The organism is Enterobacter sp. B79-1 (assembly GCF_057444735.1).
This window is the reverse complement of the sequence record NZ_JBYAZJ010000004.1, coordinates 225914-282706: the sequence shown is the minus strand read 5'-3', so window position 1 is coordinate 282706 and position 56793 is coordinate 225914. Positions and strand designations below refer to the sequence as shown.

56 protein-coding genes, 1 tRNA gene and 1 other RNA gene (2 of these 58 only partly in view) are annotated in these 56793 nt (G+C 55.0%); 32 read left to right on the top strand and 26 right to left on the bottom strand.

From position 1 onward, the window contains the following. Positions 1 to 472, bottom strand: partial view of an argininosuccinate synthase gene (gene argG, locus AC2T6E_RS14245; protein WP_006178761.1) — the 5' end (the start) only. 875 nt of this gene lie to the left of the window's left edge; only the first 472 of its 1347 coding nucleotides appear in the window; the start codon lies at positions 470 to 472; its stop codon lies off the left edge, out of view. A 287-nt stretch (positions 473 to 759) separates the two neighbouring features. Here argG and AC2T6E_RS14240 point away from each other — a divergent pair. From AC2T6E_RS14240 to mtr, 12 genes are all read left to right on the top strand, one after another. Continuing rightward, positions 760 to 836, top strand: a tRNA-Met gene (locus tag AC2T6E_RS14240). A 207-nt stretch (positions 837 to 1043) separates the two neighbouring features. Next, positions 1044 to 1496 (top strand): ribosome maturation factor RimP, encoded by a 453-nt coding sequence (gene rimP / locus AC2T6E_RS14235; protein ID WP_032639709.1) that lies wholly within the window; start codon positions 1044 to 1046, stop codon positions 1494 to 1496. Positions 1497 to 1524: 28 nt separating this feature from the next. After that, positions 1525 to 3027, top strand: a complete 1503-nt coding sequence (gene nusA, locus AC2T6E_RS14230) for a transcription termination factor NusA (RefSeq protein WP_486692247.1) — start codon at positions 1525 to 1527, stop codon at positions 3025 to 3027. Positions 3028 to 3051: 24 nt separating this feature from the next. Next, the gene (infB, locus tag AC2T6E_RS14225) at positions 3052 to 5739 is read left to right on the top strand and encodes a translation initiation factor IF-2 (protein WP_089599828.1); all 2688 of its coding nucleotides are present in this window, start codon (positions 3052 to 3054) and stop codon (positions 5737 to 5739) included. A gap of 89 nt (positions 5740 to 5828) precedes the next feature. Continuing rightward, on the top strand, positions 5829 to 6233 hold the full coding sequence (gene rbfA, locus AC2T6E_RS14220) for a 30S ribosome-binding factor RbfA (RefSeq protein WP_010435986.1): 405 nt from the start codon (positions 5829 to 5831) through the stop codon (positions 6231 to 6233). After that, on the top strand, positions 6233 to 7183 hold the full coding sequence (gene truB / locus AC2T6E_RS14215) for a tRNA pseudouridine(55) synthase TruB (protein WP_108416131.1): 951 nt from the start codon (positions 6233 to 6235) through the stop codon (positions 7181 to 7183). The genes rbfA and truB overlap by 1 nt, the downstream gene beginning before the upstream one ends. A 155-nt stretch (positions 7184 to 7338) precedes the next feature. Beyond that, positions 7339 to 7608, top strand: coding sequence for a 30S ribosomal protein S15 (gene rpsO, locus AC2T6E_RS14210; RefSeq protein WP_003861789.1), 270 nt, complete (start codon positions 7339 to 7341; stop codon positions 7606 to 7608). A 242-nt stretch (positions 7609 to 7850) separates the two neighbouring features. Then, positions 7851 to 9983 (top strand): polyribonucleotide nucleotidyltransferase, encoded by a 2133-nt coding sequence (gene pnp / locus AC2T6E_RS14205; protein ID WP_486692244.1) that lies wholly within the window; start codon positions 7851 to 7853, stop codon positions 9981 to 9983. A gap of 109 nt (positions 9984 to 10092) precedes the next feature. Next, complete coding sequence (nlpI, locus tag AC2T6E_RS14200; RefSeq protein ID WP_003861782.1) at positions 10093 to 10977, top strand: lipoprotein NlpI; 885 nt, start codon at positions 10093 to 10095, stop codon at positions 10975 to 10977. A gap of 107 nt (positions 10978 to 11084) precedes the next feature. Then, on the top strand, positions 11085 to 11165 hold the full coding sequence (gene yrbN, locus AC2T6E_RS14195; RefSeq protein WP_097397692.1) for a protein YrbN: 81 nt from the start codon (positions 11085 to 11087) through the stop codon (positions 11163 to 11165). Further along, the gene (locus AC2T6E_RS14190; RefSeq protein WP_316383023.1) at positions 11158 to 13053 is read left to right on the top strand and encodes a DEAD/DEAH family ATP-dependent RNA helicase; all 1896 of its coding nucleotides are present in this window, start codon (positions 11158 to 11160) and stop codon (positions 13051 to 13053) included. Before yrbN ends, AC2T6E_RS14190 begins: the two co-directional genes overlap by 8 nt. Positions 13054 to 13194: 141 nt before the next feature. After that, positions 13195 to 14439, top strand: coding sequence for a tryptophan permease (mtr, locus tag AC2T6E_RS14185; RefSeq protein ID WP_174340074.1), 1245 nt, complete (start codon positions 13195 to 13197; stop codon positions 14437 to 14439). An 85-nt stretch (positions 14440 to 14524) separates the two neighbouring features. Here the strand turns inward: mtr and AC2T6E_RS14180 are convergent, their stop codons facing one another. The 3 genes from AC2T6E_RS14180 to ubiU all read right to left on the bottom strand — a co-directional run bounded on the left by AC2T6E_RS14180 (position 14525) and on the right by ubiU (position 17492). Further along, entirely contained in the window at positions 14525 to 15532 is a 1008-nt protein-coding gene (locus AC2T6E_RS14180) for a luciferase-like monooxygenase (RefSeq protein WP_486692241.1), read from the bottom strand. Positions 15533 to 15610: 78 nt separating this feature from the next. Further along, positions 15611 to 16489: a U32 family peptidase gene (locus AC2T6E_RS14175; RefSeq protein ID WP_042715089.1), complete on the bottom strand. Its 879-nt coding sequence runs from the start codon at positions 16487 to 16489 to the stop codon at positions 15611 to 15613. A 7-nt stretch (positions 16490 to 16496) separates the two neighbouring features. Next, the gene (gene ubiU / locus AC2T6E_RS14170) at positions 16497 to 17492 is read right to left on the bottom strand and encodes a ubiquinone anaerobic biosynthesis protein UbiU (protein ID WP_174340076.1); all 996 of its coding nucleotides are present in this window, start codon (positions 17490 to 17492) and stop codon (positions 16497 to 16499) included. A 220-nt stretch (positions 17493 to 17712) separates the two neighbouring features. Between ubiU and ubiT the strand changes: the two genes are divergently transcribed. Both ubiT and AC2T6E_RS14160 read left to right on the top strand, forming a co-directional pair. Then, positions 17713 to 18237: a ubiquinone anaerobic biosynthesis accessory factor UbiT gene (ubiT, locus tag AC2T6E_RS14165; protein WP_042715095.1), complete on the top strand. Its 525-nt coding sequence runs from the start codon at positions 17713 to 17715 to the stop codon at positions 18235 to 18237. After that, the gene (locus AC2T6E_RS14160; RefSeq protein WP_010435964.1) at positions 18231 to 18734 is read left to right on the top strand and encodes a GNAT family N-acetyltransferase; all 504 of its coding nucleotides are present in this window, start codon (positions 18231 to 18233) and stop codon (positions 18732 to 18734) included. Before ubiT ends, AC2T6E_RS14160 begins: the two co-directional genes overlap by 7 nt. Here AC2T6E_RS14160 and AC2T6E_RS14155 read toward each other — a convergent pair. Beyond that, positions 18721 to 19050: a GIY-YIG nuclease family protein gene (locus AC2T6E_RS14155; protein ID WP_486692237.1), complete on the bottom strand. Its 330-nt coding sequence runs from the start codon at positions 19048 to 19050 to the stop codon at positions 18721 to 18723. The two genes, AC2T6E_RS14160 and AC2T6E_RS14155, sit on opposite strands and share 14 nt — an antisense overlap. 14 nt (positions 19051 to 19064) lie before the next feature. On the opposite strand from AC2T6E_RS14155, the gene AC2T6E_RS14150 reads away from it, so the two are divergent. After that, positions 19065 to 19499 carry a YhbP family protein gene (locus AC2T6E_RS14150; RefSeq protein ID WP_486692235.1) on the top strand — a complete coding sequence of 145 codons (435 nt, stop codon included), beginning with the start codon at positions 19065 to 19067 and terminating at the stop codon, positions 19497 to 19499. Here the strand turns inward: AC2T6E_RS14150 and AC2T6E_RS14145 are convergent. Then, entirely contained in the window at positions 19479 to 19997 is a 519-nt protein-coding gene (locus AC2T6E_RS14145; RefSeq protein ID WP_416719538.1) for a type 1 glutamine amidotransferase domain-containing protein, read from the bottom strand. The genes AC2T6E_RS14150 and AC2T6E_RS14145 overlap by 21 nt on opposite strands. A gap of 253 nt (positions 19998 to 20250) precedes the next feature. Here AC2T6E_RS14145 and AC2T6E_RS14140 point away from each other — a divergent pair, with 253 nt between their 5' ends. Next, the gene (locus AC2T6E_RS14140) at positions 20251 to 20895 is read left to right on the top strand and encodes an NAD(P)H-binding protein (RefSeq protein ID WP_148401084.1); all 645 of its coding nucleotides are present in this window, start codon (positions 20251 to 20253) and stop codon (positions 20893 to 20895) included. 40 nt (positions 20896 to 20935) lie between these two features. Further along, positions 20936 to 21973, top strand: coding sequence for a permease (locus AC2T6E_RS14135; RefSeq protein ID WP_253178797.1), 1038 nt, complete (start codon positions 20936 to 20938; stop codon positions 21971 to 21973). Positions 21974 to 22022: 49 nt separating this feature from the next. Here the strand turns inward: AC2T6E_RS14135 and dolP are convergent, their stop codons facing one another. The 4 genes from dolP to AC2T6E_RS14115 are packed head-to-tail and all read right to left on the bottom strand — an operon-like array spanning position 22023 to position 25713. Then, positions 22023 to 22598, bottom strand: coding sequence for a division/outer membrane stress-associated lipid-binding lipoprotein (dolP, locus tag AC2T6E_RS14130; RefSeq protein ID WP_089599837.1), 576 nt, complete (start codon positions 22596 to 22598; stop codon positions 22023 to 22025). A 9-nt stretch (positions 22599 to 22607) separates the two neighbouring features. Continuing rightward, positions 22608 to 23198 carry a DnaA initiator-associating protein DiaA gene (gene diaA / locus AC2T6E_RS14125; protein WP_003861754.1) on the bottom strand — a complete coding sequence of 197 codons (591 nt, stop codon included), beginning with the start codon at positions 23196 to 23198 and terminating at the stop codon, positions 22608 to 22610. 20 nt (positions 23199 to 23218) lie between these two features. Continuing rightward, positions 23219 to 23614: a YraN family protein gene (locus AC2T6E_RS14120; RefSeq protein WP_042717561.1), complete on the bottom strand. Its 396-nt coding sequence runs from the start codon at positions 23612 to 23614 to the stop codon at positions 23219 to 23221. Continuing rightward, the gene (locus AC2T6E_RS14115; RefSeq protein WP_316383025.1) at positions 23572 to 25713 is read right to left on the bottom strand and encodes a penicillin-binding protein activator; all 2142 of its coding nucleotides are present in this window, start codon (positions 25711 to 25713) and stop codon (positions 23572 to 23574) included. The genes AC2T6E_RS14120 and AC2T6E_RS14115 overlap by 43 nt, the downstream gene beginning before the upstream one ends. A 62-nt stretch (positions 25714 to 25775) precedes the next feature. Between AC2T6E_RS14115 and rsmI the strand changes: the two genes are divergently transcribed. Beyond that, positions 25776 to 26639 (top strand): 16S rRNA (cytidine(1402)-2'-O)-methyltransferase, encoded by an 864-nt coding sequence (rsmI, locus tag AC2T6E_RS14110; RefSeq protein ID WP_063146524.1) that lies wholly within the window; start codon positions 25776 to 25778, stop codon positions 26637 to 26639. A 54-nt stretch (positions 26640 to 26693) separates the two neighbouring features. On the opposite strand, the gene AC2T6E_RS14105 is transcribed toward rsmI, so the two are convergent. The 8 genes from AC2T6E_RS14105 to garD form a co-directional block, all read right to left on the bottom strand. Next, complete coding sequence (locus tag AC2T6E_RS14105) at positions 26694 to 27467, bottom strand: DeoR/GlpR family DNA-binding transcription regulator (protein ID WP_486692231.1); 774 nt, start codon at positions 27465 to 27467, stop codon at positions 26694 to 26696. A 110-nt stretch (positions 27468 to 27577) separates the two neighbouring features. Further along, positions 27578 to 28621: a galactitol-1-phosphate 5-dehydrogenase gene (gene gatD / locus AC2T6E_RS14100; RefSeq protein WP_262186004.1), complete on the bottom strand. Its 1044-nt coding sequence runs from the start codon at positions 28619 to 28621 to the stop codon at positions 27578 to 27580. 44 nt (positions 28622 to 28665) lie between these two features. Beyond that, the gene (locus tag AC2T6E_RS14095; protein ID WP_486692229.1) at positions 28666 to 30039 is read right to left on the bottom strand and encodes a galactitol-specific PTS transporter subunit IIC; all 1374 of its coding nucleotides are present in this window, start codon (positions 30037 to 30039) and stop codon (positions 28666 to 28668) included. Positions 30040 to 30043: 4 nt separating this feature from the next. Beyond that, positions 30044 to 30328, bottom strand: coding sequence for a PTS galactitol transporter subunit IIB (gene gatB, locus AC2T6E_RS14090; protein ID WP_021242240.1), 285 nt, complete (start codon positions 30326 to 30328; stop codon positions 30044 to 30046). 28 nt (positions 30329 to 30356) lie between these two features. Then, entirely contained in the window at positions 30357 to 30824 is a 468-nt protein-coding gene (gene gatA, locus AC2T6E_RS14085) for a PTS galactitol transporter subunit IIA (protein WP_120159672.1), read from the bottom strand. 13 nt (positions 30825 to 30837) lie between these two features. Beyond that, on the bottom strand, positions 30838 to 32109 hold the full coding sequence (gene gatZ / locus AC2T6E_RS14080; protein ID WP_260662521.1) for a tagatose-bisphosphate aldolase subunit GatZ: 1272 nt from the start codon (positions 32107 to 32109) through the stop codon (positions 30838 to 30840). Between the two features lie 33 nt (positions 32110 to 32142). Further along, positions 32143 to 32997, bottom strand: coding sequence for a tagatose bisphosphate family class II aldolase (locus AC2T6E_RS14075; protein WP_108416143.1), 855 nt, complete (start codon positions 32995 to 32997; stop codon positions 32143 to 32145). Between the two features lie 176 nt (positions 32998 to 33173). Continuing rightward, positions 33174 to 34745 (bottom strand): galactarate dehydratase, encoded by a 1572-nt coding sequence (garD, locus tag AC2T6E_RS14070; protein WP_089599845.1) that lies wholly within the window; start codon positions 34743 to 34745, stop codon positions 33174 to 33176. A 536-nt stretch (positions 34746 to 35281) separates the two neighbouring features. Between garD and AC2T6E_RS14065 the strand changes: the two genes are divergently transcribed. The 11 genes from AC2T6E_RS14065 to AC2T6E_RS14015 all read left to right on the top strand — a co-directional run bounded on the left by AC2T6E_RS14065 (position 35282) and on the right by AC2T6E_RS14015 (position 48066). Next, the gene (locus AC2T6E_RS14065) at positions 35282 to 36616 is read left to right on the top strand and encodes an MFS transporter (RefSeq protein ID WP_010435927.1); all 1335 of its coding nucleotides are present in this window, start codon (positions 35282 to 35284) and stop codon (positions 36614 to 36616) included. Between the two features lie 15 nt (positions 36617 to 36631). Beyond that, complete coding sequence (gene garL, locus AC2T6E_RS14060; protein ID WP_486692224.1) at positions 36632 to 37402, top strand: 2-dehydro-3-deoxyglucarate aldolase; 771 nt, start codon at positions 36632 to 36634, stop codon at positions 37400 to 37402. 20 nt (positions 37403 to 37422) lie between these two features. Then, positions 37423 to 38313, top strand: a complete 891-nt coding sequence (gene garR, locus AC2T6E_RS14055; RefSeq protein WP_486692222.1) for a 2-hydroxy-3-oxopropionate reductase — start codon at positions 37423 to 37425, stop codon at positions 38311 to 38313. A gap of 76 nt (positions 38314 to 38389) precedes the next feature. Continuing rightward, positions 38390 to 39535: a glycerate 2-kinase gene (garK, locus tag AC2T6E_RS14050; protein ID WP_278435490.1), complete on the top strand. Its 1146-nt coding sequence runs from the start codon at positions 38390 to 38392 to the stop codon at positions 39533 to 39535. A 32-nt stretch (positions 39536 to 39567) separates the two neighbouring features. Next, an RNA gene (gene rnpB / locus AC2T6E_RS14045) (RNase P RNA component class A) lies at positions 39568 to 39944 on the top strand. A gap of 662 nt (positions 39945 to 40606) precedes the next feature. Continuing rightward, positions 40607 to 41527 (top strand): transcriptional regulator TdcA, encoded by a 921-nt coding sequence (gene tdcA, locus AC2T6E_RS14040; protein WP_148401090.1) that lies wholly within the window; start codon positions 40607 to 40609, stop codon positions 41525 to 41527. Positions 41528 to 41623: 96 nt separating this feature from the next. Then, the gene (tdcB, locus tag AC2T6E_RS14035; RefSeq protein WP_341494579.1) at positions 41624 to 42613 is read left to right on the top strand and encodes a bifunctional threonine ammonia-lyase/L-serine ammonia-lyase TdcB; all 990 of its coding nucleotides are present in this window, start codon (positions 41624 to 41626) and stop codon (positions 42611 to 42613) included. A gap of 9 nt (positions 42614 to 42622) precedes the next feature. After that, the gene (gene tdcC, locus AC2T6E_RS14030; RefSeq protein WP_486692219.1) at positions 42623 to 43954 is read left to right on the top strand and encodes a threonine/serine transporter TdcC; all 1332 of its coding nucleotides are present in this window, start codon (positions 42623 to 42625) and stop codon (positions 43952 to 43954) included. 30 nt (positions 43955 to 43984) lie between these two features. Beyond that, positions 43985 to 45193, top strand: a complete 1209-nt coding sequence (tdcD, locus tag AC2T6E_RS14025; RefSeq protein ID WP_486692327.1) for a propionate kinase — start codon at positions 43985 to 43987, stop codon at positions 45191 to 45193. A 15-nt stretch (positions 45194 to 45208) separates the two neighbouring features. Then, positions 45209 to 47503 carry a formate C-acetyltransferase gene (gene pflB / locus AC2T6E_RS14020; RefSeq protein WP_486692217.1) on the top strand — a complete coding sequence of 765 codons (2295 nt, stop codon included), beginning with the start codon at positions 45209 to 45211 and terminating at the stop codon, positions 47501 to 47503. 152 nt (positions 47504 to 47655) lie between these two features. Continuing rightward, positions 47656 to 48066: a Spy/CpxP family protein refolding chaperone gene (locus AC2T6E_RS14015; RefSeq protein WP_214605777.1), complete on the top strand. Its 411-nt coding sequence runs from the start codon at positions 47656 to 47658 to the stop codon at positions 48064 to 48066. 75 nt (positions 48067 to 48141) lie between these two features. Here the strand turns inward: AC2T6E_RS14015 and AC2T6E_RS14010 are convergent, their stop codons facing one another. From AC2T6E_RS14010 to AC2T6E_RS14000, 3 genes are read right to left on the bottom strand one after another with little or no spacing between them, the layout of a single operon-like run. Further along, positions 48142 to 48627 (bottom strand): Hcp family type VI secretion system effector, encoded by a 486-nt coding sequence (locus AC2T6E_RS14010; RefSeq protein WP_010435904.1) that lies wholly within the window; start codon positions 48625 to 48627, stop codon positions 48142 to 48144. Positions 48628 to 48648: 21 nt separating this feature from the next. Further along, a complete protein-coding gene (locus tag AC2T6E_RS14005) occupies positions 48649 to 48966 on the bottom strand; it encodes a DUF1493 family protein (protein ID WP_080328283.1) in 318 nt (105 codons plus the stop codon). Between the two features lie 2 nt (positions 48967 to 48968). Next, on the bottom strand, positions 48969 to 49418 hold the full coding sequence (locus AC2T6E_RS14000; protein ID WP_010435901.1) for an STM2901 family protein: 450 nt from the start codon (positions 49416 to 49418) through the stop codon (positions 48969 to 48971). A 350-nt stretch (positions 49419 to 49768) separates the two neighbouring features. Here AC2T6E_RS14000 and AC2T6E_RS13995 point away from each other — a divergent pair, with 350 nt between their 5' ends. Further along, the gene (locus tag AC2T6E_RS13995; protein WP_486692214.1) at positions 49769 to 51100 is read left to right on the top strand and encodes an SLC5/6 family protein; all 1332 of its coding nucleotides are present in this window, start codon (positions 49769 to 49771) and stop codon (positions 51098 to 51100) included. A gap of 20 nt (positions 51101 to 51120) precedes the next feature. Continuing rightward, positions 51121 to 52422 carry an L-cysteine desulfidase family protein gene (locus AC2T6E_RS13990; RefSeq protein WP_486692212.1) on the top strand — a complete coding sequence of 434 codons (1302 nt, stop codon included), beginning with the start codon at positions 51121 to 51123 and terminating at the stop codon, positions 52420 to 52422. Between the two features lie 62 nt (positions 52423 to 52484). Here AC2T6E_RS13990 and AC2T6E_RS13985 read toward each other — a convergent pair whose 3' ends face one another. Then, positions 52485 to 53186 carry a pirin family protein gene (locus tag AC2T6E_RS13985; protein WP_010435898.1) on the bottom strand — a complete coding sequence of 234 codons (702 nt, stop codon included), beginning with the start codon at positions 53184 to 53186 and terminating at the stop codon, positions 52485 to 52487. Between the two features lie 104 nt (positions 53187 to 53290). Between AC2T6E_RS13985 and yhaJ the strand changes: the two genes are divergently transcribed. Further along, complete coding sequence (yhaJ, locus tag AC2T6E_RS13980) at positions 53291 to 54193, top strand: DNA-binding transcriptional regulator YhaJ (RefSeq protein ID WP_003862655.1); 903 nt, start codon at positions 53291 to 53293, stop codon at positions 54191 to 54193. Between the two features lie 41 nt (positions 54194 to 54234). Here the strand turns inward: yhaJ and AC2T6E_RS13975 are convergent, their stop codons facing one another. From AC2T6E_RS13975 to AC2T6E_RS13960, 4 genes are all read right to left on the bottom strand, one after another. Further along, positions 54235 to 54600, bottom strand: coding sequence for a DUF805 domain-containing protein (locus AC2T6E_RS13975; RefSeq protein ID WP_010435895.1), 366 nt, complete (start codon positions 54598 to 54600; stop codon positions 54235 to 54237). A gap of 231 nt (positions 54601 to 54831) precedes the next feature. Further along, positions 54832 to 55818 carry a glutathione S-transferase family protein gene (locus AC2T6E_RS13970; protein ID WP_486692208.1) on the bottom strand — a complete coding sequence of 329 codons (987 nt, stop codon included), beginning with the start codon at positions 55816 to 55818 and terminating at the stop codon, positions 54832 to 54834. 72 nt (positions 55819 to 55890) lie between these two features. Next, positions 55891 to 56283 carry a DoxX family protein gene (locus AC2T6E_RS13965; RefSeq protein WP_010435893.1) on the bottom strand — a complete coding sequence of 131 codons (393 nt, stop codon included), beginning with the start codon at positions 56281 to 56283 and terminating at the stop codon, positions 55891 to 55893. Positions 56284 to 56536: 253 nt separating this feature from the next. Continuing rightward, positions 56537 to 56793: the 3' portion of a YqjK-like family protein gene (locus tag AC2T6E_RS13960; RefSeq protein WP_010435892.1), read on the bottom strand. Its footprint extends 40 nt past the window's final position; only the last 257 of its 297 coding nucleotides appear in the window; its start codon lies off the right edge, out of view — the gene reads right to left on this strand; its stop codon occupies positions 56537 to 56539.

Sequence of the window (56793 nt, the reverse complement as noted above, 5' to 3'; positions counted from 1 at the left end):
GCCACGGTTTGTAAATCTGCAGCTCGGCGTTGGTCAGCAGGCCATAACGATAGAAACGTTCGATATCGTTGCCTTTATAGGTACTGCCGTCACCCCAGATATTCACGCCATCTTCTTTCATGGCGGCAACCAGCATGGTGCCCGTCACGGCGCGGCCCAGCGGAGTGGTATTGAAATAGGTCAGGCCGCCAGTGGTGTTATGAAAAGCACCGCACTGAATCGCAGCGATACCTTCGGCTACCAGTTGCTTGCGGCAGTCAATCAGTCGTGCGTTCTCTGCGCCATACTCCATGGCACGACGAGGGATCGCGTCATAATCTTCCTCATCTGGCTGTCCCAGGTTCGCAGTATATGCATACGGAACCGCTCCCTTTTGGCGCATCCACAGCAGTGCAGCGCTGGTATCCAGGCCGCCTGAGAAAGCGATGCCAATACGTTGTCCTACCGGAAGATGCTTGAGAATCGTCGTCATATAATAAAACCCTGCTTGATTGACTGATTAGAGACCGTTTTCGCTCTCTTGTGCATTTTTATGCAAAATAAGTGAGTATTCATTTAATCATCTTTTGCCGAAGACCGGAAGAGACTCATGCGTTTTTTGTAAAAAATTTGGTCTAATCGATCTGGCGGAAGTCGCCTTGACAGGCAGGGTCAACTATCAATATACTGAACGCCGATTTTACGTCCCGTCTTCGGTACCAAATCCCAGCATTATTTGCATTTTCTACCTAAAACGCGTAGAATTTGCCACGTTTCAGGCGCGGGGTGGAGCAGCCTGGTAGCTCGTCGGGCTCATAACCCGAAGGTCGTCGGTTCAAATCCGGCCCCCGCAACCACTTTCCCATAAAGTTCTTTTTCAAATATACTGTGAAGACTTAGAGCCTTCGTAGCTGGATTTGAAAAAATTCTTTCGGAGAGTGCTCCAGGCCACAGTTGTGGCTATAGGGTTCAGTTATCTAAAGCCCCGATTTATCGGGGTTTTTTGTTATCTGACTACAGAATAACTGGGCTTTACGCCCTTTTTTTATGTCTTGGGGGTGGGCTTGTCCACATTAGAGCAAAAATTAACAGAGATGATTACTGCACCGGTCGAAGCACTGGGCTACGAACTGGTCGGCATCGAATTCGTTCGCGGCCGTACATCGACGCTGCGCATCTATATTGATAGTGAAGATGGCATCAATGTTGATGATTGTGCTGATGTTAGCCACCAGGTGAGTGCGGTTCTTGATGTTGAAGACCCGATTACCGTTGCGTACAACCTGGAAGTTTCCTCACCTGGCCTCGATCGCCCGATGTTCACGGCCGAGCACTATGTGCGCTTTACCGGTGAAGAAGTGGCTCTCGTTCTGCGTATGGCCGTACAGAACCGCCGTAAATGGCAGGGAATTATCAAAGCCGTTGATGGTGAAATGATCACGGTGACAGTCGACGGCAAAGATGAAGTGTTCGCGCTGAGTAATATCCAGAAGGCGAACCTGGTTCCCCACTTTTAACAGTCTGGATTGAGGTGAAAAGCCCGCGATGAACAAAGAAATTTTGGCTGTTGTTGAAGCCGTCTCCAACGAGAAATCACTGCCGCGTGAGAAGATTTTCGAAGCGCTGGAAAGTGCACTGGCTACAGCAACCAAGAAAAAATACGAACAAGAGATCGATGTTCGCGTAGAAATCGATCGTAAAAGCGGTGACTTCGATACATTCCGTCGTTGGGTAATCGTTGAAGAAGTGACCCAGCCGACCAAAGAGATCACGCTGGAAGCCGCCCGTTTTGAAGACGAAAGTCTGAACGTGGGTGAGTACGTTGAAGATCAGATTGAATCTGTCACCTTCGACCGTATCACGACCCAGACCGCTAAACAGGTTATCGTGCAGAAAGTTCGCGAAGCCGAGCGCGCGCTGGTTGTCGATCAGTTCCGCGATCAGGAAGGCGAAATCATCACCGGTGTGGTGAAGAAAGTGAATCGCGACAACATCTCTCTGGAGATCAAATCCGAAGGGATGCCGGGTAACGCTGAAGCCGTAATCCTGCGCGAAGATATGCTGCCGCGTGAAAACTTCCGTCCAGGCGACCGTATCCGTGGTGTTCTGTACGCCGTGCGTCCTGAAGCGCGTGGTGCACAGCTGTTCGTGACCCGTTCTAAACCAGAAATGCTGGTTGAACTGTTCCGTATCGAAGTGCCGGAAATCGGTGAAGAAGTTATCGAGATCAAAGCGGCGGCTCGCGATCCGGGTTCCCGTGCGAAAATCGCGGTGAAAACCAACGACAAGCGTATCGACCCGGTCGGTGCTTGCGTCGGTATGCGCGGCGCGCGTGTTCAGGCGGTTTCGACCGAACTGGGCGGCGAGCGAATTGATATCGTTCTGTGGGACGACAACCCGGCGCAGTTCGTGATCAACGCAATGGCTCCGGCTGATGTCGCGTCTATCGTTGTTGACGAAGACAAACACACCATGGATATCGCTGTAGAAGCGGGCAACCTGGCGCAGGCGATTGGCCGTAACGGTCAGAACGTACGTCTGGCGTCACAGCTGAGCGGCTGGGAACTCAACGTGATGACCGTTGACGACCTGCAGGCTAAGCATCAGGCTGAAGCCCATGCGGCGATCGATACCTTCACTAAATACCTCGACATTGACGAAGATTTCGCCACTGTTCTGGTTGAAGAAGGTTTCTCTACGCTGGAAGAACTGGCCTATGTGCCAATGAAAGAGCTGCTGGAAATTGACGGTCTGGATGAACAGACAGTTGAAGCCCTGCGTGAACGCGCTAAAAACGCACTGACCACCCTGGCACTGGCTCAGGAAGAAAGCCTTGGCGATAAGAAGCCGGCTGATGACCTGCTGAATCTGGAAGGTCTTGATCGTGCGATTGCGTTCAAGCTGGCTGCCCGTGGTGTTTGTACGCTGGAAGATCTCGCTGAGCAAGGCGTTGATGACCTGGCTGATATCGAAGGTTTAACCGACGAGAAAGCCGGCGAGCTCATCATGGCCGCACGTAATATTTGCTGGTTCGGCGACGAAGCGTAATAAACTGTAGCAGGAAGGAACAGCATGACTGATGTAACTGTAAAATCGCTGGCTGCTGAGATTCAGACCTCCGTGGACCGCCTGGTACAGCAATTTGCTGATGCAGGGATCCCGAAGTCCGCTGATGACTCGGTGACCGCGCAAGAAAAACAAACCTTGTTAACGCATTTGAACCGTGAACACGGTTCTACGCCTGACAAGTTAACGCTGCAGCGCAAAACGCGTAGCACGTTAAACATCCCTGGTACCGGTGGCAAAAGTAAATCGGTACAAATTGAAGTCCGCAAGACGCGCACCTTTGTAAAACGTGATCCGCAAGAGGCAGAACGCCTTGCTGCGGAAGAGCAGGCACAGCGTGAAGCGGAAGAACAAGCTCAGCGTGCGGCGGAAGCAACCGCCAAACGTGAAGCAGAATTAAAAGCTGAACGTGAGGCCGCAGAAAAAGCGAAACGCGACGCAAGTGATAAAGTGAAGCGTGACGCTGCGGAAAAAGACAAAGTGAGCAATCAACAGACAGACGAAATGACCAAAACCGCCCAGGCTGAAAAAGCCCGCCGTGAAAATGAAGCTGCCGAGCTGAAGCGTAAAGCGGAAGAAGAAGCCCGCCGTAAGCTGGAAGAAGAAGCTCGCCGTGTTGCTGAAGAAGCGCGCCGTATGGCAGAAGAAAACGAGAAGAATGGCGTGAATACCGCTGAAACGACTGAAGACACCAGCGACTATCATGTGACCACTTCTCAGCACGCGCGTCAGGCTGAAGACGACAACGACCGTGAAGTTGAAGGCGGCCGTGGCCGTGGTCGTAACACCAAAGCCGCGCGTCCAGCGAAAAAAGGTAACAAGCACGCTGAATCTAAAGCTGACCGTGAAGAAGCTCGTGCAGCCGTTCGCGGTGGTAAAGGCGGCAAGCGTAAAGGTTCCGCTCTGCAGCAGGGCTTCCAGAAGCCAGCTCAGGCCGTTAACCGTGACGTTGTGATTGGTGAAACCATCACCGTTGGCGATCTGGCGAACAAGATGGCCGTTAAAGGCTCTCAGGTCATCAAAGCGATGATGAAGCTGGGTGCAATGGCGACCATCAACCAGGTCATCGACCAGGAAACCGCACAGCTGGTTGCTGAAGAGATGGGCCACAAAGTTATCCTGCGTCGTGAAAACGAGCTGGAAGAAGCAGTAATGAGCGACCGTGACACTGGCGCAGCGGCTGAACCGCGTGCACCAGTTGTGACCATCATGGGTCACGTTGACCACGGTAAAACCTCTCTGCTTGACTACATTCGCTCTACTAAAGTGGCATCCGGCGAAGCGGGTGGTATTACCCAGCACATCGGTGCTTACCATGTAGAAACCGAAAACGGCATGATCACCTTCCTGGATACCCCAGGCCACGCAGCGTTTACCTCAATGCGTGCTCGTGGTGCTCAGGCAACGGATATCGTTGTACTGGTTGTTGCGGCAGACGATGGCGTGATGCCACAGACCATTGAAGCTATCCAGCACGCAAAAGCGGCGCAGGTACCTCTGGTTGTTGCAGTCAACAAAATCGATAAGCCAGAAGCCGATATGGATCGCGTGAAGAACGAACTGTCTCAGTACGGCGTTATGCCGGAAGAGTGGGGCGGTGAAGCACAGTTCATCCCAGTATCTGCAAAAGCAGGTACCGGTATTGACGACCTGCTGAACGCTATCCTGCTGCAGGCTGAAGTTCTGGAGCTCAAAGCGGTTCGTAAAGGTATGGCAAGCGGCGCGGTTATCGAATCCTTCCTGGATAAAGGTCGTGGTCCGGTTGCAACCGTTCTGGTTCGCGAAGGCACGCTGAACAAAGGCGACATCGTTCTGTGTGGTTTCGAATACGGCCGCGTTCGTGCGATGCGTAACGAACTGGGTCAGGAAGTGCTGGAAGCGGGTCCGTCCATTCCAGTGGAAATCCTGGGCCTATCTGGTGTTCCGGCTGCCGGTGACGAAGTGACCGTTGTGCGTGACGAGAAGAAAGCGCGTGAAGTTGCACTGTATCGTCAGGGTAAATTCCGTGAAGTTAAACTGGCTCGTCAGCAGAAATCTAAACTCGAGAACATGTTCGCGAACATGACCGAGGGCGAAGTTCACGAAGTGAACGTTGTTCTGAAAGCTGACGTTCAGGGTTCTGTGGAAGCGATCTCCGACTCCTTGCTGAAACTGTCTACCGACGAAGTGAAAGTGAAGATCATCGGTTCTGGCGTAGGTGGTATCACCGAAACCGACGCAACCCTGGCTGCTGCCTCTAACGCTATCCTGGTTGGCTTCAACGTTCGTGCGGATGCGTCTGCGCGTAAAGTGATTGAAGCTGAAAGCCTGGATCTGCGCTACTACTCCGTCATCTATAACCTGATCGACGAAGTGAAAGCAGCGATGAGCGGCATGCTGTCTCCTGAGCTGAAACAGCAGATCATCGGTCTGGCTGAAGTACGTGACGTGTTCAAATCACCGAAATTCGGTGCGATCGCGGGCTGTATGGTTACCGAAGGTAACATCAAGCGTCACAACCCAATCCGCGTACTGCGTGACAACGTGGTTATCTACGAAGGCGAGCTGGAATCCCTGCGCCGCTTCAAAGATGACGTTAACGAAGTCCGTAACGGCATGGAATGTGGTATCGGCGTGAAGAACTACAACGACGTTCGCGTTGGCGATATGATCGAAGTGTTCGAGATCATCGAAATTCAGCGTACCATCGCTTAATTACCGATTGTAAGCCGGGATCGCCTCGCGCCACCCGGCAATAATTTTAAAAGGGGCTTTTAGCCCCTTTTTTGTCTGGAGAATTTATTATGGCGAAAGAATTTGGTCGCCCTCAGCGCGTAGCGCAGGAAATGCAAAAAGAGATCGCGCTCATCCTGCAGCGCGAAATCAAAGACCCGCGTATTGGTATGATGACCACCGTGTCTGGCGTTGAGATGTCCCGCGATCTGGCGTATGCCAAAGTGTTCGTGACTTTCCTGAACGATCAGGACGAAGCCGCGGTGAAAAACGGCATTAAAGCGCTGCAGGAAGCCTCTGGTTTCATCCGCTCTCTGCTCGGCAAAGCGATGCGTCTGCGTATCGTGCCTGAGCTGACCTTCTTCTACGATAACTCGCTGGTAGAAGGTATGCGCATGTCCAACCTGGTGACCAGCGTGGTGAAACATGACGATGAGCGTCGTGTGAACCCAGCGGACGACAGCAAGGAGGACTGATGAGTCGTCCTCGTCGTCGCGGTCGCGACGTGCATGGCGTACTGCTGCTGGATAAACCGCAGGGCGCATCCAGCAACGACGTACTGCAAAAAGTGAAGCGTATTTTTAACGCCAACCGTGCGGGCCATACGGGCGCGCTGGATCCGCTGGCGACCGGTATGCTGCCGGTTTGCCTGGGAGAGGCGACAAAGTTCTCCCAGTATCTGCTGGATTCCGATAAGCGTTATCGCGTTATCGCTAAACTGGGCCAGCGCACGGATACCTCCGACGCGGATGGCCAGGTAGTCGAAGAGCGCCCGGTGACCTTCAGCGCAGAGCAGCTTGATGCGGCGCTGGAAAGCTTCCGTGGTGACACGATGCAGGTGCCGTCGATGTATTCGGCGCTGAAATATCAGGGCAAGAAGCTCTACGAATATGCGCGCCAGGGCATCGACGTTCCGCGTGAAGCCCGTCCGATTACCGTGTATGAACTGCTGTTCATTCGCCATGAAGGCGATGAGCTGGAGCTGGAAGTACACTGTTCGAAAGGCACCTATATTCGTACCATCATCGATGACCTCGGTGAAAAGCTGGGCTGCGGGGCGCATGTGATTTACTTGCGTCGTCTGGCTGTCAGCAAGTATCCGGTCGAACGCATGGTGACGCTTGAGCATCTTCGCGAGCTGGTTGAACAGGCGGAAGTGCAGGGAAAAGCGCCAGCAGAATTGCTGGATCCCTTGCTGATGCCAATGGACAGTCCGGCGGCGGACTTCCCGATCGTTAATCTTCCTTTAACATCGTCCGTTTACTTTAAGAACGGCAACCCGGTTCGTACGGCGGATGCGCCGCTTGAAGGGCTGGTACGCGTGACGGAAGGCGACGACGGGAAATTCATCGGTATGGGCGAAATGGACGGTGAAGGGCGCGTTGCGCCGCGTCGTCTGGTCGTCGAGTATCCGATCGAAGCGTGACGGCGATAACACCTCACCTTGCGATAAGCAGGGGAGACGAGTAGAATATCGCCGCTTAACGATCTGCAAATTGTTTAACAATTTGTTGGTCGTATACTGGGATTGCTGAATTAGAGATCGGCATCCTTACATTCTTTATATTCTGGAGTTTGAAAATGTCTCTAAGCGTTGAAGCTAAAGCTAAAATCGTTTCTGAGTTTGGTCGTGGTACTAACGACAGCGGTTCTACCGAAGTTCAGGTTGCACTGCTGACTGCACAGATTAACCACCTGCAGGGTCACTTTGCAGAGCACAAAAAAGATCACCACAGCCGTCGTGGTCTGCTGCGTATGGTTTCTCAGCGTCGTAAACTGCTCGACTACCTGAAACGTAAAGATGTTGCACGTTACACCGCGCTGATCGAGCGTCTGGGTCTGCGTCGCTAAGTCTTGCGAGTTTCAGAAAAGGGGGCCTGATGGCCCCTTTTTTCAACCAGACGGCAGCAATTCACTGGAAACTATTGTATTGTTGCTATAAATGATCTTCATTGCAGAGGTTCGCGCGGCTAATGAGAGGCTTCACCCATGGGGGTGTCGGTTGTCATTAGTCGCGAGGATGCGAAGAAGGTCGGGTTAAATCGTCAGCACACCTGTGGTGTGCTGTCATACATTTAAGAAAGGACAGAACTTTGCTGAATCCGATCGTTCGTAAATTCCAGTATGGTCAACATACCGTCACGCTGGAAACCGGCATGATGGCACGTCAGGCTACTGCTGCCGTTATGGTAAGCATGGATGACACCGCGGTATTCGTTACCGTTGTTGGCCAGAAAAAAGCTAAACCAGGTCAGGACTTCTTCCCGCTGACCGTTAACTACCAGGAGCGTACCTACGCTGCCGGTAAAATCCCGGGTGGTTTCTTCCGTCGTGAAGGCCGTCCAAGCGAAGGCGAAACCCTGATCGCGCGTCTGATTGACCGCCCGGTTCGTCCACTGTTCCCGGAAGGCTTCGTTAACGAAGTACAGGTTATCGCGACCGTTGTTTCCGTTAACCCACAGGTTAACCCGGACATCGTTGCTATGATCGGCGCATCTGCTGCCCTGTCACTGTCTGGTATTCCATTCAATGGCCCAATCGGTGCCGCGCGCGTTGGCTACATCAACGACCAGTACGTGCTGAACCCAACCCAGGAAGAGCTGAAAGAAAGTAAGCTGGACCTGGTGGTTGCCGGTACTGAAGCAGCGGTTCTGATGGTTGAATCCGAAGCTGAACTGCTGAGCGAAGACCAGATGCTGGGCGCTGTGGTATTTGGCCACGACCAGCAGCAGATCGTTATCCAGAACATCAACGACCTGGTGAAAGAAGCCGGTAAACCACGTTGGGACTGGCAGCCAGAAGCGGTTAACGACGCGCTGAATGAACGCGTTGCTGCACTGGCAGGCACACGTCTGAGCGATGCATACCGCATCACCGACAAACAAGAGCGTTACGCTCAGGTTGACGTCATCAAATCTGAAACCATCGCGACGCTGTTGGCTGAAGATGAATCCCTGGATGCTAACGAGCTGAGCGAAATTCTGCACGCTATCGAGAAAAACACCGTTCGTAGCCGCGTACTGGCAGGCGAACCGCGTATCGATGGCCGCGAAAAAGACATGATCCGTGGTCTGGACGTTCGTACTGGCGTACTGCCACGTACTCACGGTTCCGCACTGTTCACCCGTGGCGAAACACAGGCGCTGGTTACCGCGACCCTGGGTACCGCACGTGACGCACAGAACATCGACGAACTGATGGGCGAGCGTACTGACAGCTTCCTGTTCCACTACAACTTCCCTCCGTACTCCGTAGGTGAGACCGGTATGGTTGGCTCGCCGAAGCGTCGTGAAATTGGTCACGGTCGTCTGGCGAAGCGCGGCGTACTGGCAGTGATGCCAGAAGCTGACAAATTCCCGTACACCGTTCGTGTGGTTTCTGAAATCACCGAATCTAACGGTTCTTCTTCCATGGCTTCCGTGTGTGGTGCCTCTCTGGCGCTGATGGATGCAGGCGTACCAATCAAAGCCGCTGTGGCTGGTATCGCTATGGGTCTGGTGAAAGAAGGCGACAACTTTGTTGTTCTGTCTGACATCCTGGGCGACGAAGACCACCTGGGCGATATGGACTTCAAAGTCGCGGGTTCCCGCGAAGGTATCTCTGCGCTGCAGATGGATATCAAAATTGAAGGTATCACCAAAGAGATCATGCAGGTTGCTCTCAACCAGGCTAAAGGTGCGCGTCTGCACATCCTGGGCGTGATGGAACAGGCGATTAACGCGCCACGTGGCGACATTTCTCAGTTCGCTCCGCGTATCCACACCATCAAGATCAATCCAGACAAGATCAAAGACGTTATCGGTAAGGGCGGTTCCGTAATCCGTGCTCTGACCGAAGAGACTGGCACCACGATCGAAATCGAAGATGACGGTACTGTGAAGATCGCAGCAACCGACGGCGAAAAAGCGAAATTCGCTATCCGCCGCATCGAAGAGATCACTGCAGAGATCGAAGTGGGCCGTATCTATGCCGGTAAAGTGACCCGTATCGTTGACTTTGGCGCATTCGTTGCCATCGGTGGCGGTAAAGAAGGTCTGGTTCACATCTCTCAGATCGCTGACAAGCGCGTTGAGAAAGTGACCGATTACCTGCAGATGGGTCAGGAAGTGCCGGTTAAGGTTCTGGAAGTTGACCGTCAGGGCCGTATCCGTCTGAGCATTAAAGAAGCAACCGAGCAGTCTCCTGCCGCTGCGCCAGAAGCGCCAGCCGCAGAACAAGGCGAGTAAGGTAGCATTTGCCCTCCGCTTCGGCGGAGGGTTTATTATCAGGCAGGACGCCTTGTTAAGCCGCCGGGGGACAGGACGTTCATCCAATAGTTGTCTTCGGGAGTGGGAAATGAAGCCTTTTTTGCGCTGGTGTTTCGTTGCGACAGCTTTAACGCTGGCAGGATGCAGCAACTCTGCCTGGCGTAAGAGCGAAGTCCTCGCAGTGCCATTGCAACCGACTTTGCAGCAGGAAGTGATTCTGGCACGCATGGAACAAATTCTTGCCAGTCGGGCTTTAACCGATGACGAACGCGCACAGCTTTTATATGAGCGCGGAGTGTTGTATGATAGTCTCGGTCTGAGGGCATTAGCGCGGAATGATTTTTCACAAGCGCTGGCAATTCGACCTGATATGCCTGAAGTATTCAATTACTTAGGCATTTACTTAACGCAGGCAGGCAATTTTGATGCTGCCTATGAAGCGTTTGATTCTGTACTTGAGCTTGATCCAACTTACAACTACGCGCACTTGAATCGCGGTATCGCATTGTATTACGGCGGTCGTGATAAGTTAGCGCAAGATGATCTGCTGGCGTTTTATCAAGACGATCCTAATGATCCTTTCCGCAGCCTGTGGCTTTACATCGTTGAGCAGAAGCTCGATGAGAAGCAGGCCAAAGAAGCACTGAAACAGCGCTTCGAGAAATCGGACAAGGAACAATGGGGATGGAACATTGTCGAGTTCTACCTGGGCAACATTAGCGAAGCAACGCTAATGGAACGCCTCAAGGCGGACGCAACGGATAACACCTCGCTCGCTGAGCATCTCAGTGAAACCAACTTCTATTTAGGTAAGTATTACCTAAGTCTGGGGGATATGGACAGCGCTACGGCACTGTTCAAATTAGCGGTTGCTAACAACGTACACAACTTCGTTGAGCACCGTTATGCATTGTTGGAATTATCGCTCTTGGGCCAGGAGCAAGACGACCTGGCAGAATCGGACCAGCAATAGCTGACGACATAAACATCAGCCCGTAATCTTTTGATTGCCATCACCTTAACTGGTGAGGGCGTTGTTGTTCGTCAATACACCTACTTTGAGCCGGTTCACACTTTTCAATGAAAATTGCTAATCATTTTCACGATGAGCTAAGTAGACTGGCCGCCATTAATATCGAGGCACTTGTACTACATGGCTGAATTCGAAACCACTTTTGCAGATCTGGGCCTGAAGGCTCCTATCCTTGAAGCCCTTAACGATCTGGGTTACGAAAAACCATCTCCGATCCAGGCAGAATGTATCCCACATCTGCTCTCTGGTCGTGACGTGCTGGGCATGGCCCAGACTGGTAGCGGAAAAACCGCAGCATTCTCGCTGCCGCTGCTGAACAACATCGATCCGGACCTGCGTGCTCCGCAGATCCTCGTCCTGGCTCCAACCCGTGAACTGGCTGTTCAGGTTGCTGAAGCAATGACGGAATTCTCTAAACATATGCGCGGCGTAAACGTGGTAGCCCTGTACGGCGGCCAGCGTTATGACGTGCAGTTACGCGCCCTGCGCCAGGGCCCACAGATTGTTGTCGGTACGCCGGGCCGTCTGCTGGATCACCTGAAGCGCGGTACTCTGGACCTCTCTAAACTGAGCGGCCTGGTACTGGATGAAGCAGATGAAATGCTGCGTATGGGCTTCATCGAAGACGTCGAAACCATCATGGCGCAGATCCCGGAAGGTCATCAGACCGCTCTGTTCTCTGCAACCATGCCAGAAGCTATCCGTCGCATTACCCGCCGCTTCATGAAAGAGCCGCAGGAAGTGCGTATTCAGTCCAGCGTGACCACTCGCCCGGACATCAGCCAGAGCTACTGGTCTGTGTATGGCATGCGCAAAAACGAAGCGCTGGTACGTTTCCTGGAAGCAGAAGATTTTGATGCGGCGATCATCTTCGTTCGTACCAAAAACGCGACCCTGGAAGTGGCTGAAGCCCTGGAGCGTAGCGGCTACAACAGCGCAGCGCTGAACGGCGACATGAACCAGGCCCTGCGTGAGCAGACTCTGGAGCGTCTGAAAGACGGTCGTCTGGATATCCTGATTGCAACCGACGTGGCAGCACGTGGTCTGGACGTTGAGCGTATCAGCCTGGTTGTAAACTACGACATCCCAATGGATTCTGAGTCTTACGTTCACCGTATCGGTCGTACCGGTCGTGCGGGTCGTGCTGGCCGTGCGCTGCTGTTCGTTGAGAACCGCGAGCGTCGTCTGCTGCGTAACATTGAACGCACCATGAAGCTGACCATTCCAGAAGCTGACCTGCCAAACGCAGATCTGCTGGGCAAACGCCGTCTGGAAAAATTCGCCGCGAAAGTCCAGCAGCAGCTGGAAAGCAGCGATCTGGATCAGTACCGTGCGCTGCTGTCGCAGATTCAGCCTACCGCTGAAGGCGAAGAGCTGGATATGGAAACCCTGGCTGCAGCACTGCTGAAAATGGCTCAGGGCGAACGTAGCCTGATCGTGCCACCAGATGCGCCAATGCGTCCTAAGCGTGAATTCCGTGACCGTGACGATCGTTTCGAACGTCGTGGCGACCGTAATGACCGCAATGACCGTGGCCCACGCGGTGACCGTCCAGAGCGTGGTGGTGAAGACCGTCCACGTCGCGAGCGTCGTGACGCTGGCGAAATGGAACTGTACCGCATTGAAGTTGGCCGTGATGACGGTGTTGAAGTTCGTCATATCGTTGGCGCGATTGCTAACGAAGGCGACATCAGCAGCCGTTACATTGGTAACATCAAGCTGTTCGGTACTCACTCCACCATCGAACTGCCAAAAGGCATGCCGGGCGAAGTACTGCAGCACTTTACGCGTACTCGCATCCTGAACAAGCCGATGAACATGCAGCTGATGGGTGATGCACAGCCTCGCTCTGACCGCGGTGGCGAACGTCGTGGCGGTGGCCGCAGCTTCGGTGGCGAGCGTCGTGAAGGCGGTCGTAGCGAAGGTCGTGGTGAACCACGTCGTTTCTCCGGCGAACGCCGTGAAAGCCGTGGCCCACGTCGTGACGACAGCTCAAGCCGTCGCCGTGACGCGTAAGCCTTACGCCACTGACGTAAAGTAATATATACAGCCCCGATAATTGCTATCGGGGCTTTTTTTATTCCCTTTGTACTCTTGTACTGGTACAGTGCTGCACATTAAACTGCATACCACATTTTTGACTGGAGTAATGGCTGTATGGCGACACTAACCACCACCCAAACGTCACCCTCGCTGCTTGGCGGCGTGGTGATCATCGGCGGTACCATCATTGGTGCTGGGATGTTCTCCCTGCCAGTGGTCATGTCCGGTGCGTGGTTCTTCTGGTCGCTGGCGGCGCTGGTGTTCACCTGGTTCTGTATGCTCCACTCCGGGCTGATGATCCTTGAAGCCAACCTCAACTATCGCATTGGCTCCAGCTTCGACACCATCACCAAAGATCTGCTGGGCAAAGGCTGGAACCTGGTGAACGGGCTGTCCATCGCGTTTGTGCTCTACATCCTGACCTATGCGTATATCTCCGCGAGCGGTTCGATTCTGCATCACACTTTTGCTGAGATGTCGCTGAACGTTCCGGCGCGTCTGGCGGGGCTCTGTTTTGCACTGGGCGTGGCGTTTATCGTCTGGATGAGTACCAGGGCGGTGAGCCGCATGACGGCGATCGTGTTGGGCGCTAAGGTCATCACCTTCTTCCTGACCTTCGGCAGCCTGCTGGGGCATGTGACGCCCGCCACGCTGTTTAACGTCGCCGAAGTGAATACCTCCTACACGCCGTACCTGCTGATGACGCTGCCGTTCTGTCTGGCGTCGTTTGGTTACCACGGCAACGTGCCGAGCCTGATGAAGTACTACGGCAAAGATCCGCGCACCATTGTGAAGTGTCTGGTCTACGGTACGCTGCTGGCGCTGGGGCTGTACGTGATTTGGCTGCTGGGGACGATGGGCAACATCCCACGTCCAGAATTTATCGGCATTGCGCAGAAGGGCGGTAACATCGACGTGCTGGTGCAGGCCCTGAGCGGCGTGCTGAACAGCCGCAGCCTGGACCTGCTGCTGGTGGTCTTCTCTAACTTTGCGGTGGCGAGTTCATTCCTCGGCGTGACCCTGGGGCTGTTTGACTACCTGGCGGATCTGTTTGGCTTTGATGATTCTGCGATGGGGCGCTTCAAAACCGCGCTGCTGACCTTCCTGCCGCCGATTGTGGGTGGTCTGCTGTGGCCGAACGGTTTCCTGTACGCCATTGGCTATGCCGGGCTGGCGGCAACCATCTGGGCGGCGATTGTGCCAGCGCTGCTGGCGCGTAAATCACGTAAACGCTTCGGCAGCCCTAAATTCCGCGTCTGGGGCGGCAAGCCAATGATTGTGCTGATTCTGGTGTTTGGTGTTGGCAATGCCCTGGTACACGTGCTGTCGAGTTTTAACCTGTTGCCTGTTTACCAGTAAATACATTGCCCGGTGGCGCTACGCTTACCGGGCCTACAGGGATCGCGTAGGCCGGATAAGGCGAAGCCGCCATCCGGCAAAAAAACTACCTCACCAATTCTTCTTTCACCTGCATCGCCAGTTCAAACGAATGCAAACGCGCCTGATGATCGAAAATCTGGCCGTTAACCATAATCTCATCCGCCTGCGTTTCGCGCAGCACCGCGTCCAGCCCGTGACGCACTTTCGCTTTATCACCCACCAGCGACATGCTCAGCGCCTGCTGAACGCCATACTGTTCGGAGGCTGACCACAGCTGATGCATATTCTCCACCGGCGGCGGCAGTTGGCCCGTCTCACCGCGACGCAGCTTCACAAACGCCTGCTGCATGGAGGTAAACAGGAATTCCGCGTCGCGATTGCTGTCGGCGGCAATGATGTTGATACAGACCATCGCGTACGGCTTCTCCAGACGCTCGGACGGTTTGAAGTTCGTGCGGTAAAGATGCAACGCCTGATGCAGCATATCCGGTGCGAAGTGCGAGGCGAAGGCAAACGGCAGCCCAAGCTGCGCGGCGAGCTGTGCGCTATACAGGCTTGAGCCCAACAGCCAAACCGGGATCTTCTCACCGTAGCCCGGGACCGGGCGAACGTGCGGGTTCGGATCGCGCGCGTCGAACCAGTCCACCAGCTCGGCCACGTCGCGCGGGAAGTTGTCGATATCGCCGCTCATATGGCGGCGCAGGGCGCGCATGGTCGGCTGGTCGCTGCCCGGCGCACGACCAAGGCCCAAATCAATACGCCCCGGATAGAGAGTGTTCAGGGTGCCAAACTGCTCGGCAATCACCAGCGGGGCGTGGTTTGGCAGCATCACGCCGCCGGAGCCCAGGTGCAGGGTAGTGGTATTGGCTGCCAGATAGCCAATCAGTACCGAGGTGGCGGCGCTGGCGATGCCCACCATGTTGTGGTGCTCGGCCAGCCAGTAGCGGTGATAGCCACGCTTTTCGGCCAGCTGAGCGAGATCGAGAGAGTGCGAAAAGGCTTCTCGAGCCGAGGAACCCTGAGGGATCGGCGCCAGATCCAGCACCGAAAACGGAATGGTTTTGTCAGTCATAACAGCTCACTTTGTCGACGGTGAATCTTTAATACTGCATTAAAAAATGATAACTGTTGTTAACAAAGTGAGCCTTTTTTACGCCTGAAGTTCCAGCCCGGCGAGACGTTTCCAGTAACCGTTGCAGTCGCTGTTTGCCGTCAGTGGCAGCGGAGCGGCGCCGTTTTCATTGGCGCGGAAGGCATCCAGCATCGCGAACACGCCGGTATCCAGCGGCGACAAACGCACCATATCCACCAGCCCGTCCATCGACGCCAGCTCGTTACCGAGGTTATAGACATAGCCGCTCATGGTCTGAATGCCGTTGAGGACAAACACCTGTTGGTTTTCCTGCGACAGCATGCTGCGTCCGTTCGGGTACTTGATGCAGCAGGTTTCGCATTCGTCTTTCGGGCGGTCTTCCGAGCGCGCGGTAAAGCAGCGGGCGGAGTAGGCCAGCGGCAGATGCCCGTAGCTCAGCACTTCCACTTCAAACTGATTGCGAATGCCCAGCTCGTCGCACTGATTCAGCAGGTTTGCCAGCCAGTCGCGGGAGAGTTCAACCGGCATGCACCAGCGCGTCATCCCCTGCTTAAGCAGCAGGCGCAGGGTCACGGCGTTATAGCAGTTCAGGGCATGGCCCGCGACAAACGGCAGCTTGCGTTCAGCGCACATGTTCACCACGCCGAGGTCGCTCGCTTCCAGCAGGAATTCGCCGTTTTCGACATAGCGCTTCAGCTCGCCCAGTTCGGAAGACGCCTGCACCAGAGCAAGCGTCGAGAGCACCACCTGCTTGCCGCTTCCGGCCAGGCTTTTCGCCATATCCAGCCAGTCGCCCACTTTGGTGGCGCGGCGCTTGCTGCACACCGCTTCGCCGAGGTAAATCACATCGGCGCTGCTGGCGGCGGCCTGTTGGTAAAAATCTTCCAGCGTCTCTTTTGACCAGTAGTAGAGCACCGGTCCTAATGAATATTTCATGGTTATCTCACTGCCATTTACGGTGATACGCGCCAAGGGTGGTTTGCGTGCCTTCGGACATCGAACCGAGCGTCTCCATCCAGGCCGCCTGCGGAGCGTAGCTCTGCGGGTCCGCCATGCAGCGGTCGATGGCCTGACGCCATACTTTCGCCACCTGGCTCACGTAGGCCGGGCTGCGTTGGCGACCCTCGATTTTCACCGAGGCAATATTGGCCGCCAGCAGTTCCGGCAGCAGCTCCAGCGTGTTGAGGCTGGTTGGCTCCTCCAGCGCGTGGTAGCGCTCGCCGTCGACCAGGTAGCGGCCTTTGCATAGGGTTGGATAACCGGCGTTTTCACCGTCCTGATAGCGGTCAATCAGCACCTCATTCAGGCGAGACTCCAGCCCCTGGGGGGTCTGCTGCCAGCGAACAAAGCGGGCAGGGGAGCACGCTCCGACGGTATTCGGCGATTCACCGGTTAAATAAGAGGAGAGATAGCAGCGGCCTTCGGCCATGATGCACAGGCTGCCAAAGGCAAAAACTTCCAGCGGCACTGGCGTGACGCGCGCGAGTTGCTTAACCTGATGAATAGAGAGCACGCGCGGCAGCACCACGCGGGCCACGTCGAAGTTTTGATGATAAAAACGCACGGCTTCTTCGTTGGTGGCGGATGCCTGAACAGAGACGTGGCGCTCAATATGCGGATAGCGTTCTGCTGCATACTCAAGCATGGCAAGGTCGGCCAGGATCAGTGCATCGGCACCCAGCTGTGCCGCCATGTCCACCGCGCGCTGCCAGCGGGCGTAGCCATCAGGATGGGCAAAGGTGTTGATGGCAATGTGCAGTTTGCGGCGGTGCTGATGAACGAAGTTAACGGCTTCCTGAAGCTTTTTCTCCGTAAAGTTGAGGCCAGCAAAATGGCGAGCGTTGGTATCATCCTTTAGCCCGATATAGACCGCATCGGCCCCATTTTCGATGGCCGCCTTAAGCGCCGGAAGGTTTCCGGCAGGGCAGAGCAGCTCCATAATTTATCCTGATGTTCTCGATCGCAGGGATCGCAAAATTGTTAACGAGCTGGGATTTTAATTAACCCACAGGCGACAATTTTTGATTTAAGGCAGCTAATGGCGTATTGATGACACCAATAATGAGGTAAGCCGGACGACGGTTTGTTGATTTACGCCGCTATGTTCCGGAATGGATGTGGCAAAATAGCGGGATTACAGATATCAGGGAGTAAAGCTCGTGCTGGAGAAACTGCGTTCACGTCTCGTACAATTGGGTCCATCTATGCTGAGCGTGCCGGTCAAGCTGGCACCGTTCGCGCTTAAGCGCCAGGTGCTGGAGCAGGTCCTGAGCTGGCAGTTCCGCCAGGCACTGCAGGACGGCGAGCTGGAGTTCCTGGAAGGCCGCTGGCTGAGCATTGAGGTACGCGACATCGGGCTGCGCTGGTTTACCTCCGTAGAGAACGGCCAGCTGATCGTGCGCGAATCCGCCGAGGCGGACGTGAGCTTTAGCGCTGATGCCAGCGATCTGCTGATGATCGCCGCACGTAAGCAGGATCCGGATACGCTCTTCTTCCAGCGCCGTCTGGTGATTGAAGGCGATACGGAACTTGGCCTGTACGTGAAGAATTTAATGGATGCCATTGAGCTGGAGCAGATGCCGAAAGCGCTGCGCGTGATGTTGATGCAAATGGCAGATTTTGTTGAGGCCGGGCTGAAAACCCCGCCGGACGGTAAACACACTTCAGTAGGTGAGCCATGCTGATTCGAGTCGAAATTGGGATTGATGCACCGGGTATCGATGCGTTATTGCGCCGCTCTTTTGAGAGCGATGCGGAAGCTCAACTGGTCCACGATCTCCGTGAAGACGGCCTGATCACGCTGGGTCTGGTTGCTACCGATGATGAAGGTCAGGTTGTCGGCTATGTCGCCTTCAGCCCGGTCATCGTTCAGGGCGACGATCTTCAGTGGGTAGGAATGGCACCGCTGGCGGTAGATGAAAACTATCGCGGGCAAGGTCTGGCGCGCCAACTGGTCTATGAAGGACTGGACTCGCTGAATGAGTTTGGCTATGCCGCCGTCGTCACGCTGGGCGATCCGGCGTTCTATGGTCGATTAGGCTTCGAGCAGGCCGCACATTACGACCTGCGTTGCCGCTGGCCAGGTACGGAATCCGCTTTCCAGGTGCACCGTCTGGCGGACGACGCCCTCAACGGCGTCAATGGCCTGGTGGACTACCACGACCATTTCAATCGCTTTTAATCAGGCTCTCGCGTAGCGCCTCAAAGGAGCCGTCTCCGGTGACGAGGCTCTCCTTCTGGCGCTTCGTGAGCTGCTTGATGCGGTATTCCAGCCTGAGCGCCAGCGATCGGTCGCCCACAGCGGTTGAAAATGCCAGCTGCAGTTCCCCTTTCCCCCGCAGCGCCTTTGCTCCTTTCCCCGTTTGATGTTGTAAAAAACGCCGCGCCACATCGGTGGTGATCCCGGTGTAGAGAGCGTTATCAGCGGTTCGGACAAGATAGAGAAACCAGCACACGGTAAACAGATTCAGTATGTTAAGGTGAACGCACCATAGCATGAGAGAGAACGAAAATGGAAACACTGGCCGCCATTAACCGCTGGCTGGCGAAGCAGCATGTTGTCACCTGGTGCGTCTGCGACGAGGGTGAGATGTGGTGCGCCAACGCGTTTTACTACTACGACCCTGAGCGCGTGGCGTTTTATGTCATGAGTGAAGACGACACGCGTCATGCGCAGATGACCGGCCAGCAGGCAAAGGTGGCGGGTACGGTAAACGGCCAGCCGAAAACGGTCGCGCTGATCCGCGGCGTGCAGTTCAAAGGTGAAATTCGTCGGCTGGAGGGAGAAGAGAGCGACGCGCATCGTAGGCACTACACGCGCCGCTTTCCCGTTGCCGCTGCGCTAAAAGCCCCGGTGTGGGAAATCCGCCTCGATGAGCTGAAATTTACCGACAACACCCTGGGCTTTGGCAAGAAGCTGCACTGGCTACGCGCCGAGCAGGCGTAGCGCTTCGCGGTTAAACGCCGGGAGATCGTCCGGGGTTCGGCTGGTGATCAGCTGGTCTTTGTCGTTGACCACCTCCTGATCGTAGAACTCAGCGCCTGCGTTTTTCAGATCGATAACGATCGGCTTCACGGCGGTAAGCTTACGCCCGCGCACGACTTCGGCGCTGATCAGCAGCTGTGGGCCGTGGCAGATAGCAAATACCGGCTTACCGGTGCTCACAAAGTCACGGGTGAAGGTGACGAAGCGCTCATCTCCGCGCAGGGAATCCGGTGAATGGCCGCCGGGTAACAGCAGGGCGTCAAAATCTGAGGGGCTAACGTTATCGATAGATTCATCAATCGTCACCGTGGCCTCGCCTTTATGGCCTGTCACCGTTTTGCCCGCCTCTTTCTCAATGGTGATGACGTCGTGTCCCGCCTTGCGGAACGCCTCTGCTGGAGAGGTGAATTCTGAATCTTCAAACTCGTCGGTAATCAAGACTGCGATTTTCTTGCCCATGCTTCCTCCGTTGTTTTGGGTTCAGACTGATTTTTCTCCGCTTGTGGTAAATACTTACCTGTAACAGACTTCTATACCCGTCATACTTCAAGTTGCATGTGCGTTGGCTGCACTCGTTCACCCCAGTCACTTACTTATGTAAGCTCCTGGGGATTCACTCCCTTGCCGCCTTCCTGCAACTCGAATTATTTAGGGTATAAGTGTGGTCGACCACGCTGAGTTCGCAAACGGACAATTCTGTAAAGGGGATACGATGAGTCAGGTACTGATTACGGGCGCCACCGGGCTGGTGGGGGATCATCTGCTGCGGTTGCTGATTCAGGATCGCCGCGTGAACTACATTGCAGCGCCTACGCGTCGGCCGCTGGCGGACGTCTCCGGCGTATTTAACCCGCACGATCCGCAGCTGACGGACGCGCTGGCGCAGGTCCAGGATCCCATTGATATCGCCTTTTGTTGTCTGGGTACCACGCGGCGTGAGGCGGGCAGCAAAGAGGCATTTATCCATGCCGACTACACGCTGGTGGTGGACACGGCGCTCACGGCGAAAAAACTGGGGGCCAAACATTTTCTGGTGGTCAGTGCGCTGGGTGCCAATGCCGGATCTCCTTTTTTCTACAACAAGGTGAAGGGTAAGATGGAGGATGCGCTGATCGCGCAGAAATGGGAGCAGCTGACGATTGTGCGCCCCTCGATGCTCAGCGGCCACAGGGACGAACGCCGATTTAACGAGTCGATATTGGCCCCGCTGTTTAAGATCCTTCCCGGCAACTGGAAATCTATCGAGGCGCGGGACGTCGCCCTTGCGATGCTAAAAGAAGGGCTGGCACCGTTGAAAGCGGGGGTCAACATTATCCCTTCGGCAAAACTGCGTGAAATCGCCCAGGACGAGGCGTAAACTCCCCCGGCTAATAACCTAACACTCTCCGGGGAATGCTATGACTGGTCAGTCTTCATCTCAGGCGGCAACACCTGTTCAATGGTGGAAGCCCGCACTTTTCTTTCTCGTGGTCATTGTTGGCCTCTGGTATGTGAAATGGCAGCCGTACTACGGCAAAGCCTTTACCGCCGCCGAAACGCACAGCATCGGTAAATCTATTCTCGCTCAGGCTGATTCCAGCCCGCTTCAGGCGGCGTGGGATTACGCCATGGTCTACTTCCTTGCCGTCTGGAAAGCCGCTGTACTGGGCGTGATTCTGGGCTCGCTGATACAGGTGCTCATCCCGCGTAACTGGCTGGTGAAAACACTCGGCCAGCCGCGTTTTCAGGGCACGCTGCTGGGGACGATTTTCTCCCTGCCGGGCATGATGTGCTCCTGCTGCGCCGCACCGGTTGCGGCGGGTATGCGTCGTCAGCGCGTGTCGATGGGCGGCGCGCTGGCGTTCTGGATGGGTAACCCGCTGCTCAACCCGGCAACGCTGGTCTTTATGGGCTTTGTGCTTGGGTGGCATTTTGCTGCGATCCGCCTGGTTGCCGGGCTGGCGACGGTGCTGGTGGTGGCGACGCTGGTGCAAAAACTGGTGAAGGACAACGCGCCTGAGACCGCTGCCGTTGAGCTGGACATCAGCGAGCCGCAGGGTGGTTTTTTTACGCGCTGGGGTATCGCGCTGTGGCAGCTTTTCTGGAGCACCATCCCGGTTTATATCCTGGCGGTGCTGGTATTGGGGGCGGCGCGCGTCTGGCTCTTCCCGCATGCGGATGGCGCTATCGACAACACGCTGATGTGGGTCATTGCGATGGCCGTTGCAGGCTGCCTCTTCGTGATCCCAACGGCGGCGGAAATTCCGATTGTCCAGACCATGATGCTGGCGGGCATGGGCACCGCGCCTGCACTGGCGCTGCTGATTACGCTGCCGGCGATCAGCCTGCCGTCGCTTATCATGTTGCGTAAGTCATTCCCCGCGAAAGCGCTGTGGTTGACGGCGGGGCTGGTGGCGTTGAGTGGGGTGATTGTGGGCAGTATTGCGTTGATGTAAAAAAAGCCCGGTGGCGCTAGCGCTTACCGGGCTTATCGTCAGGTGTGAATTACTTGATATAAGTAAACGCGGTGGTGACGTGCTTCACGCCGCTGACCCGGCTGGCGATATCCGCCGCCGCTTTCCCTTCACGCTCAGTCACCAGACCCAGCAGGAACACTTCGCCGTTCTCGGTGGTCACTTTCACGTTTGACGATTTCACCTGGTCCGAGCCCAGGAGCTGAGAGCGCACTTTGGTGGTGATCCAGGTATCGGAAGACGCATCGCCCAAACCAATTGGCTGGCCCTGGCGCACTTCATTGAACACCTCTGTTGTTCCTTCTACACCCATCGCGATCTGTTTAGCGCGGGAGGCTAATTCGGTATTAGGCGCCTGGCCTGCCAGCAGCACTTTACCCTGATAAGCCGTTACGTTAATACGCGCTTCTTTCTTGATTTGTTCGTCTTTCGACAGCGCACTGTTGACGCGCAGCTCCAGCGTACCGTCATCAACCTGCGTCCCGACAGAACGCGGATCGGTCGCCGCTTTGGTGCCGACAGCTGCGGTACCGACAACAGCAGCGGCAATACATCCCTGAAGTAGAAGTGCAGACATAAGGACTGCAAGGGTCGATAAAGCCTTCATTAGAACTCCTTAATCATCCTGGTGAGGGAAAAGCGTGTTATCGATCAGATCGCATAAGCAGTTCACCGTGAGCATGTGCATCTCCTGAATACGCGCGCTACGATGAGACGGAATGCGAATTTCCACATCCTGCGGCCCCAGTAAACCTGCCAGCTCGCCGCCGTCATAGCCGGTCAGCGCAACGATAGTCATATCGCGGGTGACCGCCGCTTCAACGGCTTTAACGATATCCCGGCTGTTACCGCGCGTGGAGATGGCCAGCAGCACGTCCCCGGCATGGCCTAAGGCGCGCACCTGCTTCGCGTAAATCTCGTCATGCAGACGATCGTTAGCAATCGCTGTTAAGACCACATTATCGGTATTAAGTGCAATGGCAGGTAAACTCGGGCGTTCTGTTTCAAAACGATTGATCATGCTGGCAGCAAAATGCTGTGCGTTGGCGGCTGAGGTGCCATTGCCACAACAGAGGATTTTGTTGCCGTTCAGAAGAGATTGTACCAGCGTCATGGCTGCGCGGGAGATCGCGTCCGGGAGGGCTTCCGCCGCGGCAATCTGTGTTTGAATGCTTTCTGTGAAGCACACTTTAATTCTTTCGAGCACGTTATCCCTTTAAATCTCAATTATGCGTCTTCGCCAAAAGCGTTTTTAAGCCATTCGATCTCATTTCCGGTGAAGGCTATCACATCGAACCGGCAATCCACAGTATCAAAGCTCCCATTATGGCGGGCAAGCCACAAGTGGGCAGTCTGTAATAATTTATGTTGTTTGGCGAGCGTCACGCTGGCGGCAGCACCGCCAAAACGGGAGGACTGTCGAAAACGCACTTCTACAAACACGGTGACCTGACCGTCTTTCATGATCAGGTCGATTTCGCCGCCGCGCCCGCGGACGTTGGCGGCGATAAAACGCAGTCCTTTGCCTTCAAGCCAGCGACGCGCTTTTAACTCCCACGCATCGCCGGTCGCTTTGCGGCTTAACTGGCCGGGACGATCTGCCCCTGCTGGTATTTGAGCCATGATAACTTCCTGTTAATCACACAATCCTGAGTAGCGGTCAGATCGCCCGTGTTGCCGTTGAGCTCGAAGCCCGGCACCTGACGCATCTGGGTGAAGTGGTTTGCCAGCGCCCACGCATCCACGCCCATGGCGTACAGACGTGCCAGCGAGTAGTCGTTACGTACCGAGCTGAGCGCCTGCTGCATCAGCGGCGGGTTGCTGCCCGCGAGCATTGGGATTTCGCTGTACTGCAGGCCGTCCATTTCCAGACGGAAATCCGGGCCTGCGGTGCCCTGCGCGCTGCGCGAACTGGCGTAGAGGGTTGCGCCGCTCTGGCTGCCGTTGCGCATCGCAATCATCGGCTTGATGAAAGCAATCTCTTCCGGCGTCGCGACAATGTAGGCCGCATCCACTTTGCCGCCACCGCTGATTTGCGCGTCGGTAGGAGGGGCCGGAATGGTCAGGCCGCCGATGGTCACGCTCTGCTGCTGCGGCAGGCTGGCGCTGACCGGGCTGCCGTTAAGGGCGATACCTGCGCCGCCGTTGACGCCAGCGCGCAGTTCTGAGGCGGAGCCGAATTTCTGTTGCAGCACCACGCCACCGCCGATCTTCTGCCACTCATCGGCAAAGGCATTGGCGACGCGATCGCCCAACGCGCTGCGCGGGATCAGCAGCAGCGGCGCCTGTTTACCCTGTTCGTGAATATGACGCGCCGCGTCGCGGGCTTCATCTTCTGGCGAGAGAGCAAAGTAGCAGATGTTGGCGCGGTTCTGCACGTTCTCTGGCTGGTTAAGCGCCAGCACGTTCAGCGTGGTGTTGCTCTTTATCAGCGTATCCACGTCGTTTTTCAGCAGGGGACCGACAACGATGCTCGCGCCATCTTTTTGCACCTGCGCCAGCACCTGATCGAGCGGCTGAGCGGTGGTGTCGTAGATTTTCAGCTCAGCACTCGGGTTGGCGCTGGTGGTTGCCACGGCCTGAGGCTGCGTGGCTGGTTGCTGTTCTGCTGGCGCGGCTTGCGGTTGTGGCTGTTCAGCCGTCACGGGAGCCTGAGTTTCCGCAGGAGCCTGTACTGCTTCAGGTGCAGGCGTTGCGGCTGGTGGCGTCGTCGGCGCGGTGACCGGGTTCTGCATTGTCCCCTGCGCTGGCGCTTGTGCTGCAGTCAGGTCGCTGGTTTCAGCGGCAGAAGGGCTGACAACGTCGTTCACGTTGGCTGCCTGTGCGGACTGAGCCGGTACGGCACTACCGCTTACGGCAGTTGTCCCGTTTTTCGCCGCTTCAAAGCCTTGCTGAATGGTGCGGCCAAAGACCGCCGCCTGGCCGTTCAACGGCAGAAGCAGCGCGATTTTGCTGGTCGAGGCTGGCTTAAAGTTCTGCACATTCACCAGCTGCGTCGGCAACATTTTCGCGCCCGGGTTTTGCGGGTAGCGGGTTTGCCAGTCGGTAATACCTGCTTTCAACATCGTTGGGTCGCTGCGGTTGTTAAACCACATCTGCTGCAGATCCAGCCAGCCCTGCAAAACATTTTCGTCGGCGTTAATGACCAGCGTTTGCGCCTGTTCCTGGGTCATGGAGGCGAGTGCCTGCCATGTTGCATCGATATTTTTCTGTTTATCCGCACCGGCGAGCAGCGGCTCCTGGGCGATAAGCGCGCGCAGCAGCGTCAGGGAAGGGCGACCCTGCTCGGCGGTAATTCCCGCCTGCCAGAAGCGCGCCTGCTGGTTTTTGTCCAGCGCACCGACGTCGATGTCTCCAAGGATTTTCTTCGCAGCCGCATAATCTTTCTGCGCCACCTTCAGTTCAGCAGAGAGCAGACCCTGCTCGCGGCGCTGATCGTCGTTAAGATCCTGCGGTAGCTGATTGAACAGTTCGGCTGCCTGCTGGGTTTTACCCTCTTTCAGCAGTGCACGAATGGCGAGTAATTGCCAGTTGGTCTTGGTATCATTTGAGCTCTGCGACATTTGTTGCAGATAAAAGCCAGAATCAGCCTGAGCCGATCCCTGCATATGGGCAGCGGTCTGATCGGGTGCCTGGGTGCCACAGCCTGCAAAGATCAGGGCTGCGAGCAGAAGCGGCACGCTGCGCGTGGCTTTTTTTCGAAGAAACGTTAACGGTACCATACTGTATCCAGTGATTTTTTTTACGCAATGCTCAATATTAAATCGGCAATACGGACGAAACAATGAAACAACACGAAACGGCAGATAATTCTCAAGGCCAGCTTTATATTGTACCTACTCCTATCGGGAATTTGTCTGATATTACCCAACGTGCGCTCACCGTGTTGCAAGCTGTTGATTTAATTGCCGCTGAAGATACCCGCCACACCGGCTTACTGCTGCAACATTTCGCGATTAACGCCCGTTTGTTTGCCCTGCACGATCACAATGAGCAACAAAAAGCCGAAACGCTGGTGGCGAAACTTAAGGAAGGACAGAACATTGCGCTGGTCTCCGACGCCGGTACGCCGCTGATCAACGATCCTGGCTATCACCTGGTGCGTACCTGTCGCGAAGCCGGTATTCGCGTGGTGCCGCTGCCGGGGCCGTGCGCGGCGATTGCTGCGTTAAGCGCCGCAGGTCTGCCGTCTGACCGCTTCTGCTATGAAGGCTTCCTGCCAGCTAAATCCAAAGGCCGTCGCGACGTATTGAAGGATCTGGAAGCCGAGCCGCGCACCCTGATTTTTTACGAATCCACCCACCGCCTGCTGGAAAGCCTGGAAGATATGGTGACTGTCTGGGGTGAATCCCGCTACGTGGTGCTGGCGCGCGAGCTGACCAAAACCTGGGAAACGATCCACGGCGCGCCAGTGGGCGAACTGCTGGCGTGGGTGAAGGAAGACGAAAACCGCCGCAAGGGTGAAATGGTGCTGATTGTCGAAGGGCATAAAGCGCAGGAAGACGCACTGCCTGCCGACGCGCTGCGCACGCTGGCGCTGCTGCAGGCGGAACTGCCGCTGAAAAAGGCCGCTGCGCTGGCGGCGGAAATTCACGGCGTGAAGAAAAATGCGCTGTATAAGTATGCGCTGGAGCAGCAGGGGGAGTAAGCTCCTGCTGCCTGTTTTGCCGGGTGGTGGCTGTGTGCCTTACCCGGCTGCACACTACACAGTGATGATCTCGGTGCCCGTTTTACCCAACAGTTCTTTTTCGTGTTTTCCGATCCCATTATCCGTAATTACACAGTTGATTTTTTCCATCGGCAACACCTGGTTGAACCCGCGCCGATTGAACTTGCTGGCGTCCAGCACGGCAATCACCTTATGCGCGGCGGCAGCCATCACGCTGCTTATCGAATAGCCTTCATTGAACGTTGTAATGCCGTTGGTGGCATCAATACCGTCCGCGCCGACAAACATCAGGTCCGCGCTTATCCCGGTCAGAGAGCGCTCGGCGATGGTGCCATGCATAGAGTGCGTTTTATGGCGCACGGTACCGCCGCAGACCACGAGCGTAATATCTTTATTTTCCGAGAGGGCAAACGCGGCAGGCAGGCTGTTGGTGATGACGGTGATATTGGCTTTTTTGGTGAGTGCTTCGGCGATGAGCATGGTGGTGCTACCGCTATCGAGAATGATCGTCATCCCTTCTTCAATCATGGCCGCTGCAGCCTGTGCGATGCGCTTTTTCGGGTCGCTTGCCAGCTTATAACGGTCTTCCAGCACCACTTCCTGATTTTCGCTTTCCGCCAGGCTGCTGCCGGGTCTTGCTGCGCCACCGTGAAAACGCGTGACCAATCCTTTTTCTTCCAGCAGGCGCAGATCTGTTCGAATCGTCACTTCCGAAATGCCAAACATATTCGACAGATCCAGCACCATGACACTGCCCTGAGCGTTGACGAGGTCAACGATTTTATTGCGTCGCTCAAATGAGTTCATATTGAAATGCCTGATAATTAACTGCCTCTATTCTAATCGAAGGTATGCGAAAGGGGTACGGTAATATTCGAAAGGAAATGTGAGCCAGCTCAGGTTGCTGGCTCGAAGCACTACGCGAAGCGCAGCATGATTTTGCCCTGCATTGGCGCACCGTTTAGTCCCTGCACGGCCTGAGCAAAGCTATCGCTATCGCCGGTATGAGCAATAAGGGGCTTTAGCTGCAGTTTTTTCTCTGTGAGCAGGCGTGCCGCGGTTTCCCATTCTTCACCCGGCCACGGGGCCGAATAATTCATCCAGCTTCCCAGAAGCGTCAACTCCTTACGCAGTATCTTGCCAAATGTCGCCGCAGGTAAGTTCAGGTCATGATGCAGCGTACCCACCAGAGCGACCTGGGCCCGCGGCCCGGCGATATCAATGGCGAGCGTAACGGTTTGCGGTGTGCCAGCAGTCTCAAGAACCAACTGATCAAACGGGTTGTCGCTCAAGGCGTTGAGGATGTCGTCTGCGGCCAGAGCGCGGCTATTAAATACCTGAGTTGCCCCCAGCGTTGTTGCCAGCGCGAGCTTCTCGTCGTTGATATCGATCGCGGTTACGCTGTTGGCGCCCAATGCCAGTGCACACTGCATCGCCAGCAGGCCGATAGTGCCTGCGCCGACAATGATGACGTTCTTACCCTCGCAGCCGGAAGCGAGATGAAACGCGTGTAGCCCTACGGTTATGGGCTCAATAAATGCCCCATCTTCAATTGCCATCTCTGCAGGAAGGCGGAACAGGTTTGCTCGCTTCACCACGATATATTCCGCGTTGCCGCCTTCGCTGCGCGATCCGACAAACTGATACTGCTTGCAGAGCGAGAAGTAGCCTTTTTCACACGCCGGACAGGAAAAGCAGGGCAGTAATGGCACGCAGGCAACCGGATCGCCGGCCTTGAGATCGTGCACTTCGGTACCACAGGCTTCGACATGACCGCTAAATTCATGCCCCAGGGTGATGGGATAATAATGTGCCCCTCCGGCAAAAATTCGCGGAATATCGGAGCCACATAATCCTGAGCAGGCAATACGCACCTGCACATCATCCGCAGCCTGAATGTGAGGGATTGGACGTTCTTCAACGCGCACGTTGCCCTCAGCGTGAATTACCACTGATTTCATATTCACTCCAGAAAGAAAAAGAGGGGAGCATGGCTCCCCGGATATCAAGACACCGTCTGGCTTTGCGGGGTAGCGGCGTTCTTTTCTGCCGCGCTAAACACGCGGGCACGTCGCCAGGTAAGCAGGATGCCGGTGACGTAAATTGCACCAATCACGATGAACCCCACCACGTTTTGCCAGGTGAACAACTGGATGAGCAGCCAGGTGACGGGTGAACCGCCCTGGTCCATGGAGGCCACCAGCCCGCCAGCTTTCAACGCGCCAGCATTTTGCGCAAGCTGGGTGTGCAGGCCGATGGTCTGGGTCGAAATCCACAGCGTAATGCCCATGATGATGACGCCAGAGATAAGCGTGCGGAACAGGTTGCCCTGATGCACCGCGACCGCCATCGCCACAAAAAAGCCGATAGTGGCAAGGTCACCGAACGGCAATACCTGGTTTCCCGGCACCAGAACAGCAATCAGGATAGTGAGCGGGATGAAAATCAGGCTGGCGGAGACGACAGATGTATGGCCCAGCAGCAGCGCCGGATCGAGACCGATTAAGAACTCCTGCCCACCAAACTTTGCCTGCAGACGTTTACGGGCATGTTTAGCAATCGGCGTCAGGCCGTCCATGATCGGTTTGATAACGCGCGGCATTAGCAGCATCACGGCGGCGGTTTTCACGGCCAACTGGAGAACGGATTTGGCGTCGTAGCCTGCCAGCATGCCAATGGCCAGTCCCATCACAAACCCTACCGTGACCGGTTCGCCAAACGGGCCAAAGCGTTTTTGCACGTCGTCAGCGCTAAAATGAATACGCTTCAGGCCTGGGATTTTATCGATAATCGTATCGACCAGAACGGCGATTGGGCCGAGGTAAGCTGACGAGCCGTGAGGGATGGCGATCCCTTCCAGACCGAAGAAGTCCCGCGTGTCTTTGGCAAACCAGTCCCCCAGCTTGTAAACAAACGCGGCGTGCACCACAACGCCCAGGATACCCAGCCAGTAAGAGCCGGTTGCCAGGTGCAGCATCGCACCGGTAAAGGTCATGTGCCAGATGTTCCAGATATCAACGTTCACCACCCGCGTCATCCGCGTCACCAGCATGACAACGTTGACGCCAATGGCAACAGGGATAGCGATAAGCGCAATCTGTGATGCCCAGGTCATTGGGGATGAACCTGGCCAGCCGACATCCACCACGTGCAGGTTAATCTGGAACTGCTCAGCCATCGCTTTGGCCGCCGGGCCGATGGAGTCAAGCATCAGGCCGATAACCAGCCCGATCCCGACGAAGCCAATGCCGATATGCAGGCCGGATTTAAAGCAATCGCCCAGCTTCATCCCCAACAGCTTAGAGAAGATGATGATGACGATTGGCAGCATTACGGTTGGCCCCAGATCGAGGATGTACCGCATGATTTCGGTAAACATGTTCTTACCCCTCGAGGATGGTCAGAATTTTTTGCTGCAGGGCTTCGATGCCGACGCCGGATACAAACGGCATGCCATGCACCACCGGGATGTCGCCAAAGGCTCTGTCAACTTTCGCCGTGGTACAAATCAGGTCTGCACCGTCCATATAGGTTTCGATTTCAGTCACCCTGCACTGGACCAGATCCAGCTCAATGTGGTGGGCTTCACACAGTTCTTTGATCTCTTCTGCTGCCATGGTTGAGGTGGCGACAGCACCGCCACAGGCAACAATAACTTTGCGTTTCATAGGGCACTCCTTTTTTATTATCAGTATGTTATGAAGCCTGGGCACAGACGACAGGCTCAAGGATCGTCTCCCGGAAACGATCGGCCAGGCGCTCTGCGGGCGCAGCCAGCAGCATGTCCAGCGTATCCGGGTTTTGTAGCTCACTGAAAAGGCGGCGCAGCAATTTCATTTGCGCCGCAGGGTTTTCAACGATTAACGCGATGATGAGTGAGACGGCGACCTCGCCATCATCATCGGCCTGCTGAAAATGCACCGGTTTGTCCGGACGAATCAGGTAAATCGCGGGGTGTTTCGCATGTACGGCTTCGCAGTGCGGAATAGCGACCGCATGGCGTTCAAGGGCAATGCCGGTGGGGTAGTTCATCTCCCTTTCCAGAAGGGCGGCAGGGTAGGTGGCCTGTACAACACCGTTAGCCAGCATCTCCTCGCCAATATGCGCCAGCGCCTGCTGGCAGGTTTCAAACTCAATTCCGGTACGGACAAAAACGTGACTCATACACTCTCCGGCATCAGACGGGTTCAGGGGTGCAGCCAAATCGATAGGCGCGTAATACATCCTGTATTTTGTCGATGATGAGATTTTGCGGTGTTGCGGCGATCTCATTCATCGACAATCGTTCGAACTGGACGGGCATAAACTGGCTGATCAGCCCCAGAGGCAAGGAGGTTGCGCTCAGATTAGCGATTAACCTTTCAACGCTCTGGCGAATGCGCGGGTGTGGCCAGTAGTAGCGAATGCGATCGGACAGGCTAAAGTGAATATCCACCATTGCCTGGCTCCAGGTGGGGCGGTAGTACTTCTTCCAGTAATCCGGCTCGTTCAGCATGACTTCGTCGATCACGTCAAGCACATGGCTGCGTTGCTCAGGGGCGATGAGGGCCTTCTCCATTTGTGCGAGGGCAAAAATGGCTTCTCGCAGGGCAAAGGTAAGCGCCGGGCCGACTTTCAGGATCGCGAAGTGATCGCGAACCAAAGCGCGATAGGCCTGACGAGTCTGGTAGTCCGTGGAGTGCGCCTCATAGACCATGGGGGTCTGGCGGATCCAGCCGGAAAGCGCCTCTGCCGCGTGCGGCTGGTAGTGAATGATTTGCGTATGGTCGAACTCCACGCCGGGTTGCACAACTAACGCAATCACACGCGTCATCGCCTCGTTCAGACCGAGCGCGGCAAAGGCCTCGCGATGCGTTTCCAGCGTCTGCGCGGCATCTTCCACACGGGTAACATGAACGCTGTTAATACTGCTGGCTTCACCGCCGGGAACGGGAACCTCAGTACCAATCACGTAGGTTAGCGCCGCTTTTTGTTCTTCAGTGGCCGTCTCTTCTGCGGCTTTGCACAGTCGGGCGGCACGCTGTGCCACCACCCCTGGCGGGAGTGGAACAGGATCGTCGGCGCAGGACATTGAGGCGTCCAGGTGGATCTTGCTAAACCCTGCCGCGACATAGGCTTTGATCAATGCGATGGATTTCTCCATCGCCGCGTCTGCCGGTTCGTTTTGCCAGCAGTTTGGCCCCAGATGATCGCCGCCCAGGATCAAACGTTCATGCGGAAAGCCCACCTCTTTAGCGATCTTCAGAACAAAATCACGGAAATCAGCGGGTTTCATACCGGTGTAACCGCCGAACTGGTTCACCTGATTTGAGGTGGCTTCAATCAGTACCTTGTTGTCGGTATGCAGATCGAACCGCAATGCGGCTTCGATAACCAGCGGGTGCGCTGAGCAAACTGAGCAAATACCGAGATCTTCTCCCGCTTTATGGCGGGTAATAATATCTTTCACGTTTCCTCCAGGTCAGGACTTAGGCTTTCGTATTTAGAGCTTTCCTTCACAACCACAATCGTTAATAACTTTACGCACCACCTCTTTCATGGCGCGTTTGGCGGGCACCATGTAATGTCGCGGGTCACTGGTTTCGGGATGTGAAGCGAGATAGGTTTTCAGGGCATTCGAGAAGGCGATTTTGAGTTCTGTGGCAACGTTGACCTTGCAGATACCGAGGCGAATGGCCTGAAGGATATCGGCCGTAGATAAACCGGAAGCGCCGTGCAGCACCAGCGGGATATCGACCTGATTGCGGATCTCTGCCAGACGTTCAAAATCAAGTTTAGGCGTGGCAGTGTAGAGGCCGTGCGCGGTACCGATGGCGACGGCCAATGAGTCGATACCCGTTAATTCAACAAACTCGCGTGCCTGTAGCGGGTTGGTGTAAAGCGCATCTTTGCTGTCGACCACAAGGTCATCTTCCTGCCCGCCAAGACGGCCAAGTTCAGCCTCCACGCTCACATCGTAACGGTGGCAGTAGTCTGTCACTTTCTTCACCAGCGCGACATTTTCAGCGAATGGATGATGCGATCCGTCGATCATCGCCGAGCGGATCCCGCTCTGGACTTTCTGCGCGATATCGTCGAAATCTTCGTGATGATCGAGGTGGATCGCCAGTGGCTGGTTGTACGTTTTGGCCAGATCGCTGGCGATGGCGACCACGTTACCGGTTCCGGCATAGCTGAATGTGCCGGGCGTACCCGCCACGATCAGCGGAGAGCGCATCTCAGAGGCCGTTTCAACGACCACCTGCAGCGTTTCGAGATTATGAATATTGAATGCCGGTACGGCGTAACCTTCGCGCTGTGCTTTCAGCAGCATCGCTTTCGACGAGATGATGAACATCTTTCCTCCGAAACCTTTCGTTTTGTTTATGTGAAAGACAATATAGGGTTTCGGAATGTTATTTTGTGATTGGTATCTTAAAAATGAAAGAATCGAAATGAAAGGGAAGAATGCGAAAGAAATGAAAGCAAAAAAAAGCATGGCCGAAGCCATGCTAAGCGAGGTTTACAGCAAACTCACGTCACCGGTGCCGGGTTAAACACCGCCAGCTGATTATGTAATCCCCATTGATCGGAGAACGTTTTCTTCCGGCCGCTGGCGACATCCAGAATGAAGTGGAACAGCTTCCAGCCCACGTCCTCAATGCTCTCTTCCCCGGTGGCGATGGTGCCCGCGTTGATATCCATTAAGTCATACCAGCGGTTTGCCAGCTCGGTGCGGGTCGCCATTTTAATCACCGGCACCGCCATCAGGCCGTACGGCGTGCCGCGCCCGGTGGTAAAGACCTGAACCGTAATGCCGGACGCCACCTGCTGCGTACCGCAGACGAAATCGCTGGCAGGCGTTGCCGCATAAATCAGGCCGCGTTTGGTCGGGCGCTGGCCCGGAGAGAGCACTTCGACAATCGCGCTCTGGCCGGATTTGGCAATCGAGCCAAGGGCTTTTTCCACCACGTTGGCCAGGCCGCCTTTTTTGTTGCCCGGCGACGGGTTAGCGCTGCGGTCGGTTTGCCCCATATCGAGATAGTTATCGTACCAGGCCATCTCTTCCAGCAGGCGCTTGCCCACCTCTTCGTTGACGGCGCGTGGCGTCAGCAGATGGATGGCGTCACGCACTTCAGTCACTTCGGAGAACATCACCGTGGCGCCGCAGCGCACAAACAGATCGGACGCATAACCCACAGCCGGGTTGGCGGTCACGCCGGAAAACGCATCGCTGCCGCCGCACTGGGTGCCCACCACCAGCTCAGAGGCCGGGCAGGTTTCGCGCTGGCGCTTGTTGAGCTTGTCCAGATGGCGTTCAGCCACCTGCAAAATATCGTCGACCATCGATCGAAAGCCGACGTGATGCTCGTCCTGCAGGCGCACGATGCTGGCCTCGTCGACCGGAATCGCTTTCACATCCTCGGTGCCCTGTAGCAGGCGCTCAGGCTGAAGTTTTTCACATCCCAGACCGATGACCATCACCTCGCCGCCAAAGTTCGGGTTGAGCGCAATATTGTGAATGGTGCGGATTGGCACTACCGCCGCGGGTGCGTTGATCGCCACGCCGCAGCCGTAGAGGTGGTTCAGCCCTACTACTCCATCCACGTTCGGGTATTTCGGCAGCAGGTCGCGCTCGATTATTTTGACCACGTAATCCACCACGCCTGCCACGCAGTGCACGCTGGTAGTAATGCCGAGCAGGTTCTTGGTGCCGACGCTGCCGTCCGCGTTGCGGTAGCCTTCGAAGGTATAGCCCTCCAGCGGCGGAAGCGGTTCAGGCACGCGCGTAGCCAGCGGCAGGGTATTTAGCGGCGGCGCTTTTGGCAGCTCAACCAGCGACTCTTCAATCCAGCTCCCCTGCGGGATAGCGCGAACGGCATAGCCAATAATTTCACCGTAGCGCACGATTTCACCGTGCGCCGGGATATCCACCAGCGCCACCTTATGCCCCTGCGGAATATGCTCAATCAGTTCCAGCCCGTCCGGGAAACGGGTTCCCGCTTTTAAGCCGTTGTCGTTGACAATAATCGCCACGTTATCGGTGTCATGTACTTTTATATAAAACGCCGTCGGCGATGCCTGTCGAATTTCAATGTCGGCCATTGTTCACTATTCTCCAGCAAAGTGTCTGATCATTAATGCAGCCATGCAGATAGTTATTTATACCCGTCATACTTCAAGTTGCATGTGCGTTGGCTGCTCTCGTTCACCCCAGTCACTTACTTATGTAAGCTCCTGGGGATTCACTCCTTTGCCGCCTTCCTGCAACTCGAATTATTTAGGGTATACTTATTTTCTAAATAAAGACGCTGCTTTCTTAAATAAAGAATGTCAGGACTTGAGATATAAGAATGTGATCCAAGTCACCCCCTAAAGCGAGAGATAGCGCACTGTGGCTGGGAATACGTGATTCTGTGCAGCAGCGCCCAGTGCTTTGTGCATATGCTCAAAAACTTATTCATTTCAGGTGTGATAATTGAGCGTTAATCCAGTGCGATGCCATAAAGTGGTGATTATACTGAATCACATTGATATTGCGTCTGGTTAATTACCTGATATTGCCTGCTATCGATAAATAATCAGGAAATATGTTTTCTAAAATTATAAATATAAATTTCGCTGTGCCTGAGGAAATAAACATGATTCTGGATACCGTTGTAGAATCGAAAAAGGGTGTGCCCACTCGCTATTTAATATTACTGATTATTTTTATCGTCACGGCCATTAACTACGCTGACCGTGCGACGCTGTCGATTGCCGGTACGGAAGTAGCAAAAGAGCTGCAGCTCAGTGCCGTCTCGATGGGGTATATCTTCTCTGCGTTCGGCTGGGCCTACCTGCTGATGCAAATTCCCGGCGGCTGGCTGCTGGATAAGTTCGGTTCCAAAAAGGTCTATACCTACAGCCTGTTCTTCTGGTCGCTGTTCACCTTCCTGCAGGGCTTTGTGGATGTCTTCCCGCTCGCCTGGGCGGGCGTGTCGATGTTCATCATGCGCTTTATGCTCGGCTTCTCGGAAGCGCCGTCTTTTCCGGCAAACGCCCGTATCGTGGCGGCCTGGTTCCCGACCAAAGAGCGCGGCACCGCGTCTGCGTTGTTTAACGCCGCGCAGTATTTCTCGCTGGCAATCTTCTCTCCGCTGCTGGGCTGGCTGACCTTCGCCTGGGGCTGGGAACACGTCTTTACCGTGATGGGCGTGATTGGCTTTGTGCTGACCGGCGTATGGGTGAAGTATATCCATAACCCGACCGATCACCCGCGCATGTCAGAGCAGGAGCTGAAGTTCATCTCCGAAGGCGGCGCGGTGGTGGATATGGACCACAAAAAGCCCGGTGCGCAGGTCGCAGGCGGTCCTAAGCTCCATTACATCAAACAGTTGTTGACCAACCGCATGATGCTGGGCGTCTTTTTTGGTCAATACTTTATCAACACCATCACCTGGTTCTTCCTTACCTGGTTCCCGATTTATCTGGTGCAGGAAAAAGGGATGTCGATTCTGAAAGTGGGTCTGGTGGCCTCCATTCCGGCGCTGTGCGGTTTTGCTGGCGGCGTGCTGGGCGGAGTGTTCTCGGATTATCTGATTAAGCAGGGCAAGTCGATAACCCTGGCGCGTAAGCTGCCGATTGTGCTCGGCATGTTGCTGGCGTCGTCCATCATTCTGTGCAACTACACCAACAACACCACGCTGGTGGTAGCCCTGATGGCGCTGGCGTTCTTCGGCAAAGGCTTCGGCGCGCTGGGCTGGCCGGTGATTTCCGACACCGCGCCAAAAGAGATTGTTGGCCTGTGCGGCGGGGTATTTAACGTCTTTGGCAACGTGGCGTCCATCGCGACTCCACTGGTCATTGGTTATCTGGTCAGTGAGCTGCATTCGTTCAACGCGGCACTGGTATTTGTTGGCTGTTCAGCGTTGATGGCGATGTTCTGCTACCTGTTCGTGGTAGGCGACATCAAACGTATGGAATTGCAGAAATAAGCAAAGGTATAAGCGATGAGTAACGATATCTTCCCGAATAAGTTTAAGGCGGCCCTCGCGGCGCATCAGATCCAGATTGGCTGCTGGTCCGCGCTGGCAAGCCCGATCAGCACTGAAGTGCTTGGACTGGCCGGGTTCGACTGGCTGGTGCTGGACGGCGAACATGCGCCAAATGACATCAGCACCTTTATTCCGCAGCTGATGGCGCTGAAGGGCAGCCCGAGCGCGCCGGTGGTACGCGTACCGACGAACGAGCCGGTCATCATCAAGCGCCTGCTGGATATCGGTTTCTACAACTTCCTGGTCCCGTTCGTGGAAACGGAAGAAGAGGCGGTGCTGGCCGTGGCCTCTACCCGCTACCCGCCGGAGGGCATTCGCGGCGTGTCCGTGTCGCACCGCGCCAACATGTTTGGCACCGTGCCGGACTACTTCGCCCAGTCCAACAAGAACATCACCATCCTGGTGCAGATCGAGAGCCAGCAAGGCGTGGATAACGTCGATGCCATCGCCGCAACCGATGGCGTGGACGGCATCTTTGTCGGTCCAAGCGACCTGGCCGCTGCGTTCGGGCATCTGGGCAATGCGGGTCATCCTGACGTGCAGCGCGCCATTCAGCACATCTTTGCTCGCGCCAAAGCGCACGGCAAACCCTGCGGCATTCTGGCCCCGGTTGAAGCCGATGCCCGCCGCTATCTGGAGTGGGGGGCGAGGTTCGTTGCCGTGGGTAGCGATCTCGGCGTGTTCCGCTCCGCCACGCAGAAATTAGCAGACGTTTTTAAAAAATAACCATCACTGAGGAAAAGATTATGACGCTGAAAGTGGGCTTTATTGGCTTAGGTATCATGGGTAAACCAATGAGTAAGAACCTCATCAAAGCGGGTTACTCACTGGTGGTGTTAGACCGTAATTCAGACGCCGTGGCTGAAGTGATTTCAGCCGGGGCAGAAGCGGCAACCACGGCCAAAGCGGTTGCGGAGCAGTGCGATGTGATCATCACCATGCTGCCAAACTCCCCGCATGTGAAAGAGGTCGCGCTGGGCGAGAACGGCATTATCGACGGCGCGAAGCCGGGCCTGGTGGTTATCGACATGAGCTCTATTGCCCCGCTGGCCAGCCGTGAAATCAGCGAGGCGCTGAAGGTGAAAGGCGTGAACATGCTGGACGCGCCGGTCAGCGGCGGCGAGCCAAAAGCCATCGACGGCACGCTGTCGGTGATGGTGGGCGGCGACAAGGCAGTTTTCGACAAGTATTACGACCTGATGAAGGCCATGGCCGGTTCCGTGGTGCATACCGGTGAAATCGGCGCGGGTAACGTCACCAAGCTGGCGAACCAGGTGATTGTGGCGCTGAACATCGCGGCGATGTCAGAAGCGTTGACGCTGGCCACCAAGGCGGGCGTCAACCCGGATTTGGTGTACCAGGCAATCCGTGGCGGCCTGGCGGGTAGCACCGTGCTGGATGCGAAAGCGCCGATGGTGATGGATCGTAACTTCAAGCCGGGTTTCCGCATTGACTTGCACATTAAAGATCTGGCTAACGCGCTGGATACCTCTCACGGCGTGGGCGCACAGCTGCCGCTGACCGCTGCAGTCATGGAGATGATGCAGGCGCTGCGCGCGGACGGTCTGGGCACCGCCGACCATAGCGCCATCGCATGCTACTACGAAAAACTGGCGAAAGTGGAAGTTGCTCGCTAATGACGTCCTGCCCGGTGGCGCTTTGCTTACCGGGCCTACGGTCCAGGCCGGATCCGTGCTGTAACAGGCTACAACTATGAAAATCGTAATCGCGCCAGACTCTTATAAAGAAAGCCTTTCTGCCACCGAGGTAGCTCAGGCGATAGAAAAAGGATTTCGGGAAATCTTCCCCGACGCACTTTATGTTTCTGTTCCCGTCGCCGACGGCGGGGAAGGCACGGTTGAAGCGATGATCGCCGCCACCCGCGGTAGCGAACATCATGCCGTGGTGACGGGACCGCTGGGGGAGAAGGTGAATGCCTGCTGGGGAATGTCCGGCGACGGCAGTACGGCGTTTATCGAGATGGCGGCAGCCAGCGGTCTGGCATTAGTCCCTCCGGCACAGCGCAACCCGCTGGTTACCACTTCACGCGGCACCGGGGAGCTTATCCTCTGCGCGCTGGATAAAGGCGCGCGCAATATTATTATCGGCATCGGCGGAAGCGCGACCAACGACGGTGGCGCAGGGATGATGCAGGCGCTCGGGGCGAAGCTCAGCGATGCCAACGGCACGGAGATCGGCTACGGCGGCGGCAGCCTGATGGCGCTTAACAGTATTGATGTCTCAGGGCTGGATGCCCGGCTTAAGGGCTGCGCAATCCGCGTCGCCTGCGACGTCACCAACCCGCTGGTGGGTGAGAAAGGCGCGTCGCGCGTCTTTGGCCCACAAAAAGGGGCGACCGAGGGGATGATCCTCGAGCTGGACGCCAATCTCAGCCACTTTGCCGACGTGATTAAAAAATCCCTGCGTATCGACGTGAAGCATGTACCGGGAGCCGGTGCTGCGGGCGGTATGGGGGCAGCGCTGATGGCCTTTCTCGGCGCGGAACTTAAGAGTGGGATTGAGATTGTCACCCAGGCGCTCAATCTTGAAGAGCATATCCACGACTGCACATGGGTGCTGACGGGGGAAGGGCGTATTGACAGCCAGAGCATTCACGGCAAGGTGCCCGTCGGCGTAGCGAACGTCGCCAAAAAATACCATAAGCCGGTGATTGGCATTGCCGGTAGCCTGACCCAGGACGTGGGCGTCGTGCACCAGTACGGTATTGACGCCGTGTTCAGCGTGCTGACCAGCATTGGTTCACTGGAAGAGGCGTTTCGCGGCGCCTATGACAACATTTACCGCGCCTCACGCAATATCGCCGCGACTTTGCAGGTGGGGATGCACACCCAAGGGTGACAGCGGCGCGCAAACCCTCTATACTGCGCGCCGAAGCTGACCAGACAGTCGCCGCTTCGTCGTCGTCCCTTTCGGGGGAGACGGGCGGAGGGGAGGAAAGTCCGGGCTCCATAGGGCAGGGTGCCAGGTAACGCCTGGGGGGGAAACCCACGACCAGTGCAACAGAGAGCAAACCGCCGATGGCCCGCGCAAGCGGGATCAGGTAAGGGTGAAAGGGTGCGGTAAGAGCGCACCGCGCGGCTGGTAACAGTCCGTGGCACGGTAAACTCCACCCGGAGCAAGGCCAAATAGGGGTTCACATGGTACGGCCCGTACTGAACCCGGGTAGGCTGCTTGAGCCAGTGAGCGATTGCTGGCCTAGATGAATGACTGTCCACGACAGAACCCGGCTTATCGGTCAGCTTCAACTTCTTAAAGAACCCCGCTTCGGCGGGGTTTTTGCTTTCTGGTCATCGGCCATGTAGGCAAATGATACCAATTCTCAAAATTGCGACGCTAAGCACATTTCACTGTTTATGTGGTTAATATGTCCATTCATTTACCCTATACGATCCTAATCACAAAATTTCCCGCTAAAAAAGCACGTTTTCTCAGTGTTATTAATTTGTTGCTGATGTTGCAGCAATGGTGTTCATAGTTTTCACATTTGATATGTGAATATTGAATTCAAAAACATTCCCAGTGTGAATGTGTGATGTATTCGACCCTTTTGTATGCGCGGGCAACATCATTATTGTTCTATTTGATAAAACACAAAAATGTTTTAAATAGAAAATGGTTGTTTATTAGCCGTTAATTGTTTGAAAGATAGTCTTTATTGATATTTTAAAATACAAAAAATCCACCGTGGTTATCACCATAAAATAAAGTTATTACCGCCATTTTTGTTGATCAATATCAGCGTATTGGTGTGTTTTTATATTATTAACTAATTGATATTTAAGTATTTTAATGGTGCTTTGTGGAACCCAATAATGATACGAAAAGGCAAATTGTGAGTAACAGCACATACCCCCTGAAACACTATTAGGTAGAATTCGCTCCGTCATAGGGAAATAAGCGCAGAATATTATGAACACTATTATTCTACCGAAAACACAGCACCTCGTGGTATTTCAGGAAGTCATTAAAAGTGGCTCCATAGGTTCTGCGGCAAGACAACTGGGCCTGACGCAGCCGGCCGTCAGCAAAATCATCAGCGATATCGAGTCCTACTTCGGCGTGGAAGTGATGGTTCGTAAAAACACGGGCGTTAAGTTGACCGCAGCAGGCCAGGTTCTGCTCTCGTATTCAGAGTCGATCACCCGCGAAATGAAAAACATGGTGAGCGAGATCAACAGCCTCAGTTTTAGCACCGTTATGGACGTCTCCTTTGGCTATCCGTCGCTGATAGGCTTCACCTTTCTGTCTGAGATGATCAAAAAATTCAAGGAAGTGTTCCCGAAAGCGCGCGTCTCGATGTACGAAGCACAGCTCTCTTCGTTCCTGCCCGCTATCCGCGATGGCCGACTGGATTTTGCCATCGGTACGTTAAGCGATGAAATGCTGCTGCAGGACCTGCACGTCGAGCCGTTGTTTGAGTCCGAGTTTGTGCTGGTCGCCAGCAAATCACGAACGTGCACTGGCCCGACGACACTGGCATCGCTCACGCACGAGCAGTGGGTGATGCCGCAAACCGATATGGGCTACTACAAAGAACTTCTGACCACCCTGCAAGACAACCACATCAGCATTGAAAACATCGTCCAGACCGATTCCGTCGTCACCATCTATAACCTTGTCCTCAATGCCGATTATCTGACGGTGATCCCCCGTGACATGATTGCGCCATTCGGCTCGGACCAGTTTATTGTTCTGCCGGTGGAAGATGAATTACCCGTGGCGCGTTATGCCGCCGTGTGGTCAAAAAATTACAGTATTAAAAAATCAGCGTCAGTATTAGTTGAACTGGCAAAACAATATTCGTCGATGAATATCGAAAAACGACGATAGAAATAATGATGATTTAAAACACCCGGAGCGACGCTTTTTAACGCTCTGATACCCTGACTTTGCCTGAAAACAATGAATTATTATAACGAGGATATTATGCACATTACTTACGATCTCCCGGTAACGATTGAAGATATTCAGGATGCCAGAAAACGACTGGCAGGAAAAATCTATAAAACCGGTATGCCGCGTTCGAATTATCTCAGCGAACGTTGTAAGGGTGAGATATTCCTGAAGTTTGAAAACATGCAGCGTACAGGTTCATTCAAAATTCGCGGCGCGTTTAATAAGTTAAGCTCGCTCACCGATGCTGAAAAACGCAAAGGCGTTGTCGCCTGTTCGGCGGGAAACCATGCGCAGGGCGTGTCGCTCTCCTGCGCCATGCTCGGTATCGACGGCAAAGTGGTGATGCCGATGGGCGCGCCGAAATCCAAGGTTGCCGCTACCCGCGACTACTCCGCAGAAGTCGTGCTGCACGGTGAAAACTTCAACGACACCATCGCCAAAGTCAGCGAAATCGTCGAGATGGAAGGGCGTATTTTTATTCCCCCTTACGATGATGCCAAAGTGATCGCCGGGCAGGGCACCATCGGTCTGGAAATTCTCGAAGATTTATACGACGTGGATAACGTCATTGTGCCTATCGGCGGCGGCGGATTAATTGCCGGGATCGCGACGGCGATTAAATCCATCAACCCCACCATTAATATTATCGGCGTGCAGTCAGAAAATGTTCACGGCATGGCGGCATCGTTTCAGGCCGGGGAAATAATGAGCCATCGCGTCACCGGCACGCTGGCCGACGGCTGCGACGTCTCTCGTCCGGGGAAATTAACCTTCGAAATCGTTCGTGAACTGGTCGATGACATTGTGCTGGTGAGCGAAGACGATATTCGCGACAGCATGATCGCGCTTATTCAGCGAAATAAAGTGGTGACGGAAGGCGCGGGTGCGCTGGCCTGTGCCGCGTTATTAAGCGGCAAGCTCGACCACTATATTCAGGGTCGTAAAACCGTCTGCATTATTTCCGGCGGCAATATCGACCTCTCTCGTGTTTCCCAAATTACCGGCTTCGTTGACGCATAAAGGTGACCTATGAGCAACACAGAAAGCATTATCGTTGGCCAGACAAAAACGTCCTCCTGGCGTAAGTCTGATACCACCTGGACGCTTGGCCTGTTTGGTACCGCCATCGGCGCAGGCGTGCTGTTCTTCCCCATCCGCGCCGGCTTTGGTGGATTGATCCCTATTCTGCTGATGCTGGTTCTCGCGTTCCCGATTGCGTTTTACTGCCACCGGGCGCTGGCGCGCCTGTGTCTGTCCGGCAGCAACGTCTCCGGCAACATCACCGAAACGGTGGAAGAGCACTTTGGTAAAACCGGCGGGGTGGTGATCACCTTCCTCTACTTCTTTGCGATTTGCCCGCTGCTGTGGATTTACGGCGTCACTATTACCAACACCTTCATGACCTTCTGGGAAAACCAGCTCCAGCTGCCCGCGCTGAACCGCGGCTTTGTGGCGCTGTTCCTGCTGCTGCTGATGGCCTTTGTTATCTGGTTTGGTAAAGACCTGATGGTGAAGGTCATGAGCTTCCTGGTGTTCCCGTTTATCGCCAGCCTGGTGCTGATTTCCCTGTCGCTGATCCCGTACTGGAACTCGGCGGTGATCGACCAGGTCAACCTGAGCGATATCGCCTTCACCGGTCATGACGGCATTCTGGTCACCGTATGGCTGGGGATCTCCATCATGGTCTTCTCCTTCAACTTCTCGCCTATCGTCTCCTCGTTTGTGGTCTCCAAGCGCGAAGAGTACGAGCCTGAGTTTGGGAAAGAGTTTACCGAGCAGAAATGTTCCAAAATCATCGGCCGCGCCAGCCTGCTGATGGTGGCCGTGGTGATGTTCTTCGCCTTCAGCTGCCTGTTCACCCTCTCTCCGCAGAACATGGCGGACGCCAAAGCGCAGAACATTCCGGTGCTCTCTTATCTGGCGAACCACTTCGCGTCGCTGTCAGGCACTAAATCTACCTTCGCCACCGTGCTGGAATACGGCGCGTCCATCATTGCGCTGGTCGCTATCTTCAAATCCTTCTTTGGTCACTACCTCGGCACGCTGGAAGGGCTGAACGGTCTGGTCCTCAAGTTCGGCTATAAGGGCGATAAGAAGAAAGTTTCCGTCGGCAAGCTGAACACCATCAGCATGATCTTGATCATGGGCTCCACCTGGGTTGTGGCCTACGCCAACCCGAACATTCTGGACCTTATTGAAGCCATGGGCGCGCCAATCATCGCCTCCCTGCTGTGCCTGCTGCCGATGTACGCCATCCGCAAAGCACCGGCGCTGGCGAAATACAAAGGCCGTACCGAGAACATCTTCGTTACCGTGGTTGGCCTGCTGACCATTCTGAACATCGTTTACAAACTGTTCTAACCCATTGCTCAGGAAGAGCGGAGTCACATGATGATTGAGTTTCCGGTAGTACTGGTTATTAACTGCGGATCGTCCTCTGTTAAGTTTTCGGTGCTCGACGCCAGCAGCTGCGATGCCCTGATGACGGGGATTGCGGACGGGATCAACACCGAGAAGGCCTTTATTTCCGTGAACGGGGGTGAGCCGGTCAGACTGGATCACCAGGACTACGAAGGGGCGCTGGCTGCCATCGCCCTGGAGCTGGAGAAGCGTAACCTGATGAGCAGCGTGGCCTTAATTGGCCACCGCATTGCGCACGGCGGCGACCTCTTCAGCGAGTCGACCCTGATCACGGAAGAGGTGATTGCGCAGATCCGCCAGGTCTCCCCGCTGGCGCCGCTGCATAACTACGCCAACCTGAGCGGCGTGGAAGCCGCAGAGCGCCTGTTCCCGGGCGTGCAGCAGGTGGCGGTATTTGATACCAGCTTCCACCAGACGCTGCCGCCGCACGCTTATCTGTACGGTCTGCCGTACCGCTATTTTGAAGCGCTGGGCGTGCGCCGCTACGGCTTCCACGGGACCTCTCACCGTTACGTTGCCGCGCAGGCGCATACGCTTCTCGGGCTGTCCCCCGATGACAGCGGCCTGGTGATTGCCCATCTCGGGAACGGGGCGTCCATCTGCGCGGTGCGCAACGGCGAAAGCGTCGATACCTCAATGGGGATGACGCCGCTGGAAGGGCTGGTGATGGGCACGCGCTGCGGCGATGTGGACTTCGGTGCGATGGCGTGGATTGCCCAGCAGACCGGCCAGTCGTTTGAAGATCTGGAGCGCGTGGTCAATAAAGAGTCCGGGCTGCTGGGGATCTCCGGCATCTCTTCAGACCTGCGCGCGCTGGAGAAAGCCTGGCACGAAGGCAACGAGCGTGCGCAGCTGGCTATCCTTACCTTCGTCCACCGCATTGCGCGGCACATTGCGGGTCACGCGGCGTCCCTGCACCGCCTGGATGGGGTGGTCTTTACCGGCGGCATTGGCGAAAACTCGAAGCTTGTCCGCGCGCTGGTGGCGGAACGCCTGAAAGTCTTCGGCATCATCCTCGACGATGCCAAAAATGCCCTGCCGGGCAGCGCGGGTGAGCGCGTGATCTCCACCGAGTCGTCCCGCGTGGCCTGCGCGGTTGTCCCTACCAACGAAGAAAAAATGATCGCGCTGGACGCCCTCCGTCTTGGGAAGGTTACCCCGGCTGCGGCTTACGCCTGATAAAGCGAGAAACACATGAAAGTAACAATCGATACGGGCGTCGCGCCCTACAGCGATGCATGGGCCGGGTTTCGCGGTGAAGAATGGAAAAACGCCGTCAACGTCCGCGATTTTATTCAGCATAACTACACCCCTTATGAAGGCGATGAAGCTTTCCTCGCGCAGGCGACGCCAGCAACGACGGCGCTGTGGCAGAAGGTAATGGTCGGCATTTGCCAGGAGAATGCCACCCACGCCCCGGTGGATTTTGACACCAACATTGCCACCACCATTACGGCCCACGGGCCGGGCTACATCGACCAGGATCTGGAGACGATCGTTGGTCTGCAAACCGATAAGCCGCTCAAGCGCGCGCTGCACCCGTACGGTGGGATCAACATGATCCGCAGCTCGTTCGAAGCCTATGGTCGGGAGATGGATCCGCAGTTCGAATACCTGTTTACCGACCTGCGCAAAACCCACAACCAGGGCGTGTTTGACGTCTACTCGCCGGAGATGATGCGCTGCCGTAAATCCGGCGTACTGACCGGTTTGCCGGACGGCTACGGGCGCGGACGCATCATCGGCGACTACCGTCGCGTGGCGCTGTACGGGATCGCTTATCTGGTGCGCGAGCGTGAACTGCAGTTTACCGATCTTCAGGGCAGGCTGGAGCGCGGTGACGATCTGGAAGCCACGATCCGCCTGCGTGAGGAGCTGGCGGAGCACAAACGCGCGCTGCTGCAGATCCAGCAGATGGCGGCGAATTATGGCTTTGATATCTCACGTCCGGCGATGAACGCCCAGGAAGCGGTGCAGTGGGTCTATTTTGCCTATCTTGCCGCGGTGAAATCCCAGAATGGCGGGGCGATGTCGCTGGGGCGCACGGCCTCGTTCCTCGATATCTACATTGAGCGCGACATGCAGGCAGGGCGGCTGAATGAAGTCCAGGCGCAGGAGCTGATCGACCACTTCATCATGAAGATCCGCATGGTGCGCTTCCTGCGCACGCCGGAGTTCGACACGCTTTTCTCCGGCGATCCGATCTGGGCGACGGAAGTGATCGGCGGCATGGGGCTGGACGGGCGCACGCTGGTGACCAAAAACAGCTTCCGCTATCTGCATACCCTGCACACCATGGGGCCTGCACCGGAGCCGAACCTGACGATCCTCTGGTCTGAACAGCTGCCGATCGCGTTCAAGAAATACGCCGCGCAGGTGTCGATCGTTACCTCTTCGCTGCAGTATGAGAACGACGATCTGATGCGTGCGGACTTCAACAGCGACGACTACGCCATTGCCTGCTGCGTCAGCCCGATGGTGATCGGCAAGCAGATGCAGTTCTTTGGCGCGCGCGCCAACCTCGCCAAAACGCTGCTGTACGCGATCAACGGCGGGGTGGACGAAAAGCTGAAGATTCAGGTCGGTCCTAAAACCGAGCCGCTGCTGGACGACGTGCTGGATTACGACACCGTGATGGCGAGCCTCGATCACTTTATGGACTGGCTGGCGGTGCAGTACATCAGCGCCCTGAATCTCATTCACTACATGCATGATAAGTACAGCTACGAAGCCTCGCTGATGGCGCTGCACGACCGGGACGTCTATCGCACCATGGCCTGCGGCATTGCCGGGCTGTCGGTGGCGGCGGATTCCCTGTCGGCCATTAAATACGCCACGGTGAAGCCGGTGCGCGACCATACCGGGCTGGCGGTCGATTTCGTGATTGAAGGGGACTATCCGCAGTACGGCAACAACGACGACCGCGTGGACAGCATCGCCTGCGACCTGGTTGAGCGCTTTATGAAAAAAATTCAGGCGCTGCCAACCTACCGCAACGCGGTGCCAACCCAGTCGATCCTGACCATCACCTCCAACGTGGTGTACGGCCAGAAGACCGGGAACACGCCGGACGGACGCCGCGGCGGCACGCCGTTTGCGCCTGGCGCGAACCCGATGCACGGTCGCGACAGAAAAGGGGCGGTGGCCTCGCTAACGTCGGTTGCCAAGCTGCCTTTCACCTATGCCAAGGACGGGATCTCCTACACCTTCTCCATCGTGCCGCAGGCGCTGGGCAAGGACGAGCTGGTACGCAAAACCAACCTGGTGGGGCTGCTGGACGGGTACTTCCATCACGAAGCGTCCATTGAGGGGGGGCAGCATCTGAACGTCAATGTCATGAACCGGGAGATGCTCCTCGATGCCATTGAGCATCCTGAGAATTACCCGAACCTGACGATCCGCGTCTCAGGCTATGCGGTGCGGTTTAACGCCCTGACGCGCGAGCAGCAGCAGGACGTGATTTCGCGAACATTTACGCAATCAATTTGACGACATTCAGGTCTCATGCCCCCTCAACGCAGGGGGCATTTTTTTGCCCGCTAAACATACAAAATTGTTTATATAATTACTCACACATATTCATCCGCTCTTGAAAAACAATGTTCCTGCTTTTCCCAATAACAAAATGTAAGGACAGTAAGATGATGAAAATGACCCGTATTGCTTTGGTTGCAGCGTCGTTGGCGGTGTGCAGTTTTACCGCGCAGGCCGCGAACGTTGAGGCAGCCCCGTCTCCATCGCAGGATCCGCTGGTACAGCACCTGAAGCTCAGCAATGAGCAGGTTAAAAAGATTGAAGATCTGCATCAGCAGCTGGAAGAAAATGTCAGCAAGATCCCGATGACGGGCGTGAAGGACGGTGCGTTGATCGACATGTTCCAGGCGGGTAAATGGGACGAAAGCACGGTGAAAAGCCAGCTTACCGCCTTCAGCAAAATTGAAGAGCAGACCCGTTATTACCGCGTGAAATATTACTTCGACGTCAGCCAGGTATTGACACCGGAACAGCGTAAGCAGATCAGAACCGATATGGCTAACGCGCTGGCTGAGTGATCCTGGAATCAATCATTTAAAATGAAAACTCACAGAATCGCTTCAATTGGATTCTGTGAGAATGAATTCTAAACATCATGCCGACGCACGTTCATTCCATGCATCAGCAAACTGTATATTCCCGTCGCAATAGGTCCAGGTCGCTTTTTCGTAGCGCAATTGAACAGATTCAAGGTGGCCAGTACCAGGGCAGTTACGTGTATCGTTAACAATAGGGGAGATTGAGACAACTTTCACACCTTCCAGCTCAGTTCTAAAGTATTCAACCTCCCAACCTGCGTCATTAATTCGGTAATATCTAATCTCAACTTTCTTAAGGTTTTGCCCTGTCGCTACCGCCTTATAAAGATAAGGAGATGAGCTATCAATTTCCTTCTCGAACAGGAAAGGCGCGTGTTTCCTCGTTCCGGTTAATCTTCCGGAGAGTGGATCGGTTGGAATACTCAAGTTATGGGTTAAACCTCTAATTTCAACACTCCCTTCACGATCCTGAACATCACATGAACCTTTAATGAGTGAGCCACCGTCGTCATAGAACCAAATGTGAACAGGTACGGCCATGATAAAAACTCCTTCTATAAATCAATCGTGTATCCATTTTCCTGCTTTTACCGCTTCGGCAAACATTCTTACCGTCAATGGCTTTGATATTTGCTTAACCGGTTCTTTAGTAAACCATTTCCTGAAAAACCAGGTTTGAGTCCAGGGGAAATAATTTCCAGTGTTAACTTCGATAAGATACTTTTTTTCGAATCTCTCAATGGCATATACGATATCATCCAGATCCGTGTAATCCTGTAAAACATCATCTATCCCGAGGGGAATCCGTTTACCCGTAAATGTGCCTTGTTCTGGTAAATTATCCCTGAAGAATTTTAAAACATCAGCCTCACTGTTCATCTTCACCAAATCCGGTCTTTTGGGTGAGCAATCGTATTATATCTTGAAAGCGTTTTGTAACTTATCATTGCAACATCTGCAGCAAGTATGGTTATCCCTAGTGCAGGTATCCATCGGCCAATGAACGCACCTAAGTTTTTGGTATACATTGGTTTTCTGTATTTAAAGCTTGCAAGTGTAATTGTAGGTAGTCGGTGTGGTAGCTGTACATTCAGTAGATCTCGCAGGTACTTAGATGCCACAGATGTGCCTATTGTAGCCGTTTCTGGCTTTGTTCTGGTTTCAAGTATAGGTAAACCAAGAATCATAGTGGCCATCATTACTGCATCCTTTAATCCGCCAAACTGTTCATCGGTGGCATCCAAAAAAATCCAAAAAAATAACTCAGATGCGGAGATGTTACATACACCTTTATAAAAGTATGTTCCATTGAGTTCTTCAACGGTGTCCATAGTCTAACCATAATCATCAGGTGGTTTGTTGATATGTCATCCTATAAAAAAGAAAGGTCTGCGAGTAGGGCATTCATCTTTATAAATTCCGAAATATTCTCTTTTTAAGTATGATATGATTTTTTGAGCTGTATCACCTTTAGAAAATATTATCTGCATTTTAGAGTTTCATAGAATTTTTTACTCGCAACGTAGAAAATCCTTATAAAAGTTGTGACTTTTTTCTCCCACGCTACGGATATGATCTTCCCACACCAATAACACACACCTGCAACCCTCTGAATCGCAATCGCTGGCGATCGGAAACCTATAAAAACAACTGTTTACCCTACAAAATAAGCGAGTGCCCAATGGATACGGCAACAAACAGCAGTGTGATTGTGAGTGATTCCCCCGCGGCAAGGCGAGCGGGAATGAGCGAGAGCGAGTGGCAAGCGGCAATTAAATTCGACAGCACCGACACGGGCTGGGTCATCATGAGTATCGGGATGGCTATCGGCGCGGGGATAGTTTTTCTCCCCGTGCAGGTCGGGTTAATGGGGCTGTGGGTATTTTTGCTCTCATCAATAATTGGCTATCCCGCCATGTATTTATTCCAGCGTCTGTTTATTAACACCCTGGCGGAATCACCGGAATGCAAAGATTACCCGAGCGTCATTAGCGGTTATTTAGGTAAAAACTGGGGCATCTTATTGGGTGCGCTTTATTTCGTGATGCTGGTGATCTGGATGTTTGTCTATTCCACGGCCATTACCAACGACAGCGCCTCGTATTTGCACACCTTCGGCGTGACCGACGGTTTGTTATCTGACAATCCGTTTTACGGTTTATGCCTGATCTGCATTCTGGTGGCCATTTCGTCGCGCGGTGAAAAACTGCTGTTTAAAGTGTCCAGCCTGATGGTGCTGACCAAATTACTGGTGGTGGCCGCGCTGGGGCTGTCGATGATTGGGCTCTGGCATCTGGCCAACGTGGGCATGCTGCCGCCAGCGGGGCTGTTGATTAAAAACGCCATTATTACGCTGCCCTTTACCTTAACCTCCATTCTGTTTATTCAGACTTTAAGCCCGATGGTGATCTCGTATCGTTCACGAGAAAAATCCGTGGAGGTTGCGCGCCATAAAGCGCTGCGGGCGATGAACATTGCCTTTGGTGTGCTGTTTGTGACGGTCTTCTTCTATGCCGTCTCTTTCACCCTGGCGATGGGGCACGATGAGGCGGTTAAAGCCTACGAGCAGAATATTTCGGCTCTGGCGATTGCGGCACAGTTTATCAGCGGTGACGGCGCGGGTTGGGTCAAAATCGTCAGCGTGATCCTTAATATTTTTGCCGTGATGACCGCATTCTTCGGCGTCTATCTCGGCTTTCGCGAGGCCACGCAGGGTATCGTCATGAACATCCTGCGCCGCAAAATGCCGGCAGAGAAAATGAATGAAAACACCGTCCAGCGCGGGATTATGCTGTTTGCCATCCTGCTGGCCTGGAGCGCGATTGTATTAAACGCGCCGGTACTGAGCTTCACCTCCATTTGCAGCCCCATCTTCGGCATGGTGGGCTGCCTGATCCCTGCATGGCTGGTCTACAAAGTCCCGGCACTGCATAAATATAAAGGCGTATCGCTGGTGATTATCGTCATCACCGGGTTGCTGCTTTGTGTTTCTCCTTTCCTCGCATTCTCCTGAGGGCAAATAAGGTCGTAACGATGTCTGAGCAAACTCAAACTTTATGGAACCAATTTATTCGCGCGGTGCAGGAAGAAGTGAAACCTGCAATTGGGTGTACCGAACCTATTTCTCTGGCGCTGGCCTGTGCGATTGCCGCAGAAAATCTGCCGGGGGAGGTCACGCAGATTGAAGCGTGGGTATCGCCGAACCTGATGAAAAACGGGCTAGGCGTGACGGTGCCAGGCACCGGTATGGTCGGTCTTCCCATTGCAGCGGCGCTGGGCGCGACTGGCGGTAACGTGAACGCCGGACTGGAGGTGTTGAAAGATGCTACCGCCGATGCGCTAATACGCGCCAAAGCCCTGCTTGAGGCGGGACAGGTGCAGGTCAAACTGCAGGCACCGTGCGAAGAGATCCTCTACTCCCGCGCCCGTGTTCATGCCGGGGATACCTCGGCAACGGTGACCATCGCCGGTGGGCATACGCGGGTGGTGGAAGTGGTTTGCCAGGGCGAAACGCGCTTTACGCTGGGTGAACAATTGACTGAAGAAAATACCGATCCTCTGGCGGTGCTATCAACCAGCACGCTGTCGCAGATCCTGGAATTTGTTGAGCAGGTGCCGTTCGAGGCGATCCGCTTTATCCTGCAGGCAGGGCAACTGAACGATGCGCTCTCCCGTGAAGGGCTCAGTGGGAAGTGGGGGCTGCACATTGGCGCAACGCTCAGTAAGCAGCGCTCGCGCGGATGGATGGCGCAGGATTTGGGATCAGACATTGTCATTCGTACCAGCGCAGCCTCGGATGCCCGCATGGGCGGCGCGACGTTGCCAGCGATGAGTAACTCAGGCTCCGGTAATCAGGGGATCACGGCTACCATGCCCGTTGTCGTGGTGGCTGAGCACCTTCAGGCTGATGACGAACGGCTGGCGCGGGCGCTGATGCTCTCACATCTGTCGGCGATCTATATCCACGTCCAGCTTCCGCGCCTGTCGGCGCTTTGCGCGGCGACAACGGCGGCAATGGGCGCTGCTGCGGGGATGGCGTGGCTGATGGGCGGTTCTTACCAGACTATTTCGATGGCGATAGGCAGTATGATCGGTGACGTCAGCGGGATGATCTGCGATGGAGCGTCTAACAGCTGCGCCATGAAGGTCTCAACCAGCGTCAGTAGCGCCTGGAAAGCGGTGATGATGGCGCTGGATGATTCTGCTGTGACGGGCAATGAGGGCATTGTGGCGCATGACGTGGAGCAGTCCATTTCGAACCTTTGTGCGTTAGCCTGCCGCTCAATGCAGGCAACGGACCGGCAGATTATTGAGATTATGGCGAGTAAGGCGTAGCGAGTTCAGGGGCTCGATCGGTTCCCTCTCCCTGTGGGAGAGGGTTAGGGTGAGGGCGTTCTCTAAACCGGTAAATCAATCAGCAGCGCGCGCAGCGGCGTATCCGCCACCAGGGTGATATTCGCTTCATCACGAATAAACGCCCCGTCACCGCAGGTGAGCGCTTCTTTCTCTTCCGTGTGCGTCACTGCATGCACCGTACCGTGAATCGACTGCAGATAGGCGCGCGGACCGTGAAGCTGGAAGCTCGCCTGTTCACCTTTCTTCAGTTCGATGTGGTGCAGCCACACCTGCTGACGCAGTTGCAAACTGCCTTTGCTGCCGTCCGGCGATGCAATCAGCTGCTGTTTATCGTCCGTTAAATCTATCTTCTGCACCAGCGGATTTTCCCGCTCAGGGCAGGCGTCCAGCCACAGCTGCATGCGGGTCAGCGTTTTGTCTTTGCTGAGGTTATGCTCGCTGTAGCTGATGCCCGGCTGCGTGGAAATTAACAACGCTTCGCCAGCCTTTGCCTGGACATGATTGCCCTCGCTATCGCGGTATTCTGCCTCGCCTTCCAGGATCAGGTTCAGGATATCGACTTTCGGATACGTACGCGGCTGGAAGGAGGCGCCCGGAGCGAGCACTTCCTGGTTCAACACGCGCAATGAAGCGTAACCGAGGAGTTTAGGGTCAAAGTAGTGTCCAAAGGAAAAGGTGTAGCGGGCCTGCAGCCAACCGAAATCGGCTTGTCCGCACTGTTTAGCTGTTCTTGTCGTAATCATAAACTTGACCTCTCTTTACACTAAAACAATGGTAAAGGTATGGACGCTGCATTGTTAGCCAGATATTCTGCCCGGTATGTTCAAATTTCCTGAATGAGAACGAGATGGCTAAAGAGAGAGCATTGACGCTTGAGGCGCTGCGCGTCATGGACGCGATTGACCGACGCGGCAGTTTTGCTGCGGCGGCAGATGAACTGGGGCGCGTTCCGTCTGCGCTGAGCTACACCATGCAGAAGCTGGAGGAAGAGCTGGACGTGGTGCTGTTTGACCGCTCCGGCCATCGAACAAAATTCACGAACGTTGGCCGCATGCTGCTGGAGCGCGGTCGTGTGCTGCTGGAAGCGGCGGATAAACTCACGACGGACGCCGAAGCGCTGGCGCGCGGCTGGGAAACCCATCTGACGTTAGTTACTGAAGCGCTGGTGCCGACCGAAGCGCTGTTCCCGCTGGTGGACCGCCTGGCTGCGAAAGCCAATACGCAGCTGTCGATCATTACCGAGGTGCTGGCAGGGGCGTGGGAGCGTCTGGAAACGGGCAGGGCGGATATTGTTATTGCGCCGGACATGCACTTCCGTTCTTCGTCAGAAATTAACTCCCGCAAGCTCTATAGCGTGATGAACGTTTATGTCGCCGCGCCGGATCACCCGATCCATCAGGAGCCGGAGCCGCTTTCGGAGGTTACGCGCGTGAAGTATCGTGGCGTTGCGGTAGCGGATACCGCCCGTGAACGTCCGGTGTTAACGGTACAGCTGCTGGATAAACAGCCGCGTTTAACCGTCACGTCGCTGGAAGATAAGCGTCAGGCATTGCTGGCCGGGCTGGGTGTGGCGACGATGCCTTATCCTTTTGTTGAAAAGGACATTGCGGAAGGGCGGCTGCGCGTTGTCAGCCCGGAATACACCAGCGAGGTGGATATCATTATGGCGTGGCGACGCGACAGCATGGGCGAAGCCAAATCCTGGTGCCTGCGCGAAATACCAAAGCTTTTTGCCCACCACAATAAATAAAATCGTAGGCCCGGTAAGCGAAAGCGCCACCGGGCTCTGATTTACATGCCAGCTTTCGGATCCGGACCAAAGCGGTTTTCACCCGGCGTGCCGTTCTGACAGTTAAAGACCAGGATCACAATCCAGCCCACGATCGGGATCAACAGCAGCAAGAGCCACCAGGCTGAACGATCGGTATCGTGCAGGCGTCGGAACTGAACCGCCCAGGACGGCAGCATAATAAATACGCCATAAATCGTGGTGAGAATGCCTTCTCCCCCGGCACGCTCCCAGCCCAGAATTTTGTCCACAATACTCAACACCAGGGCGAGGATGAAGTTCACCAGAACGAACATCCAGTACTCTTTGCGGCGGGCGCGGCCACCAAATCCAATGTAGTTGCGCAGTACGTTTAAATACCAGTCCATTTTCCTTGCCTCATTAGTCAGTCAATCACTTGTTTTCTAAGCGATCGAGGTAAGGATAGATGGAGATTGTGAATTAAAAAAGGGCATTTACCCGTCATACTTCAAGTTGCCTGGGCGTTGGCTTTCCTCGCTCACCCCAGTCACGTACTAATGTACGCTCCTGGGGATTCGCTGCGTCGCCGCCTTCATGCAACTTGAATTATTTTGGGTATTGATTGATGCCCTGAATATTTATCCGAAACGAATGTCGCGCCCGTGAGGTTCATCCAGATCCTGCCATGGCCCAATGGAGATGATGCCCGTTGGGTTAATCGTCTTGTGGCTGCGGAAATAGTGGGTGCGAATATGGTCGAAGTCGACCGTTTCGGCGATACCCGGCATCTGGTAGATATCGCGCAGGAAACCATACAGGTTCAGATAATCGCTGATGCGGTGTTTATCACACTTAAAGTGGGTGACGTACACCGGATCAAAACGCACCAGCGTCGTCCACAGGCGGATGTCCGCTTCCGTCAGTTGGTCGCCCGTCAGGTAGCGATGTTGGCCGAGGATCTGCTCCAGGCGCTCCAGCGATTCAAACACCTTTCCAACCGCTTCGTCATACGCTTCCTGGCTGGTGGCAAAACCGGCCTTGTAGACGCCGTTGTTCACGTTGTCGTAGATCCAGCCGTTCAGCTCGTCAATTTTATCGCGCAGCTCGACCGGGTAATAATCACCGGCGCGGGCACCGTGGGCATCAAACGCGGTGTTGAACATGCGGATGATCTCCGCCGATTCGTTGCTGACGATCGTTTGGTTTTTCTTGTCCCACAATACCGGTACGGTGACGCGTCCGGTGTAGTGTGGATCGGCGCGCAGGTAAAGCTGGTAGAGAAAATCGTGGTGATAAAGGTCGTCACCGGTGGCGGCAGGGAAATCACTGTCGAACGTCCAGCCGTTTTCCAGCATCAGCGGGTTCACTACGGAAACCGGAATTAAAGATTCGAGACCTTTGAGTTTGCGCACAATCAGCGTGCGGTGTGCCCATGGGCAGGCAAGGGAAACATAGAGATGATAACGGTCTTTTTCTGCGGCGAAGCCGCCTTCGCCGCTCGGGCCAGGTGCGCCGTCGGCGGTCAGCCAGTTACGGAAGGCCGAAACAGAGCGCTTGAAGCGACCCCCGGTGGATTTGGTATCATACCAGACATCCTGCCAGACGCCGTCTACGAGTTGTCCCATTTTTTTCTCCTCCGTCAGATAGCAAAAGCGAGGAGATATCTCCTCGCTTTGGGTTCAATCAGTATAGCGTGCTTACCACTTCTTATTCAGAAGGCGGTCGATGCTGTATGCGCCTGGGCCAGTGATGGCCAGCAGCAGGAAGCCACCCGCGATGGTCAGGTTTTTCATGAACATCAGAGAGTTCACGCCTTCCGCAAAGTTGCTGTGGAACAGGAAGGCTGTCAGCAGGGTGAAGCCTGCGGTGAACAGCGCGGTGGTACGGGTCAGGAAGCCGAACAGCACTGCCAGGCCGCCGCCGAACTCAAGCAGGATGGTCAGAGGCAGCAGGAACCCCGGCACGCCCATGGCTTCCATATATTGCTGGGTACCCGCGTAACCGGTGATTTTTCCCCAACCTGCCACGATGAACAGAATTGGCATCAGAATACGTGCTACCAGTACACCAACATCTTCTAATTTTTTCATTTTACTCTCCAGGAAACCACATAAGCGGCTGAACTTTATTTGTCTGCAATTCCGGGTAGATACCGCGGCTCTGCTGTCGATGGAGAGGATAATAAACGGGGCGGGGGACAATTGTTAGCAAGGAAAACTGTCAATCTTTATCAAAGATATTGAGTAAGCGTGGGGAGGGATTTTTGCCGGGTGGCGCTGCGCTTACCCGGCCTACGGATAAAATGTAGGCCGGGTAAGGCACAGCCGCCACCCGGCAAGAAGGCTAGCGTAACTGCTGCTGCCGCAACGTTGCTTTCACCAGACGCCAGGCGCTCCAGGCACCAAAGCCGCGACGTGCCCAGCGGATCAGCATATTAGGATGACGAACCGTCCAGATAGCCATCACGCTGCTGCCCACCAGCGCCCAGGAACGCAGGCTCAGGAAGGTGTTCCAGCCCCGGTCGAACGGACGTGTTGCCTCGATCCAGTCGCGACGACCGGCGGACAGATCCAGCCGTTGCTGTTGGATCTGGCTTAGCA

Coding starts and splice junctions, on each gene's coding strand:
- nusA (WP_486692247.1), top strand. CDS start 1,525: ATGAACAAAGAAATTTTGGCTGTTGTTGAAGCCGTCTCCAACGAGAAA.
- infB (WP_089599828.1), top strand. CDS start 3,052: ATGACTGATGTAACTGTAAAATCGCTGGCTGCTGAGATTCAGACCTCC.
- rbfA (WP_010435986.1), top strand. CDS start 5,829: ATGGCGAAAGAATTTGGTCGCCCTCAGCGCGTAGCGCAGGAAATGCAA.
- truB (WP_108416131.1), top strand. CDS start 6,233: ATGAGTCGTCCTCGTCGTCGCGGTCGCGACGTGCATGGCGTACTGCTG.
- rpsO (WP_003861789.1), top strand. CDS start 7,339: ATGTCTCTAAGCGTTGAAGCTAAAGCTAAAATCGTTTCTGAGTTTGGT.
- nlpI (WP_003861782.1), top strand. CDS start 10,093: ATGAAGCCTTTTTTGCGCTGGTGTTTCGTTGCGACAGCTTTAACGCTG.
- yrbN (WP_097397692.1), top strand. CDS start 11,085: ATGAAAATTGCTAATCATTTTCACGATGAGCTAAGTAGACTGGCCGCC.
- AC2T6E_RS14190 (WP_316383023.1), top strand. CDS start 11,158: ATGGCTGAATTCGAAACCACTTTTGCAGATCTGGGCCTGAAGGCTCCT.
- mtr (WP_174340074.1), top strand. CDS start 13,195: ATGGCGACACTAACCACCACCCAAACGTCACCCTCGCTGCTTGGCGGC.
- AC2T6E_RS14180 (WP_486692241.1), bottom strand. CDS start 15,532: ATGACTGACAAAACCATTCCGTTTTCGGTGCTGGATCTGGCGCCGATC.
- AC2T6E_RS14175 (WP_042715089.1), bottom strand. CDS start 16,489: ATGAAATATTCATTAGGACCGGTGCTCTACTACTGGTCAAAAGAGACG.
- ubiU (WP_174340076.1), bottom strand. CDS start 17,492: ATGGAGCTGCTCTGCCCTGCCGGAAACCTTCCGGCGCTTAAGGCGGCC.
- AC2T6E_RS14160 (WP_010435964.1), top strand. CDS start 18,231: ATGCTGATTCGAGTCGAAATTGGGATTGATGCACCGGGTATCGATGCG.
- AC2T6E_RS14155 (WP_486692237.1), bottom strand. CDS start 19,050: ATGCTATGGTGCGTTCACCTTAACATACTGAATCTGTTTACCGTGTGC.
- AC2T6E_RS14150 (WP_486692235.1), top strand. CDS start 19,065: ATGGAAACACTGGCCGCCATTAACCGCTGGCTGGCGAAGCAGCATGTT.
- AC2T6E_RS14145 (WP_416719538.1), bottom strand. CDS start 19,997: ATGGGCAAGAAAATCGCAGTCTTGATTACCGACGAGTTTGAAGATTCA.
- AC2T6E_RS14140 (WP_148401084.1), top strand. CDS start 20,251: ATGAGTCAGGTACTGATTACGGGCGCCACCGGGCTGGTGGGGGATCAT.
- AC2T6E_RS14135 (WP_253178797.1), top strand. CDS start 20,936: ATGACTGGTCAGTCTTCATCTCAGGCGGCAACACCTGTTCAATGGTGG.
- dolP (WP_089599837.1), bottom strand. CDS start 22,598: ATGAAGGCTTTATCGACCCTTGCAGTCCTTATGTCTGCACTTCTACTT.
- AC2T6E_RS14120 (WP_042717561.1), bottom strand. CDS start 23,614: ATGGCTCAAATACCAGCAGGGGCAGATCGTCCCGGCCAGTTAAGCCGC.
- AC2T6E_RS14115 (WP_316383025.1), bottom strand. CDS start 25,713: ATGGTACCGTTAACGTTTCTTCGAAAAAAAGCCACGCGCAGCGTGCCG.
- rsmI (WP_063146524.1), top strand. CDS start 25,776: ATGAAACAACACGAAACGGCAGATAATTCTCAAGGCCAGCTTTATATT.
- AC2T6E_RS14105 (WP_486692231.1), bottom strand. CDS start 27,467: ATGAACTCATTTGAGCGACGCAATAAAATCGTTGACCTCGTCAACGCT.
- gatD (WP_262186004.1), bottom strand. CDS start 28,621: ATGAAATCAGTGGTAATTCACGCTGAGGGCAACGTGCGCGTTGAAGAA.
- AC2T6E_RS14095 (WP_486692229.1), bottom strand. CDS start 30,039: ATGTTTACCGAAATCATGCGGTACATCCTCGATCTGGGGCCAACCGTA.
- gatB (WP_021242240.1), bottom strand. CDS start 30,328: ATGAAACGCAAAGTTATTGTTGCCTGTGGCGGTGCTGTCGCCACCTCA.
- gatA (WP_120159672.1), bottom strand. CDS start 30,824: ATGAGTCACGTTTTTGTCCGTACCGGAATTGAGTTTGAAACCTGCCAG.
- AC2T6E_RS14075 (WP_108416143.1), bottom strand. CDS start 32,997: ATGTTCATCATCTCGTCGAAAGCGATGCTGCTGAAAGCACAGCGCGAA.
- garD (WP_089599845.1), bottom strand. CDS start 34,745: ATGGCCGACATTGAAATTCGACAGGCATCGCCGACGGCGTTTTATATA.
- AC2T6E_RS14065 (WP_010435927.1), top strand. CDS start 35,282: ATGATTCTGGATACCGTTGTAGAATCGAAAAAGGGTGTGCCCACTCGC.
- garL (WP_486692224.1), top strand. CDS start 36,632: ATGAGTAACGATATCTTCCCGAATAAGTTTAAGGCGGCCCTCGCGGCG.
- garR (WP_486692222.1), top strand. CDS start 37,423: ATGACGCTGAAAGTGGGCTTTATTGGCTTAGGTATCATGGGTAAACCA.
- garK (WP_278435490.1), top strand. CDS start 38,390: ATGAAAATCGTAATCGCGCCAGACTCTTATAAAGAAAGCCTTTCTGCC.
- tdcA (WP_148401090.1), top strand. CDS start 40,607: ATGAACACTATTATTCTACCGAAAACACAGCACCTCGTGGTATTTCAG.
- tdcB (WP_341494579.1), top strand. CDS start 41,624: ATGCACATTACTTACGATCTCCCGGTAACGATTGAAGATATTCAGGAT.
- tdcC (WP_486692219.1), top strand. CDS start 42,623: ATGAGCAACACAGAAAGCATTATCGTTGGCCAGACAAAAACGTCCTCC.
- tdcD (WP_486692327.1), top strand. CDS start 43,985: ATGATTGAGTTTCCGGTAGTACTGGTTATTAACTGCGGATCGTCCTCT.
- pflB (WP_486692217.1), top strand. CDS start 45,209: ATGAAAGTAACAATCGATACGGGCGTCGCGCCCTACAGCGATGCATGG.
- AC2T6E_RS14015 (WP_214605777.1), top strand. CDS start 47,656: ATGATGAAAATGACCCGTATTGCTTTGGTTGCAGCGTCGTTGGCGGTG.
- AC2T6E_RS14010 (WP_010435904.1), bottom strand. CDS start 48,627: ATGGCCGTACCTGTTCACATTTGGTTCTATGACGACGGTGGCTCACTC.
- AC2T6E_RS14005 (WP_080328283.1), bottom strand. CDS start 48,966: ATGAACAGTGAGGCTGATGTTTTAAAATTCTTCAGGGATAATTTACCA.
- AC2T6E_RS14000 (WP_010435901.1), bottom strand. CDS start 49,418: ATGGACACCGTTGAAGAACTCAATGGAACATACTTTTATAAAGGTGTA.
- AC2T6E_RS13995 (WP_486692214.1), top strand. CDS start 49,769: ATGGATACGGCAACAAACAGCAGTGTGATTGTGAGTGATTCCCCCGCG.
- AC2T6E_RS13990 (WP_486692212.1), top strand. CDS start 51,121: ATGTCTGAGCAAACTCAAACTTTATGGAACCAATTTATTCGCGCGGTG.
- AC2T6E_RS13985 (WP_010435898.1), bottom strand. CDS start 53,186: ATGATTACGACAAGAACAGCTAAACAGTGCGGACAAGCCGATTTCGGT.
- yhaJ (WP_003862655.1), top strand. CDS start 53,291: ATGGCTAAAGAGAGAGCATTGACGCTTGAGGCGCTGCGCGTCATGGAC.
- AC2T6E_RS13975 (WP_010435895.1), bottom strand. CDS start 54,600: ATGGACTGGTATTTAAACGTACTGCGCAACTACATTGGATTTGGTGGC.
- AC2T6E_RS13970 (WP_486692208.1), bottom strand. CDS start 55,818: ATGGGACAACTCGTAGACGGCGTCTGGCAGGATGTCTGGTATGATACC.
- AC2T6E_RS13965 (WP_010435893.1), bottom strand. CDS start 56,283: ATGAAAAAATTAGAAGATGTTGGTGTACTGGTAGCACGTATTCTGATG.